The following is a 57,671-nucleotide window of genomic DNA, read 5'->3' as shown; positions in this document are numbered from 1 at the left end:
AACTCGCGGTCTGCCGGCCGATCGAGCGCCCGAGGCCGCCCAGGACCGAGCCCAGCAGACCGCCCAGCATCTTGCGCCCGAACTGCTCGAGATACTGGCCCGCGAGGCCGACGCCGAGCGTCGCGACGAATTCCTTGATGTGTCCCTGGTCGAGTTCGTAGCCGTGCGCTTGGCCGATGCGGTAGACGAGCCGCGCCTGCAGCGGCAGGATCGCCATCGACGCGAGCGTTTCCGGGAGCAGTTCCAGCGCGGCGTTGGTGACTGCGGCGTTCACGATCGTACGGTCGAGCGCCGCCGGGTCGGGGGAAGCACGCCCGGTCGGGGCCGCCGCCGCTCCGGCCGGCGCGGCGGCGATCGCGTTGGCATCGGCGGCGACCTTCGCTGCGTCCGTCGCCGGCAGTCCGAGCGCCGAGGCGAGCGAGCGCAGGTAGGCGGCCTCCGACTCCGAGTGCACGCCGTCGGCGGCGGCGACGGATACCGCGATCTCGTAGGCGTAGCGGCGGATCGCCGGCGTCGACAGCGGCTTCACCATCTCCGCGAACGGAGGCGGACCGGATAGCGTCACGCGGTCGAGCGCGGCGGGGTCGATCCGGTCACCCGCGATCTTCGCGGCGATCTCGCGCAGATGCGCGCGCTCGCGCTCGTCACGCTCGCCGTCGGCGTACGCGGCGTGGAGGGCGATCGCTGCGAGGCTGTTCAATTCGGCGTCGGTGGGCTTCGGGGTGTCGGTCATGGTCTCGTGGAGTCCGGAAGGGAATGCCGCAGATGCGGGAACGAACGTCGGGGCGGAAGCCGCGGATTCAATCGGGGGCGAGTTCGATCACGCGCGACGCGCGCAGGGCCTCGATCGCGGCGTCGTCATAGCCCAGGTCGCGCAGCACCTCGCGCGTGTGCTCGCCCAGCCGCGGGCCGCCGCGCGAGAAGCCGCCCGGCGTCTTCGAGAATTTCGGCACGACGCCGGGAACCTTCAGCGTGCCGCCGCCGGGCAGCGGCACCTCGCGGATCATCCCGCGGGCGGCGTATTGCGGATCGGCCACGATGTCGCGCACCGAGTAGATGCGCGAGGCGGGGACTTCCGCGCGCTCCATCGCGGCGAGCACGTCATCGGGCGTGCGCGCGAGGGTCCACGCCTCGATCTCGGTGTCGAGCCACGCCTGCTTCGCGCCGCGGCCGTCGTTGTGCGCGAGCGAGGGGTCGTTCGCGAGGTCGTCGCGGCCCATCGCGACAGCGAGCCGCCGGAAGATCGAGTCTCCGTTCGCCGCGATCAGCACGTAGCTTCCGTCGGCGCAGCGGTACGACGACGTCGGCGCGATCCCCGGCAGGATCGAACCGGTGCGTTCGCGCACCGCGCCGAACGCGTCGAACTCGGGGAGCATCGACTCCATCACCGAGAACACGCTCTCGTAGAGCGCGACGTCGACGACCTGCCCCGAGCCGCTCGCGCGCCGATGCTCGAGCGCGGCGAGCGCGCCGATCACTCCGTAGAGCGCCGACAGCGTGTCGCCGATCGACACGCCGACGCGCGACGGCGGGCGGTCGGGCGTACCGGTCACGTGGCGCAGGCCGCCCATCGCCTCGCCGATGACGCCGAAGCCGGGGCGCGACGCGTAGGGGCCGGTCTGCCCGTAGCCCGAGATGCGCACAATCACGAGTCCCGGGTTCGCCTTCGCGAGCGACGGATAGTCGAGGCCCCACTCCTCGAGCGTGCCGGGCCGGAAATTCTCGACCAGGATGTCGGCCCGGGCGGCGAGCGCGCGCGCGATCGCCTGTCCGTCGGGCTGGCGCAGGTCGACGGCGATCGAGCGCTTGTTGCGCGACTGCACGTGCCACCAGACCGACACGCCGTCCTTCATGTAGCGCCACTTGCGCAGCGGATCGCCCTGCCCGGGCGGCTCGATCTTGACCACGTCGGCGCCGAGTTCGCCCAGGAGCTTGGTGCAGAACGGACCGGCGATGAGAGCGCCCATCTCGAGCACCCGCAGGCCGGCGAGCGGGCCGGGTGCAGCGGCAGCGCGGGTGTCGGATGCGGCGGCCATGACGCGGTAGTGTAGCGAGTCCGCGCGGCTGACCGGCCGGGGCGCGCATTGTGGAATAATCGTCGGGCGTCATCGCCCCGGTCACCGGGCCGCGCCGCCCCCACGCCATGCTCGCCTCCGACGTGCACGCCGAACTCGCGGCCATCCTTCCGCCGGCCGCGCTCCTGACCGCGCCCGAGGACACCAAGCCCTACGAGTGCGACGGGCTGACGCTCTACCGCGAGCGTCCTTCCGCGGTCGTGCTGCCCGAGACCGAGGCGCAGGTCGCCGGCGTCCTGCGCGCCTGCCACGGCGCGGGGGTTCCGGTCGTCGCGCGCGGCGCGGGCACGAGCCTGTCGGGCGGCGCGCTCCCCGATCCGCGCGGCGTCGTGCTGTCGATGGCGAAGTTCAACCGCATCGTCTCGATCGACGCGCTGGCGCGCACCGCCGTCGTGCAGCCGGGTGTGCGCAATCTCGCGATCTCCGAGGCGGCGTCCGCGCACGGTCTGTACTACGCTCCGGACCCGTCATCGCAAATCGCCTGCTCGATCGGTGGGAACGTCGCCGAGAATGCGGGCGGCGTGCACTGCCTCAAGTACGGCCTCACCGTGCACAACGTGCTGCGCGTGCGCGCGCTCCTCGTCGACGGCGAGGCGGTCGAGTTCGGTGGCCGCTCGCTCGACTCGCCCGGCTACGACCTGCTCGCGCTCATCCACGGCAGCGAGGGCCTGCTCGCGGTGATCACCGAGATCACGGTCCGCCTGCTGCCGAAGCCGCAGGTCGCGCAGGTCGCGCTCGCTGCGTTCGACGACGTCGAGAAGGCCGGCGCCGCGGTCGGCGCGATCATCGGCGCGGGCATCGTGCCGGCCGGCCTCGAGATGATGGACCAGCCGGCGACGCGCGCGGTCGAGGAGTTCGTGCACGCGAACTATCCGCTCGACGCCGCGGCGGTGCTTCTGGTCGAATCCGACGGCACCGCCGAGGAGGTCGCCTCCGAGATGGCGGAGATTCGCCGCGTGCTGACCGCGGCTGGCGCGACGTCGATCCGCGTGTCGCGCGACGAGAAGGAACGCAAGCTCCTGTGGTCGGGCCGCAAGAACGCGTTCCCGGCGGTCGGACGGATCTCGCCCGACTACTACTGCATCGACGGCACGATTCCGCGCGGCGCGCTGCCGCTCGTCCTGCGCAGGACCGCCGAGTGGTCGCGCGAGTTCGGACTCGCCTGCGCGAACGTGTTCCACGCGGGCGACGGCAACCTGCACCCGCTGATCCTGTTCGACGCGAACCGCGAGGGCGAGATCGAGAAGACGATCGCGTTCGGCGACCGCATCCTCGAACTGTGCATCGAGGTCGGCGGCACGATCACCGGCGAGCACGGCGTCGGCGTCGAGAAGCTGTCGTCGATGTGCGCGCAGTTCGCGCCCGACGAACTCGAACGCTTCCTCGGCGTCAAAGGCGCGTTCGACCCCTCGGGATTGCTCAACCCGGGAAAGGCGGTGCCGACGCTCGCGCGCTGCGCCGAGTTCGGCCGGATGCACGTGCACCGCGGGCAGTTGCGCCACCCCGACCTGCCGCGCTTCTGACGGCGAGGAGACTCCGATGAACGCACCGATCGCACGCGACCGACGTTTTCCGCCCGAGGCGCTCGCCGCGCTCGTCGGCGAACTGTCGGCGCGGTTCGGCGAGCGGGCCGTCGCCAACGCGTCGATCCGCGAGCAGCACGGCCACGGCGAGGGCCTCGCCGACGCGGCGCTGCCCGACCTAGTGGTCTACCCGCACAGCAACGAGGAAGTCGCCGAGGTCGTGCGCGCCTGCGCCGCGGCGCGCGTCCCGGTCATCGCCTTCGGTGTCGGCACCTCGCTCGAAGGACACGTCGCGGCGATCCACGGCGGCGTGTGCGTCGACCTCTCGCAGATGAACCGGGTGCTCGAGGTCAACGCGGAGGATCTCGATTGCCGCGTGCAGGCCGGCGTGACGCGCGAGCAACTGAACGCGGATCTCAAGGGGACGGGACTCTTCTTCCCGATCGACCCGGGCGCCAACGCGACGCTCGGCGGCATGGCGGCGACGCGCGCGTCGGGCACCAACGCGGTGCGCTACGGTACGATGCGCGAGAACGTGCTGGGCCTCACTGTCGTGACCGCCGAAGGGAAGATCGTGCGCACCGGCGGGCGCGCGCGCAAGTCGTCGGCCGGCTACGACCTGACGCGGCTCTACGTCGGCAGCGAAGGCACGCTCGGCATCATCACCGAAGTGGGCCTGCGGCTGTACGGCGTCCCGGAGGCGATCTCGGCCGCGGTCGCGCAGTTCGCAGATCTGCGCGAGGCGGTGAACACGGTGATCGCCGCGATGCAGGTGGGCATCCCGGTCGCGCGCATCGAACTCCTCGACGCGATGCAGATGGATGCCTGCATCCGCTACTCGAAGCTCGAAGGCTACGAGGCGAAGCCCACGCTGTTCTTCGAATTCCACGGGACCGCCGCCGGTGTCGCCGAGCAGGCGGAATTGATGCAGCAGATCGCCGGCGAGCACGGCGCCGGCGCGTTCCGCTGGACCACGGCCCAGGAGGAGCGCACGAAGCTCTGGAAGGCGCGCCACAATGCCTATTACGCGGCGCTCGCGCTCAAGCCCGGCTGCTTCGGCTTCTCGACCGATGCCTGCGTGCCGATCTCGCGTCTCGCCGACTGCGTGCTGGAGACGCGCGCCGACATCGACGCGACCGGGCTCCTGTGCCCGATCGTCGGCCACGTCGGCGACGGCAACTTCCACGTGCTCGTGCTGTTCGACTCGAAGGACCCGGTCGAGCGGGAGCGGGCGGAAGCGCTCGCGAAGCGTGTCTCGCTGCGCGCGATCGCGATGGGCGGCACCTGCACCGGCGAGCACGGCGTCGGCATCCACAAGCTCGACGCCCTCGTCGCCGAACACGGCGACGCGGTCGAGCTGATGGCGCGCGTCAAGCGGGCGCTCGATCCGTTCGACATCATGAATCCGGGGAAGACAGTGCCAGTTGTCAGTTGACAGTTGACAGTTGACAGTAGCGGCGGCGTTTCCGGTGGCGGCGCAAACAGGAGTCAGGAGTCAGTTGACAGTTGACAGTGGCGGCGGTGTTTCCGGTGGCGGCGCATTGATGCCGATGTGAGACAGAAGACAGAAGTCAGACGCGTCGTCGGATCCGGTGGCGGCGCATTGAGATGCCGATGGGAGGGTGTCGAGGGCCGGCCTTCGGCCAGATCGGCCCTTGGCGAGTGGAAGCGAAAGGCGTCCGGTTACTGAAGCCGGACCTACGAGGAACCCGCAACGGCGCTCAATGCGCCGCCACCGGAAACGCCGCCGCCACTGTCAACTGTCAACTGACAACTGACAACTGGCAACTGACAACTGCCATGTATGTACTGTACCTCGGCAACAAGAACTACAGCTCCTGGTCGCTGCGCGGCTGGTTCGCGGCGAAGCTGTCGGGCAGGCCGTTCCGCGAGGTGGCGGTGCAGCTGGTCGACGGAGGACGCAATCCGGAGAACAAGGCGTTCTCGCCGTCCGGCTGGGTGCCCGCGCTGCACGACGGCGACACCGTCGTGTGGGACTCGATGGCGATCGCCGAGTACCTGGCCGAACGCCATCCGGGCATGTGGCCGACGGACGCGGCGGCGCGCGCCTGGGCGCGATCGGTGTCGGCGGAGATGCACAGCTCGTTCCAGGCGCTGCGCCGCGACATGACGATGTGCGTGCGCGAGCGGCTCGACGTGCGGCCCTGGTCGCCCGCGCTCGCGGCGGACATCGCGCGCGTCGACGAGATCTGGAACGAGGGGCGCCGCCGGTACGGGCGTCTCGGCGCCTTCCTCTGCGGCCCGCTCTCGCTCGCCGATGCGTTCTACGCGCCGGTCGCATTCCGCTTCCAGACCTACGGCGTGCATCCGTCGGGCGCGGCGGGCGAGTACCTCGCGACGCTGCTGGCGCACCCGTTCATGCGCGAGTGGGAGCGCGACGCGCTCGCCGAGAAGGTCGTGATCGACGCGGACGAGCCGCGCACGATCTACCGCGACAAGCTCGCGCGACCGCGCTGACGACGGGAGCCATGGGCGATCCGCAGGTCGAAGCGTTGCAGGAGGCGATCCGCCGCGCGTCCACCGTGCGTGCTCCGCTGTGCATCGCCGGCGGGCGCACCAAGGATTTCTGCGGCGAGAAGCCCGCGGGCGACGTGCTCGACGTCCGTGCGGTCACCGGCATCGTCGACTACCAGCCGACCGAGCTCGTGATCACCGCACGTGCCGGTACGCCGCTCGCGGACATCGAAGCGGCGATGCGGGACGCGGGCCAGATGCTCGCGTTCGAACCGCCGCGGTTCGCGCCGGGTGGGACGCTCGGCGGCGCGATCGCGGCGGGGCTGTCCGGCCCGCGCCGGCCGTACGCGGGCGCCGCGCGCGATTTCGTGCTCGGCGTCGGAGTCATCGACGGGATCGGGCGTGCGCTCGGTTTCGGCGGTCGGGTGATGAAGAACGTCGCCGGTTTCGATGTCTCGCGCCTGATGGTGGGTGCGATGGGCACCCTCGGCGTCCTCACGTCGGTGTCGCTCAAGTGCCTGCCGTTGCCGCGCGAGGAGGCGACGCGCGTGTTCGAGACCTCCGCCGACGAGGCGATCCGCAAGGCGAACGAGTGGGGCGGGGAGCCGCTGCCGCTTTCCGCGACCTGCTTCCACCAGGGCCGCTTCTCCGTGCGGCTCTCCGGCGCGCCGCCCGCCGTCGCGTCCGCGATCGCGAAGCTGGGCGGAGAGGCACTCGCCGATGCCGCGGCGTTCTGGGACTCGGTCCGCGACCACCGGCACGTCTTCTTCACGAACGCGGTGTCGTCGCGCGCGGCGCTGTGGCGGCTGTCGGTCGGCTCGACCGCCCCGCACACCGATCTCGGCGGCGAGCAGTTGATCGAGTGGGGCGGGGCGTTGCGCTGGCTCGCGGCGGGCCCGCGCACCGAGGCGGCCAGGGTGCGCGCCTGGGCCGCTTCGCAGGGCGGTCACGCGACGCTGTTCCGCGCCCCGGACCGCAGTGTCGAGGCGCTGCATCCGCTGACCGCCGCGCAGGCAGGCCTGCACAAGCGCCTGAAGGCGACCTTCGATCCGCACGGCGTCCTCAATCCCGGACGCCTCGTGCGCGTGTTCTGATGCAGACGAGCCTCGCTCCCGAGTTTCGCGGCACGCCTGTAGGCGAGGAAGCCGAGGCGATCCTGCGCAGTTGCGTCCACTGCGGCTTCTGCAACGCGACCTGCCCGACCTACCAGATCCTGGGCGACGAGCGCGACGGGCCCCGCGGTCGCATCTACCTGATGAAGCAGGTGCTGGAGGGCGCGAGGGTCACCGCGAGGACGCAGGCGCACCTCGACCGCTGCCTCACCTGCCGCTCCTGCGAGACGACCTGTCCCTCCGGCGTGCAGTACGCGAGGCTCGCCGACATCGGACGCAAGATCGTCGAGGAGCGCGTCGGGCGCACGCCCGCCGAGGCGGCGCTGCGCTGGTCGCTCGCCAAGGGACTCACTTCGCGCGCGCTCTTCGGCGGCGCGCTCGCGTTCGGGCGGATCGCGAAGCAACTGGTGCCGCGCGAGCTCGGGCGGCGCATTCCGTCGCCGCAGTCGCCCGGCGCCTGGCCGGCGCCGCGCCACGCCCGGCGGATGATCGCGCTCGAGGGTTGCGTGCAGCCGTCGATCGCGCCCGCGACCGACGCCGCGCTCGCGCGCGTGCTCGACCGCGTCGGCGTCTCGCTCGTCCATGCGGGTGGCGGCGGGTGCTGCGGAGCGTTGCCATTCCATCTCAACGACCATTCGGGCGCAAAGGCATATGCGCGCCGCAACATCGAGGCATGGTGGCCCGAGATCGAGCGGGGCGCCGAAGCGATCGTGGTCAGCGCGAGCGGTTGCGGTGTCATGGTCAAGGACTACGGGCACCTCCTCGCGCATGACGCCGCCTGGGCGGCGAAGGCCTCGCGCGTCGCCGCGCTCGCGCGCGACACCGTCGAGGTCGTCGCGCCCGAGTGGCGGAAGCTCGCGCCGCTCATCGCGATGGACCGCGGGCCGCAGCGCGTGGCCTTCCACGCGCCCTGCTCGCTGCAGCACGGCATGAAGATCGTCGGGGAGGTCGAGGAGTTGCTGCGCGCGATCGGCCACGAACTCCTGCCGGTCGCGGACGCGCACCTGTGCTGCGGATCGGCCGGCACCTACTCGATCCTGCAGCCCGAACTCGCCGCGACGCTCCGGCGCAACAAGCTCGCGGCCCTCGAGGCGGATCGGCCGAACGTGATCGCGACCGCGAACGTCGGCTGCCAGGCGCACCTCGCGGCAGGCACGTCGCGGCCGGTGCGCCACTGGATCGAACTCCTGGACGAACGGATGATCGGCGGCGCGCCGGGCGGCAGGCGATGAGCGCCGACCGTCCTTCACGCGCGACGTACCGCCGATTCCTCGCGATCCCGACGCGCTGGATGGACAACGACAGCTACGGCCACGTCAACAACGTGACCTACTACTCGTACTTCGACACGGCGGTGAACGAGCACCTGATCCGCGAGGGCGGCCTCGACATCGCGAACGACCCGGTCATCGGCCTCGTCGTCGAGACCGCCTGCACGTTCCACGCGTCGCTCTCGTTTCCCGAGACGATCGACGCGGGACTCGCGATCACGAAGCTCGGGCGCTCCAGCGTCGCCTATCGCATCGGACTCTTCCGCCGCGGCGAGGACGATCCCGCCGCGACCGGCCGCTTCGTCCACGTGTGGGTGGACCGCGGCTCGCAGCGGCCGGTGGAGGTGCCGTCGCGCATCCGCGCCGCGCTCGAACGGCTCGTCGTTCCGGGGGGCGGGTGAGCGAGGCTGCGCCGCAGGTCGATGCGATCGAATGCGGTCCGATGACCGCGGCGACGACGGGCGACGCGCGCGATGTCCTCGCGGCGTTTCTCACGGACGATCAGCACTATCGCGCGTCGTCGCCGGCATACGGGGACGGCGGGGTGAAGGCGCTCGACCGCGCGCTTGCGTTGTTCGTGGCGCGGCCCGACCTGGGCTTCGTGTGGCTCGCGTGGGCGCGCGAAGACCACCGACGCATCGCGGTCGGCGCGTGCGTCGTCTGCCGAGCGATCTCGACCTCGCGTGGAGGCGTCGTGGCGAAGCTCGACGACGTGACGATCCGCGACGGCTGGCAGGGGCGCGGCGTCGGCGGTGCGATGCTGCGCTCGCTCGCTCTCGCGCTTCGTGCCGAGGGCATGGGCCGGATCGACACCGCGTGCCACCGCGACAACGCGCGCGCCTGGCGCTTCTACGAGCGGCTGGGCTTCCGTCCGCTCGACGAAGAGCGGCTCGCGCTGCTGCTGTGATGCGGCGCTCGTCCGCCGGAGAGCCGGGGAAACGATGAGCCGCCGCTACGCACTCGTGCCGGCCGCTGGCGGGGGGACGCGCAGCGGTCGCGCGGTGCACAAGCAGTACCATCCGATCCTCGGCCGCCCGGTGCTCGCGCACACGCTCGACCGGCTCACCGAGGCGCTCGGGCTCGACGGCGTGTTCGTCGCGATCGCGCCCGACGACGACCGGTACGCGGGCGCGATCGGGACGCGCCCGGGCATCGAGGCGCTGCGTTGCGGCGGACCCACGCGCGCGGCGACGGTCGGGTATGCGCTCGCGGCGCTGGCCTCGCGTTGCCGGGCGGACGACTGGGTCCTCGTGCACGATGCGGCGCGGCCCTGCGTGCCGGTCGCGACGCTGCGCGGGCTCGTCGCCGCGCTCGAACACGACCCGGTCGGCGGACTGACCGCGGTGCCGGTCGCCGACACGCTGAAGCGCGGCGATGGCGGCGACGCCGCGCGGGTCGTCCGGACCGAGGCGCGCGACGCGCTCTGGCAGGCGCAGACGCCGCAGATGTTCCGCTACGGCGTGCTCGTGCGCGCCTATGCCGCTTGCGATTCGGCGGACGCGACCGACGACGCGCTCGTCGTCGAGTGCCTCGCCGCGACCGGCGCGTGCGGCATGCCGCGCCTCGTGACCGGCAGCCGGGCGAACCTCAAGATCACCTGGCCCGAGGATTTCGGGCTCGCGGCGGCGCTCCTCGAGGCGCAGCGCAGGGAGAATGCAGCATGACGATCCGCATCGGCACCGGGTTCGACGTCCACGCGCTCGTTCCGGGCCTCAGGCTGGTGCTGGGCGGCGTGACGATCCCGTTCGACAAGGGCCTCGACGGCCATTCGGACGCCGACGTGCTGGTGCACGCGATCGGCGATGCGCTCCTCGGGGCGCTCGCGCTCGGCGATCTCGGGCGGCACTTTCCCGACTCCGATCCGCGCTTCAAGGGCGCCGACAGCCGCGCCCTGCTGCGGCACATCGTCGCGCTGATGCGTGAACGCGGCTTTCGCATCGGCAACGTCGACGCGACCGTCGTCGCGCAGGCGCCGCGTCTCGCTCCGCACGTCGAAGCGATGCGCGCGAATCTCGCGGCCGACCTCGGGTGCGCGGCCGACGACGTCGGCGTCAAGGCGACGACGACCGAGCGCCTGGGCTTCACCGGGCGCGGCGAGGGCATCGCGGCGATGGCGAGCGTCATCGTCGTGCGCGACGAGCAGGCCAATCCGCCGGGGCATTGAGGGGCATTGCGGCGACCTCGCGGGACGCCGCGCCCGCCGGTCGTTCCGACGCGACCGTCGCGCCGCGCGCTAGCCCGCGGCTCCTGCCCCGTGCGCGAGCGTGACCCGGGCGATCGTGCCGCCGCCCTCGCGCGCCAGGAGTTCGAGCGTCCCGCCATGCAACCGGGCGATGCGTTCGACGATCGCGAGGCCGAGTCCCGCGCCCGCCGCGCCGTCGTCGCGCGACCGCGCGTCGCTCGCACGGGTGAACGGACGCTTCAATCGTTCGATGTCGCCCTGGGCCATGCCCGGACCGCGATCGCGCACCTCGATCGTCGCGAAGGCGCCCGCGTCCGCGGTCGCGACCTCGACCGGTGGCGCGCCGTAGGCGAACGCGTTGTCGACGAGATTCGCGACCAGGCGGGAGATCGCCGCGGCGTGGAGCGGCAGCGGCCGGACGTTCCCCGGGACGAAGGCGATCACCCGTCCGGCGGCGACGTAGCGCTCGACGCACGCGCGGACGATCGGGTCGAGGTCGGAGGGCAGGCGCGTCACGTCCGCATCGGCGCGGGCGAAGTCGAGGAACTGACCGACGATGCGGTCCATCTCCTCGATGTCGGCGATCATCCCCGGCCGCGCGGCCGGATCGCCGCTCATCTCGATGCAAAGGCGCAGACGGGCGAGCGGCGTGCGCAGGTCGTGCGAGATGCCGGCGAGCAGGAGCGCACGATCGCGCTCGATCCCGGCCCGGCTCGCGAGCATCGCGTTGAAGCCGCGGTTGACCGCCGCGATCTCCGAAGGTCCGGACTCCGGCAGCGGGGCAGGCGTGGCGCCGCGGGCGAGTTCGTCCACGGCGGCGTGAAGCTGGCGCAGCGGCCGCGCGATCACCCGCGCGAACGCGTACGCCGCCGCGAGCAGCAGCGCGACGATGGCGAGCGAGCCCAAGAGCGCGCGCGACGGGCCCTCGTCGTCGGGCCGTCCCGCGGGCAGCGGGAACACCGCCCAGTACGGCGTGCCCGCGGCCTCGAGCCGCACCATGAACTGCTGGCGGCCCGGCATGACGCGGAGGTCGGCTCCCGGACCGAGGTCCCGCCGCAGGCGCTCGGCGAGTTCGGCGACGAGCGGATGGTGCGGCATGCCCGGGTTCGCGAGACGCGGCCGCTCCGATTCCGGGATGAGGCGTGCCCCGAACTCCCGGCCGATGCGTGCCACGGCGTCGCGACGGTCGCGGTCGGGAGAGGCTTCGAGCGCGCTGCGCAGCGCCTGCAGTTGCGCGACCTTGGTGTCGCCGAACTGCCGGGCGATCAGCGCCGCGCGATCCTGCCGGAACAGCAGGATCAGCGACACGGTCGCCACCGCCACCGCCGCGACCAGCAGGAGCGTCAGGCGTCCGAACAGCGAGCGCGGGAGGAATCTCACCGCGTGTCGCCGTCGTCGTCGGGCACGTAGACGTAGCCCACGCCCCAGACGGTCTGGATGGTGCGCGGATTCGCCGGGTCGGATTCGACCAGCTTGCGCAGCCGCGACACCTGCACGTCGATCGCGCGGTCGAACACCTCGTGGTCGCGTCCGCGCGCGAGCTGCGACAGCTTCTCGCGCGCGAGCGGCTGGCGCGGATGCTGAGCGAACACGCGGATCAGCGAGTACTCGCCGGTCGTGAGGTGGGTGACCTGCCCGTCCGCCGCGAGCGTGCGCGCGGCGAGGTCGAGACGGTGCCGTCCGAAGGCGACGACGCCGGTCTCGGACGGCGCGCCGGCCGCGGGCCTCAACGCGTGCCGGCGCAGGACCGCATGGATGCGCGCGACGAGTTCGCGCGGGTTGAACGGCTTCGGCAGGTAGTCGTCGGCGCCCATCTCGAGGCCGAGGATGCGATCGACGTCCTCGCCCTTCGCCGTCAGCATGATGATCGGGACGTCTTCGCCGGCGGAGCGCAGGCGCCGGCAGATCGCGAGTCCGTCCTCGCCCGGCAGCATCAGGTCGAGCACGAGGAGGCTGGGCGGATCGCGCTGCAGGCGCCGGTCGAGTTCGCGGGCATCGGCGATCGCCTTCACCTCGAACCCCTGGCCCGACAGGTAGCGCGTCAGCAGGTCGCGCAGCCGCACGTCGTCGTCGACGACGAGGATGCGCGGTTGCGGAGGTGCGTTGGCGCTCATGGGCGATTGGAACGCGGATGGCAGGTGGAGGTCGCCGGAACCGGTAACCGATTGTAACGACGGCCCCCGGCGGAAACGTCTGGTTGCAGTCGGCGAGGGCCACCGGGGAAACCCCCGGTCCGGATCACGGTCGTAGTCATCGAGTCCGGTGCCTTGCACCGGCCGATCCCCCCACGAAAGGAGATGCCATGAATGCACGTATCCCATCGATCGCCCGCCCGATGCAGGTCGCGGCCGCGATCGTCTTCGGCCTCGGCGTCGCGGCTTCGGGCGGCGCTGCCGCCGGTGGCCCCATGCGCGGCGCGGCCGGCGGCCCCGTCGGCGGCCCTCCCGGCGCGCCGGGCGGCATGATCGAGCACGTGCTTGCGTCGATGAAGGACCGGCTCGCGCTCGACTCCTCGCAGCAGGTGATGTTCGATCGGATCCGGGCCCAGACGGTCGCGGCGCACGACCAGGCGTCGGCCATGCGTGCGGACGTCCGCGCCAAGGTCGACGCCGAACTGGCGAAGGCCGAACCCGACCTCGCGGCCGTCAGCGCGTTCTTCGACAACGCGGAGGAGCAGGGGCGCGCCGCGCGGCGCCAGATTCGCGATCAATGGCTCACGTTCTACGCCAACCTGCGCGCCGACCAGAAGGCGATCGTGCGCGACGCGATCCGTGAACGCATCGCCCGCATGGACGACATGCACGACCGCATGCGGGGTCGCATGCAGCATCGCGCGTCCTGACAGGGGAACTCTCCTGCGCGCCCGCCGCCGCGGCACCCCGCGCCGGCGGGCGCGTCCTCGTTCGGACGACTGTCCAGCACAGGAGCCGATCCCGGAGCATGCGCGCCGTGGGCAGGCGGAAGCGATGGATGGTCGACTCCACGCAGGGTGCCCGGCCCGGGTTCTTCTGGCCGGCGGCGGGGCAGGCGATCGCCCCTTGCACTGCACAGCAATCCGGTTTAGGGTTATGACGTTGGCATAGTGCTGCCGCCAACCCCCCCGAGGATGCGCGCCCGCCCCGAAACCGCCCGCCTGTTGACCCTGCGCCAGGATGCCGGGTTCGAATCGGCCCCCGCGCCGCTGACCGCGTTGCGCGTGATGGGCTGGGCCGCGGGTGTCGCGCTGTGGCTCGCGCTCGCCTTCGTCGCCGGGGCGACGACGATGGGCGCGACCGAGCCGGCGGCCGCCGCGAAGCGTCCTTCCGGTACGACGACCTGGTCGCGGCTCAAGCCTTCCACGCCCACGCCGCCGCGCGCCTCGATGGGCCCGCTCGCCGTGCCATCGCGCGGGGCGCGCGCCAAGGCGGCATCCACGGTCGATGTGTACCGGATGTTCAACCGGTCGACCGGCGTGCACTTCTACACCGCGAGCGCCACGGAACGCGCGTTCGTGCTCGCGACCTGGCCGCAGTTCGCCGACGAGGGCGCGGTGTGGCGCGCGCTGGGTGCCGCCGACGCGGGGTCGGTGCCGGTCTGGCGTTTCTTCAACCGGGACACCGGCGCGCATTTCTACACGACGAGCGATGCCGAGCGGGCGCGCATCCTCGCCACCTGGCCGCAGTTCGCCGACGAGGGCGTCGCGTTCCACGCCTATCCGGGCGATGCCTTCGATCGGGTGCCGGTGCACCGTTTCTACAACAACCGGACCCGCACCCACTTCTACACGGCCGACGAGACCGAGCGCGACTTCGTCGCGCAGAGCTACCCGTGGTTCGCGTACGAGGGTATCGCCTACTTCGCGCTCGCCCCCGAGCGCGGAGCAGAAGCCGCGGCGCGGCGCGACGCGTTCCGGCTGGTCGATCAGGCGACCTTCGGCGCGACGCCCGCGGAAGTCGATCGCGCGCTGGCGATGGGCGCCGCCGCGTGGGTCGACGACCAGCTCGCGCGACCGGCGACCGGATATCCGAAATCGACCTACTACTACGAATCGCTGGACGAGAGCGCCAACTGCTCGTTCTCGGCGGCACGCGACACGCCGATCTACCGCTGCGCGATCGACCATCTGACGCTGTTCAAGCTGCGCTCGCAGTTCTTCACCAACGCGCTCGCCGGACCCGATCAGCTCCGGCAACGCGTCGCCTTCGCGCTGTCGCAGATCCTCGTCGTGTCCGGCATGAAGGATCCGGACATGGAGACCGCCTACGTGCAGGCGCGCTGGCACCAGATGCTGGCCGACTACGCGTTCGGCAACTTCGAGGGATTGCTCTACGCGGCGACGCTGTCGCCGGCGATGGGGCACTACCTCGACATGGTGAACAACGCCAAGGCCGATCCGGAGGCCGGAACCGAGCCCAACGAGAACTACGCGCGCGAACTCCTGCAGCTCTTCTCGATCGGGACGATCGAGTTGAAGCGCGACGGCACGCTGCTCATGGACGCGCTGGGGCAGCCGATCCTGACCTACGGGCAGCCGGAGGTGAAGGCGCTCGCCCGCGCGCTGACCGGCTGGGCCTACGCGCCCTATCCGGGCACGCCGCCCAAGCACGACGAGGAGCAGCGCTACTACGGCGCGCCGATGGTGGCGAAGCCCAACGACCACGACTCCGGCACGAAGCGCCTGCTCTTCGGCATCGGCTTGCCTGCGGGGCAGTCGCCGGACGCCGACGTGCGCGGCGCGATCCGCAACATCTTCCTGCACCCGAACGTCGGGCCGTTCATCGGCCGCCAGTTGATCCGCCATCTCGTCACCGGTTCGCCATCGCCCGCGTACGTCGACCGGGTGGCGGCGGTGTTCGACGACGATGGCGCGGGCATGCGCGGCAACCTGAAGGCCGTGGTGCGCGCGATCCTGCTCGACCCGGAGGCGCGCGCCGCGCCCGACGGCAACCCGCGCTACGGGCGCTTCCGCGAACCGGTGCTCTACGTGACCGCGTTCCTGCGCGCGATGGGGGCTGCGAGCGACGGGATCGAACTCGACGAGGTGACCCGGGCGATGGGCCAGAACCTCTACTACGCCCCATCGGTGTTCAACTACTTCCCGGCGGAGTACCGGATTCCGGGAACCGACGTGGTCGCGCCGACGATGGGCATCCACAACACCAACACGGTGCTCGCGCGGAGCAACTTCGCCTACTGGATGCTGTGGGAGGGCGGCATCGACCGCGACGACGAGATCGCGAACTCGATCGGGACGAAGATCGACATCGCGCCCTTCGTCGCGCTCGCGGGCGACCCGCGCAAGCTCGCCGACGCGCTCGACCTGCGGTTCTTCGGCGGCGCGATGCCCGCCGCGATGAAGGGCACGATCTACGACGCGCTCGTCCGCATCGACGACGTACGCGAGCGGGCGCGCACCGGTCTGTTCCTCGTCGTCACGTCGTTCCAGTACCAGGTCGCGCGGTAGGACGAGGACATGCGACACATCGACCCGCTCCGCCGCCGCCTGCTCCTGTCGGCCGGCGGAATCACCGCCGCGGGCCTCGTGCCGCGGCTCGCGAGCTTCGCGCTGCCGCGGGCGAGCGCGCAGGTGCCTCCGCCCGACTACAAGGCGCTGGTGTGCGTCTTCCTGTACGGCGGCGCCGACAGCAACGACATGGTCGTACCCTACGACGACTACGCCGCGTACGACGCGGTGCGCGGACGCACGTCGATGGGGCTCTCGCGCGACGAACTGGTGCCGATCACGCCGAAGTCGCCGGGCGCGCGCTTCGGCCTCCATCCCGAACTCGGCGGCCTCGCGCCGCTGTTCTCCGGCGGCAAGCTCGCCGTCGTCTGCAACACCGGGCCGCTCATCGGGCCGCTGACGCGCGCGAGCTACCTCAACGGCGGCAGGGCGCCGCGCAACCTGTTCTCGCACTCGGACCAGCAGCTCCAGTGGCAGGGGCTCGTGCCGGGGGCGCTGGTGAACACCGGCTGGGGTGGGCGCATCGCCGATCGCACCGGCGCGGGCAACCCGACGCTCGCGATTCCCGGCGTCATTTCGCTCGACGGCGATGCGCTCTTCACGGTCGGCGAGACGACGGTGCCGCTCGCGCTGCCCGACGACGGCGGCAACGGCCTCGCCGGCGACACCGACTCCGGCTACGGCCGGATACGGCTCGACGCGATGCGGCAACTCCTCGCGGTCGACCGCGAGAACATCATCGTCGCGAAGGCCGCCGACACGATGGACCTCGCGCTCAAGAGCGCCGAGACGGTGAACCGCGCGATCCACGCCGACCTGCCCGTGGTCGACACGGCGTTCGACGGCGTCTACTCCGGGCTCGCCGACCAGCTGCGACGCGTCGCCACGCTGATCGCCGGCCGCACCGCGCTCGGCGTCAGGCGCCACCTGTTCTTCACCGCGATGGGCGGATACGACACGCACGCGAGCCAGCGCGGTGAACTCGCGCGGCGGCTCGACGAGCTGGGCCCCGCGCTCGCGGCCTTCCAGCGCGCGGTGGACGCCCTGGGCGTCGCGGCGCAGGTGACGACGTTCACGCTGTCGGACTTCAGCCGCACCTTCCGCGTGAACGCGAACGACGGGACCGACCACGCGTGGGGCAGCCATCAGTTCGTGATGGGCGGGGCGGTGAAAGGCGGCGCGTTCTACGGGACGTTTCCGGCGCTCGTCGTCGGCGGCCCCGACGACGCCGGCGACGAAGGGCAGTGGATCCCGACCACCGCGCTCGACCAGGTCGGCGCGACGCTCGCCCGGTGGTTCGGAGTGCCGCCGGCCGAACTTCCGCAGGTATTCCCGAGTCTCCCGGCGTTCGCCGCGCAGGACCTGGGCTTCCTCGGCTGACCCGCCGCGCCCGTCCGGTCCATTCCCACGTCATATTTGTTTTGTGTCCCGGCGGCCGAACCTGCGCGGGCGCCGGCGGGCGGCGATCCGCCATGGCGTCTCGCGCGCACCATCGGTCGCCCTCCTTGGGCATGCAGGTGATTCTGGCGTCATGAAGTGTGGGTTACGATGCACGAACCCATGTCGCATGTACGGCTATACATGTTGTGGAAACAACAAGTTATAGACGAACGTTCACGAGAAGAGCGCAGAAAGCTCCCTCCAGAGGCATGCTGACCTCCGAATCGATGAACGGGGCTTGATTCCCAAGTTATGCCGATGGAATAATCCGCCATGCGGGTCGCGGCGCGCATCGCGGCGATCCGGCGGAAACCACGGCAGGGGAGGTCCGTAGCGATGCGTCAGGCCCAGGGCAATCCACGCACACCCCGCGCGTCCGTGCGCGCGTTCATCGCGGCCGTCTCGCTGGCGCTTGGCGCCATCGCGGGGACCGCTGCGGCGCAGACGGCGTCTCCGGTGTTCCGGTTCTTCAACTCGCAGACCGGCACGCACTTCTACACGATCAATCAGGCGGAGCGCGATTTCGTGCTCGCGCGCTATCCACAGTTCCTCTACGAAGGCCCCGCGTACTTCGCGTACCCGAGCGCCAAGTCGGGCAACCTGCCCGTGTACCGGTTCTTCAACACCCGGACCGGCACGCACTTCTACACCCAGTCGGAATCCGAGAAGAACTTCGTCCTCGCGACCTATCCGGTGTTCGCGTTCGAAGGTCCCGCCTACTGGGCGCCCGCCTCCGCGGGCCCCGGCAGCGTTCCGCTCTACCGGTTCTTCAACGGCGCGACCGGCGCGCACTTCTTCACCACCAACACCGCCGAGCGCGACCTGGTGCTGAAGAGCTATCCGTCGTTCATGTACGAGGGCGTGGCCTACCAGGTGCTTCCGGCCGGTGGCGCGACGCCGGTCAACCAGGCGCCGGTCACCAAGCTGACGGTGTCGCCCGGCAGCGTCCCGACCGTGCCCGCCATCGTGACGCTCACGGCGACCGCGACCGACAGCGATGGTTCCGTGATGCGGGTCGAGTACTACCTCGGCTCCGACCTGATCGGCACGACCCTCGTCGCGCCGCACACGATGAATTTCCCGATCACCGAGCCGGGGACCTACGGTTTCCGCGCGGTGGCGTACGACAATCTCGGCATGCCGGGTTCGAGCAGCACGGTCAACGTGACCGCGGGTTCGTCGTCGACCAACCAGCCGCCGATGGTGACGATCTCGGTGTCGCCCGATTCGCTGCCCTCGCCCGGGCAGCTGACGCTCACCGCCACGGCGGTCGACAACGACGGCACGGTCACGAAGGTCGTGTTCTTCGACAACGGTTCGAAGATCGGCGAGGTCACCTCCTCGCCGTTCGTCCTCAACTACAACGCAGCGACCGCGAAGCTCTACCGGTTCAGCGCCACCGCGTACGACGACAAGGGCGCCTCCGCGTCGTCGCCGCAGAAGTCCGTCCTGGTCGGTCCCGGCGCCAATGCGGCGCCCAAGGTGACGCTGGCGGCCTCGCCGGATTCGCTCCCCGGGCCCGGCGCCATCATGCTCACCGCGAATGCGACCGACGAGGACGGAACGATCGCCAAGGTCGCCTTCTACCAGAACGGCACCAAGATCGCCGAAGTGACTTCCGCGCCGTTCAAGACCACGTTCAACGCGCCGTCGAACGCGGTCTACCGGTTCACCGCCATCGCCACCGACAATCTCGGCGCGACCGCGACGAGCGCCGACGTCAACGTGTCGGTCGGATCGACGACCAACATCGCGCCGAAAGTGTCGCTGAGCGTGTCGAGCACCCAGATCCCGTTCCCGGGCACGGTGACGATGACCGCGACGGCGAGCGACGACGACGGCACGATCGCGCGGGTGCGGATCTACCAGAACGGCACGCAACGCGCGGACATCACCACGCCGCCCTACACCTTCGCCTACACGACCACCGTGCCCGGCGTCTACAAGTTCAAGGCGACGGCCTACGACAACAAGGGCGCGTCCACGTCGACCGCGGAAATCGACGTCACCTCGGGCAACGCGCAGCAGCTCAACAAGAAGCCGACCGTGTCGCTCTCGCTCTCGCAGACGCTGGTCATGCAGCCCGCGACGGTGACGCTGACGGCCACCGCCGCCGACCCGGACGGAACGATCACCCGGGTTCGCTTCTACCGCAACGGCGCGAACATCGGCGAGAAGACCGCGGCCCCGTTCACGATGACCGACGCGATCGCCGCGAACGGCCAGACCCGCTACCGCGCCGACGCGACCGACAACACCGGCAACGTCAGCACGACGCTGGACCAGGTGGTCTCGGCGCAGACGCCGCCGGCATCCGCGCCCCGCAGCGCGGACGTCTGGCGCCTGCTGAACCAGGCCACCTTCGGCGCGTCGCAGGCGGAGGCGGCGAACGTCGCCGCGAAGGGAGGCGTCACCGCCTGGGTCGACGACCAGCTCGCGAAACCCCTGTCGTCGGGCTACCCGTCGACGCGATACAACCGCATCCAGCTGAGGGAGTCCGACGACTGCACGACCAAGGATCCGCTCGGCCAGAGCTATCCGTCTAACTCGGCCCCGGCGACCTGCGTTCGCGACCACCTCTCGCTCGCGATGGTGCAGCGCGATTTCTTCACCAACGCGATGACCAGGCCCGACCAGCTCCGGCAGCGCGTCGCCTGGGCGCTCTCGCAGATCCTCGTGATCTCGGGGATCGAGAACGACCTGTCGAAGGCGCACGTGATGGCGCGCTACCAGCAGATCATGTTCGAGGAGGCGTTCGGCAACTTCGAGACCATCCTCCGCCGGATCACGCTGTCGCCGGCGATGGGCAACTGGCTCGACTCGGTGAACAACGACCGTCCCGACGCCGCGAAGGGCCGCGTGCCGAACGAGAACTACGCGCGCGAGATCCTGCAGCTCTTCAGCATCGGCCTCATCGAGCTCAAGTCGGACGGGACGCCGCTCCTCGACGCGAACGACGAGGAGATCTCGACCTACGACCAGGACGACATCAAGCAGTTCGCGCGGGTGTTCACCGGATACACCTACGCGAACCCGGACGGGAGCCCGATCACGAAGAAGAACGGCGTCTACTACGGGGCCGACATGGGCGTGTACCCGGGGACCGCGACCACCGGCCACGACACGGACGCGAAGACGCTCCTCGACGTCACGTCGGACGGCAACGCGAATCCGACGGTGCTGCCCGCCGGCCAGACGCCGCAGCAGGACATCGACGGCGCGGTCAAGAACGCCTTCATGCACCCGAACACCGGGCCGTTCATCAGCAAGCAGCTCATCCAGCGCCTGGTCACCGGCAATCCGACGCCGGCCTACGTGCAGCGCGTCGCCGCGAAGTTCGCGAACAACGGCTCTGGGGTTCGCGGCGATCTGAAGGCGGTGGTGCGGGCCATCCTGCTCGACCCCGAGGCGCGCGGCCCCGCGAAGACCGACCCGGCGTTCGGCACGCTGCGCGAACCGGTGCTGATGATCACCGGCCTGGTGCGGGCCTTGAACGGCGTCACCGACGGATCCGCACTCGGCGACCGGGCGGCGAACCTGGCGCAGCGGCCGTACTACGCGCCCTCCGTGTTCAACTACTTCCCGCCGGACGCGACGATTCCCGGCACGTCGATCCTCGCGCCCGAGTTCGGGATCTTCAACAGCAACGCCGCGGTCGCGCGGACCAACCTCGTGTACTCGCTGGTGTACGGCGGCATCTCGCCGGACGCGAATCTCGCCGATGCGACGGGAACGAGGCTCAACACGATCCAGTTCGAGCCGCTCGCGACCGACGCCGCGCTCCTGACCGACAAGGTGAGCGAGGTGCTGCTGGGCGGTCCGCTGCCCGCCGAGGCGCGCACCGCGGTGATCACCGCCGTCAACGCGATCGCGCTCTCGGCGACGCCGACCGCGCAGCAGAAGACGGACCGGGCCCGGATGGCGACCTACCTGATCGCCGCGTCGAACCACTACCAGATCCAGCGCTGACCATGAGCACGAACCGCCGACAATTCCTCGCACGCACGAGCGCGCTCACCGGCGCGGCGATGGCCGGCAGCTTCGGCCGCTACGGCATTCCGTCCGCGCAGGCGCAGTCCGGAGGCGACTACAAGGCGCTGGTCTGCCTGTTCCAGTTCGGGGGCGCGGACAGCAACAACATGATCGTGCCGAAGTCCGACTACGCGCAGTACGGCCTCGTCCGGACCGCGGCGTCGCAGGTCGGCATTCCCGAGGACCAGCTGCTGGTCGTGAGCGCGGCGCGGCAGGGCGGCAAGCAATACGGCTTCCACCCGAACATGGCGCCGCTCAAGGCGCTCTACGATGCCGACAAGCTCGCGGTGGTGGCGAATGCCGGCACGCTGATCGCGCCGATCACGATGGCCGACTACAAGGCCGGCAAGAACCGGCCGCCCAACCTGTTCTCGCACTCGGACCAGCAGATGCTCTGGCAGGGCCTTCTGCCCACCGACATCATCAAGACCGGCTGGGGCGGGCGCCTGGCCGACAAGCTGGTCGCGAAGAACGCTGGCCAGAAGGTGCCGACGATGGTGTCGGTGTCCGGCACGCAACTCTTCAATTCCGGCCATGACACGACGCCGTTCGTGATCCCGAGCAACGGCGGCGTCCTGCTCTCCGGACAGGGCGGCGACCCGGTCAGCATGGCGCGCTACAACGCATTGCGCGCCCTGATGGGCACGGGCGGCGGGAGCACGCTGTTCGACGCGGCCGCCTCGATCCTCGAGGACGCGCTCGTCGCAGCGGAGGCCGCCAACCCGTTCCTGACCGCCAACCCGGCGCCGTCGGTCATCACCAACGCGTTCACCGTGGACGGGGCGCTGCTCAACACCGGGCTCGCGCAACAGCTTCGGCAGGTCGCGCGCCTGATCGAGGCGCGCGCCACGCTCGGGGTCAAGCGCCAGTTCTTCATGGTGAACATCGGCGGCTGGGACACGCACGCGAACATCCTGACCGCCGAGGGCAACCTGCTCACCCAGATGTCGCAGGCGATGGCGGCGTTCTACAAGTACACGGTCGACGCGGGCGTCGCCAACATGGTCACGACGTTCACGATGTCGGACTTCAACCGCACCTTCATCGGCAACCAGTCGATCGGAACCGACCACGCCTACGGCGGCAACTATCTCGTGATGGGCGGCGCGGTGAAGGGCGGCGACATCTACGGCACCTACCCGGCCCTCGTGCTCAAGGGCGCCGACGACACCGGCAGCAACGGCGCCTGGCTGCCGACGACGTCGGTCGACCAGATCGGCAACACGCTCGCGACGTGGTTCGGCATGTCGTCCTCCGACATTTCCTACGCGTTCCCGAACCTCGCCAACTGGTCGGCGGGCGTGCGCAACGTCGGATTCCTCTGACCGAGGCGATCAACGGCCCCCGCGGTCCTGCAGCCCCACCCTCCCGGCGGAGCGCCCCCCGCGACGCCGGTGCAGGACCGCAACTTCCACGACGCCGGTCGGCATTCCCGACCGGCGTCGCGCGTTCGGGACCCCGCTCAGCGCGCGGCGAGTCCTGCGACGAGATTCGACGCCGCCGCCTCGAGCGACGCCGGCACGACCGGCTTGGGCAGGAGCAGATGGCCGGCCTCCCGCACCTCGCGTGCCGCGACTTCGCGCAGATCGCCGCTGACCACGAGTGCGGGCACCGGCTCGCCGAATTCGCGCCGCAACCGTTCGATCGCCGCGAGGCCGCTCGCCTCGCCGGCGAGGCGCAGGTCGGCGATGATGAGGTCCGGATAGCGTTCGACCTCGCCCAGCGCCGCGAGGACGTCGTCCGCGTGCGCGCCGCCCGCGACGTCCGCGCCCCAGCTCGAGAAGAGCGCGCGCAGTCCCTCGACCGCCGCGGGGTCGTCGTCGATCACGGCGATGCATGCGCCGGCGAGCGACTCGGAACGATGGCCCGCGCGCGCGCGCATCGGCGGCGCGTCGGCGGCACGCGGCGCGACGATGGAGAAGCGCGAGCCGTGCCCCGGGCGGCTGACGAGCGCCAGGCGGTGCCCGAGCAGGGCGGCGAAACGCCGCACGATGGCGAGCCCGAGACCCATGCCTCCGGGATGCGGGCGGTCCGCGCGCCCCGGCACCTGGAAGAATTCGTCGAAGATCCGGTCGCGATGTTCGGATGCGATGCCGACACCGCTGTCGACGACCTCGATCGCGACTTCCGCTCCCCTGCGGCGCGCGCCGACCACGACGCCGCCGGCGCGTGTGTAGCGAAGCGCGTTCGACACCAGGTTGCGCAGCATCCGTTCGAGCAGCACGGGGTCGGACTCGACCGCGAGGCGCGTGCGCGCGACCACCAGTGCGAGGCCGCGTGCCGCGGCTTCGACGCCGAATTCCTCGCCGACGCGGGCGAAGAGCGGTGCGAGAGGCACGCGTTCGCGCGTGGGCTCGAGCGCGCCGGCTTCCAGGCGCGACAGGTCGATCAGTTGCGCGAACTGCGCCTCGAGCGCGCCCAGGGCGGCGCTCACGCTCGCGACGAGCGGCGCGAGGTCGGCGTCGCGCGTGCGTCGTGCGAGTGCGGCGACGAAGAGGCCGAGGGCATGCAGCGGCTGGCGCAGGTCGTGACTCGCGGCCGCGAGCAACTGGCTCTTCGCGCGATCGGCGTTCTCCGCGGCGGCGCGGGCGTCGAGCGCGGCGCGGGTGCGGGCCTTGAGTTCGGCGATGAGGTCGGTGTTGCGGTGCCGCGTCGCGAGCGCGTCGGTGAGAACGTCGTTCAGCCGGTGGCCGAACGCGAGGACGAAGCCCAGCACGACCGACATCACGATCGCGGTCGACAGGTGCACCGGATCGCCCTCCAGGCCCACGCGCACGACGAGCGGCACCAGCGCCGGGAGTACGAAGCCGTAGAACGCCGGCTTGTACACCGCCGTGAGGTTGAGTCCGCCGAGCACGACGCCGAACAGGCACACGATCGACAATGCCTGGTGCGGTGGCGAGGGCGGAAACATCGCCACCGCGGCGGCGCCCCACAGCGCGCCCGCGGCCGCCGACCCCATCGACCAGTAGCGTCCCCAGCGCCGTGCGGCGGAGAGTCCGGGCCGCGCCGCGAGCCACGCCCGGACGAGGAGCGCACGCCAGGCCTGGTTCGCCGCGATCAGCGCCACCCAGGCGATCATCAGCGACGCGGGTGCTTCGCTGCCGAGCACGAGGCAGTACAGCGCCGCGCCGAACAGCATCGAGGCGGTGGCCCGTGGCCAACCCGCATAGAGCGTCGCGACCTGGTCGGCGCGCGCGCGGGCGAGCGGAGAGGTCGTCCCGAGCGCGGAGGCGGGCGCATCCACCGGGACGCTCAGAGCGCGCGAATCGAACCGGCATCCACACCCCGTCGCGCGAGCTCCACGATCGCCTGTGTGCGCGTGTGGACGTTCAAGGCCTTCAGGATGGCCGAGACATGGACCTTGACCGTGCCTTCGGAGAGCGCGAGGTCGCGGCAGATGCGCTTGTTCGGCATGCCCTGCACGAGCAGGCGCAGCACGTCGGACTGGCGCTGGGTGAATCCGACGGACAGTCCCGTCGGCCATTCGCGCGCCGGCTGCGCGCGCGGGTCCGACGCGCAGGCCACCGGCCGCCTGCCGGCGAGCGCGGCCTTCACGGCGGCGACGACTTCCGCGGCATCGGCGCGCTTCGCGACGTAGCCGCGCGCGCCCGCGGCCAGCGCGCCGTCGATCGTCGCGCGGTCGTGGGTCGCGGAGAGCACGACGATCGGCAGGCGCGGATGGTCGCGGCGCAGCTCGACCAGGTACATGAGGCCCCGCGTGCCCGGCAGCGCGAGGTCGAGAAGCAGGGCGTCGCAGTCCGGATGCGCCGCGAGCAGGCGCGTGGCTTCGTCGCGCGAGGCCGCGCACCAGAGCGTCCAGCGCGGCTCGGCCTCCGCGACGTAGCGCGCGAGCGCCTCGAGGATCAGCGGGTGGTCGTCGACGACGATGAGCTTCATGGCGGTCTCCCTCGGTGGGACCCCGGTCGGGCCACGCGAGACACCTTAGGACGAAGGCTCGCGCAACGCACCTGTCAGTCCTGACAGGGGTCGCGTGCCGTGGCGCGCGCGGATTGCCGTGGGATGCCAGCGACTTGCGGCGCCGACTTCGCGTCGGATCTCCGCCCGCGACTACGACCGATGGCCTAGACCGGACGTCCGATGGCGGGCGGTATGATCCTGCCGATCCGTCCTCACGCGAACGCTCCCCTGCCATGCAACGACGACCCCTCGGCCGCTCCGGCCTCCTCGCCGCGCCGCTCGCGCTCGGCGGCAACGTGTTCGGCTGGACCGCCGACGAGGCGACGTCGCATTCGGTGCTCGATGCCTTCGTCGCCGGCGGCTTCAACCTGATCGACACGGCCAACTCGTATTCGCGCTGGGTGGACGGGCACTCGGGCGGCGAGTCGGAGGCCGTGATCGGCCGCTGGATCGCGAAGCGCGGACGTCACGACGACGTGCTGATCGCGACCAAGGTCGGTTCCGACACGGGCCTCGGCCACAAGTGCCTGAAGCGCGAACACATCCTCGCGGAAGTGGAAGCTTCGCTGCGGCGGCTTCGCATCGAGCGCATCGACCTCTACCAGTCGCACTGGGACGACCCGGACACGCCGCAGGACGAGACGCTCGAGGCCTACGACCGTCTGGTGCGCGCGGGCAAGGTGCGCGCGATCGGCGCGTCGAACCTCGACGCGGGTCGGCTGGCCGGCGCGCTGGCGGCGAGCCGCGCGCACGATCTGCCGCGCTACGAGACGCTGCAGCCGCACTACAACCTCGTCGTGCGCGACGCGTTCGAGGGGCCGCTTCAGGAACTCTGCGTGAAGGAGGGTCTGGGCGTGATTCCCTACTACGCGCTCGCCTCCGGCTTCCTCACCGGCAAGTACCGCTCTCCGGCGGACTTCCGCAAGAGCGCGCGCGGGCCGGGCATCGCGAAGTACCTCGACGCCAGGGGCGTGGCGGTGCTCGCGGCACTCGATCGGGTGTCCTCGCGCTGCGGCGCGACGATGGCGCAGGTCGCGCTGGCGTGGCTGATGGCGAAGCCCGGCATCGCCGCGCCGATCGCGAGCGCGACCTCGGTCGCCCAGCTGGAGGAGCTGATGGGCGCGGCGCGGCTCGCGCTGGACGCGGATGCGATGCGCGCGCTCGACGCCGCCGGCGTATCCGGTTGAACCCGGGCCTGCTGCGTCACTCGTGCCGCAGCGCGTCGATCGGCGCGAGCCGCGCGGCCTTGCGTGCCGGGTAGAAGCCGAAGAACACGCCGATCGCCGCGGCGAAGCCGAACGCGAGCAGCACCGAACCCGCGCCGAGTTCGGTGCGCCACCCGGCGAACGCGCCGACCGCGACCGACGCGATGGCCCCGAGCACGATGCCGACGAGGCCGCCGATCAGCGAGAGCGTCACCGCCTCGACGAGGAACTGCATCAGGATGTCGCGGCCCCGCGCCCCGACGGCCATGCGCAGCCCGATCTCGCGCGTGCGTTCGGTCACCGACACCAGCATGATGTTCATGATGCCGATGCCGCCGACCACGAGCGACACCGAGGCGATCGCCGCGAGCAGGATCGCGAGCACCTTCGAACTCGCCTCCTGCGCCGCGAGGACCTCGGACAGGTTGCGCACGAAGAAGTCGTCCTCCTGGTTCGCCTGCAGCTTGTGGCGCTGGCGGAGGAGGTCGCGCATCAGCTGCTCGGCCTGCCCGACGTCGGCGCCGGCGCGCACCTTGACGGTGATCGACGACACGTTGCGGTTGTGCACCTGCCGCCCGCCGAGGACGCGCTTGCGGGCGGTCGAGATCGGGATCAGCGCCACGTCGTCCTGATCCTGCCCGATCATGCTCTGCCCCTTGCGGTCGAGCACGCCGATCACCTCGTGCGGCACGTTGCGGATGCGCACGATCTCGCCGACCGCGTCGGATTCGCCGAAGAGCGTGCGCGCCACGGTCTGTCCGAGGAGCGCCACCTTGGCGGCGCCGTCCTGTTCGGCCGCGGTGAACGCGCGTCCCGAGACGAGCGGCCATTCGCGCGCGATCAGGTAGTCCGAAGTCACGCCGAGGATCTGCGTCGACCAGTTGCTGTTGCCGTAGACGACCTGCCCGGCGCCACGAAGCTGCGGCGCCGCGACCTCGATCTCGGCGATCTCCCGCGGCAGCGCGGTCGCGTCGTCCTCGGAGAGCGTGAGCTGGGAGCCGAACCCCATCCGCACGCCGCCCGAGGTGAGGTTGCCCGGCAGCACGATGATGAGATTCGATCCCAGGCTCTTGATCTGGTCCTCGACGCGCGCCTGCGCGCCTGCGCCGATGGCGGTCATCGCGATCACCGCGCCGACGCCGATGATGATGCCGAGCATCGTCAGCGCGCTGCGGAGCTTGTTGACCCGCAACGCGGCGAGCGCGATGCGGAGGGTGGCGAGGAAGCTCACGGCGGCGGGCGTTGCCAGGCGTCGCGCGCCGTGCCGGAACTTCGCGCCCCCGCCGGCGCCGACTTCGGCGAATGGCGCGCGTCGGCGACCACGTGACCGTCGCGGAACGTGATGGTCCGCGAGGCGTGGTCGGCGATGTCGGGTTCGTGGGTGACCAGCACGATCGTGATGCCCTCGCGGTTCAGTGCCTGCAGCAGCGCCATCACCTCGAGGCTCGTCGCCGAATCGAGGGCCCCGGTCGGCTCGTCGGCGAGGATCAGCTTCGGGTCGTTCACGAGCGCGCGGGCGATCGCGACGCGCTGCTGCTGGCCGCCCGAGAGCTGCGCGGGATGGTGGTCCTCGCGGTCCGCGAGCCCGACCTGCGCGAGTCGATGGCGCGCCCGCTCGTGACGTTCGACCGCCGGCACGCCGGCGTAGAGCAGAGGGAGTTCGACGTTGTCGAGCGCGGAAGTGCGCGGCAGCAGGTTGAACTGCTGGAACACGAAGCCGACCTTGCGGTTGCGGATCGAGGCGAGCGCATCGGCGTCGAGCTCCGCGACGTCCTCGCCGTCGAGTTCGTAGCGGCCGGAGGTCGGCACGTCGAGGCAGCCCACGACGTTCATGAACGTCGACTTGCCCGAGCCCGAAGGCCCCATCACCGCGACGAACTCCCCTCGTCCGATGTCGAGCGAGACGCCGGCGAGCGCGCGCACCTCGGTCTCGCCCATCCGGTAGACCTTGACGAGGTCCCGGGTGCGAATCAGCGGCGGAAGGTCGGTCATCGAATGCGCGGGAGGAGAACTGGACGGCGAAGGTCGATGCGGCAACGCATGCCGGGTCCGCCGTCGGCTAGAACGGCATCCGCGGCGCGCTCGACGCCTTCGCGGCCGGCGCGTTCGGCAACTGCGTGCCGACGATGACCTCGTCGCCTTCGGCGAGCGGACCCGAGACGACCTCGGTCGCGTTGCCGTCGGTGAGGCCGGTGCGCAGGACGACCTCCGCGGGCTTGCCGTCGACGAGCCGGTACACGCGCCCCGAGCCGCTGGTCGCACGGCCGGTCTCGGCCGCGACGATCTCCGCGTAGCGCTTCTGCTGGTCCGCGTTGAGGATCGAGGAGATCTTCTGGCGTACCTCCGCGCGCAAGCGTTCGCCGCGCTGGCGCCGGTCGGCGTCGTTCAGGTCGCGCAGTTCGGCGAAGCGGCTGCGGGACTCCGCGGTGATCTCGTCCACGCGCGCCGCCTGCGCCGCGTCGAGCTTCAAATCGTCGACGAGCTTCTGGCGGCGGGCCGCGGCGTCGCCGCCCGGGGCGCCTCCCGCCGCACCCGCCGCCTCCGGGGACGCTGACGTGCCCGCAGGACGCCAGCGCAGCGCGGCGTTCGCGACCTTGAGCACGTTCTCGCGGCTGTCGGTGACGATGCGCACGTTCGCCGTCATGCCGGGCACGAGTCGCAGGTCGGGATTGGGCGTCTCGACGATCACCGTGTAGGTGACGACGTTCTGCACGGTGGCCGCCGCCTTGCGGATCTGGTCGACCCGGCCGTCGAAGCTGCGGCCGGGCCAGGCGTCGACGCTGAAGGTCGCGCGCTGGTCGGGACGGATCTTGCCGATGTCGGTCTCGTCGATCGCGACGGCGACCTGCATCTTGCGCAGGTCCTGCGCGATCGTGAAGAGCGTCGGCGTGTTGAGGCTCGCGGCCACCGTCTGGCCGGCATCGACCTGGCGCGAGATCACCACGCCGTCGACCGGGGCGGTGATCTCGGTCTTGTCGAGGTCGTTCCGCGCCGAGGCGAGCGCCGCCTCGCGCTGCTTTGCCGTCGCCGCCGCGTTGGCGACCTGCGCGTCCGCCGACTTCACCTGCGCCTCGGCGGTGCGGACCGCTTCGTCGGCGCCCCGCGCCGTGTAGCGCGCCTTGTCGCGCTCGGCCGGCGAGATGAAACCCTTGCCCACGAGCGACTCCTTGCGTTCGAGGTCGGTCTTCGCGTCCTCGGCCGCGATGCGTGCGCGTACGGCCTGCGAGCGCATCGCCAGGGCGTCGCTCTGACGCTGCAGGTACGCGGTGCGCGCCGCCTCGAGGTCCGCTTCCGCCTGCCTCACGCGAAGCTCGTAGGACTGCGGATCGATGCGCGCGAGCAACTGGCCCTTGCGGACCACGCTGTTGAAGTCGACGAGGATCTCCTTGATCTGGCCGGAGATCGTCGAGCCGACCTGGACGGTGGTCACCGCCTGCAGCGTGCCGGAGGCCGACACCACCTGCGCGATCGAGCCCCGCTCCACCTTCGCGAGCCGCCACGCGGGCGCCGCTGCGCCGCGCGCGTACCACGACCATCCGCCCCAGGCGGCGGCAATCGCGACGGCGGCCGCGAGGGCGAGCAGGAACGGCTTCTGCCAGGGGCGGCGGCGGGAAGGTGCGGCGGAGAGCATCGGGCGTCGGAAGCGGGAGATGGGAGGAGATCGGGCGATCCACGCCGCATTCAACCCGTGCGACCGAATCCTTCCTTCTGCTGGTCGGCCTGTTCCTTGCGGAGCGCGCGCAGGCGGGTTTCGACCACCGAACTCTCGTAGAAGTTCGCGTCGGGCGATTTCGCCGCGAGCTCGAGCTGGTCGATCGCCAGCGGGTAGTTGCCGAGCCACGCGTAGTACTCTCCCAGGTGGCGGTGCTGCTTCGCGGGCTGGTTCGTCGCGGCGTAGGCCTTGGCGGCGATCTCGTGCAACGGACCATCGGCAGGAAAGCGCTGCAACTGCGCTTCCGCGACCGCGGCGGCCTGCCGCGGCCTGCCGGCCCGGATCAGGGCCTCGGGATAGTCGTAGACGAGTTGCATCTTGTTCGGGTAGCGCGCGAGCGCGGACTCGAAGCGCGCGACCGCCCGATCGGCTTCGCCCGCCTCCAGCAGCACGTGCCCGGCCATGGCCTCGATCATCGGGTGCGCCGGAGCGATCTTCTCGAGTTCGGCGAGCGCGTCCTCGGCCCGCGCGATCTTGCCGTCGCGCAGCAGCGAGGCGACGAGCCCGTAGCGCGCGGCGACCTCGCTGTTGTACTTGCGTTCCCCGATCGCGCTGTCGAACCAGGCGACGGCCTCGCCGGGGGAACCGGCGTAGCTCCGCAGCAGCGCGCGCACCATCTGGAAGTCGAGCGAGTCGGCGACCTGGCGGTAGGGGGCGCCCGCCGCGCGCGCGCGCGCCTCGGCGATGCGCTCGTAGGTGACCGGGTGGGTGCGCAGGTAGGACGGCATCGTGCCGTCCGCGAAACGCGTGGCCTTCTGCAGCCGCTCCATCACCGTACCGGCCGCGTTCACGTCGAAGCCCGCGAGTTCGAGGCGCTGGAAGCCGATGCGATCGGCCTCCTGTTCGTTCTCGCGCGTGAAGTTGAGGGCGTTCTGCATCGAGAGCGCCTGTGCGGAGGCGATCGCCGCGCTCGCCGCGTCGTTGCCCGACTTCGAGTCGGAGCGCGCAGCGATGATCGCGACGGCGAGCGCGGCGAGCGACATCCAGACGTTGTTCTTCTGCGCCTCCATCAGACGCGCCATGTGGTTCTGCGTGACGTGCGTGATCTCGTGCGCGAGCACGCTCGCGAGTTCGGATTCGTTTTGCGCGAGCAGGATCAGGCCGGTGTTGACGCCGATGAAGCCGCCGGGAATCGCGAAGGCGTTGATCGACGAATCCGGCACCGCGAAGAACGTGAACTCGTAGCGGGGATCGTTGCGCGCGGCGACCAGGCGCGCGCCGAGTTCGTTCAGGTAGTCGTTGACCTCGGGGTCGTTCAGGTAGCCGCCCGAGGCGCGGATCTGCTTTAGCACCGTCTCGCCGAGCTTGCGCTCCTGCGCGGGCGACAGTCCGACCGTGGCGGAATCGCCGAGATCCGGCAGCGGCGCGTTGCGGCGCGGAAAGGTCGCGTCGGGCCGCGCGGGCGCAGGCGATTCGGGCGGGGCGGCGCCGAAGACGCCCGGCGGGTCGGCGGCGGCGACCGGCGGCGCCGCGAGCGCGAACGACAACGCCGCGCACAGGACGCGCGCGGCCGTTGCCGGCAAGAAGCGGGAGTAGGGGGGCCGGGGCATGCTGCTATGATGGCCGAATGGCCGCAGGAGTTCAGCGGGCGGCCGGTCGAACGCCCATCCGTGTCGAAGCGAAGCTCCCCGCGAAGCTCCCCGCGAACCCCGCGCGCATCGTCCCCGCGTTCGCCCGCGTCGGAGGATTTTACCCACTTCGATCGATCGGGGCAGGCGCACATGGTCGACGTGGGGGCGAAGCCCGCGACCCGTCGCGTGGCGCGCGCGGCCGGTCGAATCGCGATGGCGCGCGCGACGCTCGACAAGGTGCGCGGCGGCGGCGCGGCCAAGGGCGACGTGCTCGGCGTGGCGCGGATCGCCGCGATCGGCGCGGCGAAGCGCGCCTCGGACCTGATCCCGCTCTGCCATCCGCTGCCGCTCTCGCGGCTGGCGGTCGATTTCCGGTTCGACGACGCGGCATCCGCCGTGGAGATCGAGGTCACCGCCGAGACGACCGGCCCGACCGGCGTCGAAATGGAAGCGCTCACCGGTGCCGCGGTCGGACTCCTCACCATCTACGACATGTGCAAGGCGGTCGATCGGGAGATGCGCATCGAGGCGGTCCGGTTGCTCGAGAAGCGCGGCGGCCGGTCCGGGCATTTCCTCGCCCCGTAGGCGCGGGTCCAGGTAGTGGTTGGACCACTTGACCGCTGGACCGCGGCGGCGTTAGAGTTCGCGCGCGCCTTGAGGACCGCCGCCGTACGCGGAAGAAGCCGGTCCGGCGCACCGGAGCCCCTGCCGGGCTCCGGACGGAGGGTCCGACCGTGCCGCTGACCGTGGTGGAGCCGCAGAGGCTCTACCGTCGCATCGCCGACCAGATCGCCGCGTTGATCGACGCCGGCGAGTACGCGGCCGGATCGCGCCTCCCCGCGGAGCGCGAACTCGCGACCGCGCTGCGCGTGTCGCGCACCTCGGTGCGCGAGGCCATCATCTCGCTCGAGATCGCCGGCCGGGTCGAGGTCCGCGTCGGCAACGGCATCTTCGTGCGCGCGTGGGCGCCGGCCGCCGAGCGCACCGCCGACGCGGGTCCGGGTCCGTTCGACCTCCTCTCCGCGCGCAGCCTGATCGAAGGCGAGATCGCCCACGCCGCGGCCCGCACGATGAAGTCCGGCGACATCGCCGCGCTCCGGGCGACGATCGACACGATGCGCGGCGCCGGCGGCGACTTCGCCCGCGGCGACGACGCCGATCGGACCTTTCACCTCCGCATCGCCGAGGCGACGCGGAACAGCGCGCTGGTGCAGGTCGTCGCCGATCTCTGGGACGCGCGCCGCGGCGAACTGTGGACGCGCATCGAGCGCCATTTCCAGACGCCGGAACTGCGGGCGCGCACGATCGTCGACCACGCGGCGATCGTCGAGGCGCTCGCCGCCGGCGACGGCGACGGCGCACGCGACGCGATGCACCGTCACCTCGCGCGCGTGGCCCGGGAATTCCAGCGCAGCCTCGAGCCGCAGGGCAGCGCCCGCCCGTCGATGCGTGCCGCCGCATCCGTCAAGCCGCACCGCCGGACGACGGGCGGGGCATCCGGCCGCGGACGGGACCGATGAACGCCCGTCGGCCTCCACCGCGCCGGTCCATCGCGCGCGAATCGAATTACACTCTGCGCACGTCCGCCGTGTCGCGGTTCCCCGCCGGTCCGCTTCAGCGCGCTCCGGCTGCCCACGCGTCGTCCGATCCCGTCCGAAGGAGGAGTCCATGAAGTTCCCGTCGTCGCTGTTCCAGCTCGCGCGCCGCCGCGCGATCGGCACGATCGCCGCCGCGGCATCGGTCGCCGTGTTCGGCGCAGGCACCGCCGCCGCGCAGGCGCCCTATACGATCAACGTGGTCGATGTCGCCGGAAACCTCGCGCTCACGCAGGAGGCGTTCGAGCTGTACGCGAAGAAGAATCCCGGCAAGGTCGCGAAGTTCGTGTTCACCAAGGCCCCGGCGCCCGAACTCCCCGGCAAGCTCAAGGCCATGCAGGGCGCCGGCCGCAGCGACATCGACATCGTGCTCACCGGCACCGACGTGCTGGCCGCCGGCGTCGAGCAGGACCTGCTCGTGAAGCTCCTGCCGGAGCACGCGGCGAAGTTCCCGAAGCTGATGGAGAACTATCTGCCGGCGGCCGCCCAGATGCAGAAGCTCGCCTCCGACCGCGGCATCACGGTGACCTTCATGCCCGCCGGCCCGCTCGTCGAGTACAACCCGGCGAAGGTGAAGCAGCCGCCGACGACGCCCGCCGAACTCCTCGCGTGGTGCAAGGCGAATCCGAACCGGCTCATCTACGCGCGCCCGGCGAACTCCGGCCCGGGCCGCACGTTCATCATGGGCCTTCCCTACCTGCTCGGCGACAAGGACCCGAAGGATCCGGTCAACGGCTGGGACAAGACCTGGGCGTACCTGAAGCAGTTGAACGAGTGCATCGAGTACTACCCGACCGGCACCGGCGCGGTGATGAAGGAGCTGGGCGAAGGCTCGCGCGACATGACGATCACGATGACCGGCTGGGACATCAACCCGCGCGCGCTCGGCATCGTGCCGAAGGACTTCAAGGTCGCGCCGTTCCAGAACATGACCTGGGTGAACGACGCGCACTACATGGTCGTCCCGAAGGGCGTGCCGGCGGACAAGATGGCCGTGGTGCTCGACGTGATCGCGTTCATGCTGACGCCGGAGGCGCAGGCCTTCACCTACGACAAGGGCTACTTCTATCCGGGACCCGCGGTGAAGAACGTGCCGCTGTCGATGGCGCCGCAGGCCTCCCAGGACGCGATCAAGGAGTTCGGGCGTCCCGAGTACGCGGAGTGGATCGCCAAGTTCCCGCACACCCAGTCGCTGCCGCCGAAGGCGCAGGTCGACGCGTTCCGCATCTGGGACCAGCAGGTGGGGGCGAAAACGAAGAAGTAGGCGTATTCCGGACCGCCGCCGTGCGGGTCGAGGCGTACGCCAGGACCCGCATGGCGGCGGCCGGAATACGTCGCGCCGTTCGACCGTCGGCGAGGCGCCGACGGTCAACGCCGCGGGGAGGTCCGGGCCCGACGCCGGAATACGTCGCGCCGTTCGTTGTCGTGGCGATGCGTGCGGACACGCCTGTTGCCCAGGAGCGCAACCGGGCGGCATGATCGTGGTCGCACGCCAAGACCGGTGATGCCGATGAAACACGATTTCAGCGAACTCAAGCTCGACCGGGTCACGCGGCGGTTCGCGGGCGCCGGCGGCAAGGCGTTCAACGCGCTCGACGAACTCACGCTCACGGTGAAGCGGGGCGAGTTCATCGCGCTCCTCGGACCCTCGGGCTGCGGCAAGTCGACCGCGCTCAACTGCATCGCGGGGCTGCTCGGGCTCTCGGGCGGCAGCATCTGGCTCGACGACCAGCGCCTCGACACGCTGCCGCCGGAGAAGCGCGGCTTCGGCATGGTGTTCCAGAACTACGCGCTCTTCCCGCACATGAGCGTCGAGCGCAACGTCGGTTTCGGATTGAGAATGCAAGGTGTGCCCGCGGCGGAGATCGCACCGCGCGTCGAGCGCGCGCTCGCGCTGGTGCAACTCGTCGGGCAGGGCCACAAGCTCCCCGGGCAGCTCTCGGGCGGCCAGCAGCAGCGCGTGGCGATCGCGCGCGCGATCGTGATCGAGCCGCCGCTGATCCTGATGGACGAGCCGCTGTCGAATCTCGACGCGAAGCTCCGCATCGAGACGCGCGCCGAGATCCGCCGCATCCACCGCGAACTCGACCGCGCGACGATCTACGTGACGCACGACCAGGACGAGGCGCTGTCGCTCGCCGACCGCATCGTGGTGATGAAGGACGGCGCGGTGCAGCAGATCGCGCCTCCGCCCGAGGTGTACGGTGAGCCCGCCAACCTCGCGGTCGCGCGCTTCATGGGCTACCGCAACGTGCTCGATCTCGAGGTGACCGGGCAGGAGGGCGGCCGGGTGTCGCTCGCCGGGCCCGGGATCGCGCTCACCGGCGTCGCGATGCAGCCGATCGAGGGCCGCCGCGCGGCGGTGGCGATCCGACCGGAGGAGTTCATCGTCGGCGTCGGCGAAGGGGCGAACACGATCGAGGGGCGGATCGACAACGTCGAGTACTCGGGGCGCGATGCGCTGCTCGACGTCGTCACGGCGTCCGGCGCCGTGCTTCACGTGCGCGGGCCGGTGACCTGCCGCCGCGGCGACACGCTGCGCGTGCAGGTGCCTCCCGAGCGCGTGCTGGTCTACCGCCCGGATTGAGCGAGCGACGATGGCGACCTCCGCCGACGCCTACGCGCGCCCCGCGTTCGACCGCACGCTGCTCCTCGTCGTGCCGGCGGCGGCGTTCATGCTGATCCTGTTCGTCTACCCGTTCCTCTACGGCCTCGTACTGTCGTTCCAGCCGAAGGAGGGCGGGCTCCTCTGGAACTACGTCCACTTCTTCACCACCGACAACCTCTGGCCGACGATCGGCATCACGCTGAAGCTCGCGCTGCCCGCGACGCTCATCAACGTCGGGCTCGCGCTGCCGATCGCGTTCAAGATGCGGGTGAAGACGCGCTACCAGCGCGCGGTGACCACGATCCTCGTCGTGCCGATCACGCTCGGCACGGTGCTGATCGCCGAAGGGATGCTGCTCTACTTCGGTCCGAAGGGCTGGCTGTCGCACTTCCTGCAGTTCACGCACCTCTACGACGGGCCGATCCGGCTCACGCACAACTACTGGGGCGTGCTGATCTCGCTCGTGATCTCGGGCTTCCCGTTCGCGTTCTTGCTGATCCTGTCCTACATCACCGGCATCGATCCGGTGCTGGCCCGGGCCGCCGCGACGCTCGGCGCGGACCCGAAGGCGCAGTTCCGGCACATCTACCTCCCGTTGCTCGCGCCCGGCCTCGCCATGTGCTTCTGCCTCGCGTTCGTGCAGGCGTTCTCGGTGTTCCCGTCCGCCGTGCTGCTGGGTTCGCCCGCCGGGCCGACGCGCGTCATCTCGATCGCGGCCTACGAGGCGGCGTTCGAGCAGTACGACTATTCGCTCGCCTCCGCGATCGCGATGATCATGGGCTTCGTGCAGCTCGTGATCGTCGCGGCGGTGCTGGGGCTGCGCCGCGCCTTCTACCGTGGCCCGGTGTCCGGAGGCAAGGGATGAACGCCGGAAGCCTCGCCGAGCGGGTCTGGCGCTCGCTCCTGCTCGGATTGATGACGCTCTTCGTCGTCAACATCGGGCTCATGATCGCCGCGGTCGCGACGAGTTCCTTCGCGAAGCGCTGGCTCGGCACCTGGCTGCCGGAGGGCTGGACCGTGGGCTGGTACGCCGCGGCGTGGAAGGAGTTCCAGCTCGGCAGCGTCCTGTGGGTGACGATCGAGGTCGTGCTGGCGGTGGTGCTGCTCTCGCTCGTCATCGGCGTGCCGGCCGCCTACACGCTCGCGCGGCGCGACTTTCGCGGCAAGCAGGCGCTGATGCTGCTCTTCCTGCTGCCGCTGATGGTCCCGCCGATCACCTACGGCATCCCGCTCGCGACCGTGCTCTACCAGGCGCACCTCGGCGGGACGATCTGGGGCGTGATCCTCGCGAACCTGATTCCGGCGGCGCCGTTCGTGATCCTCGTGATGACGCCGTTCGTCGAGCAGATCGACGCCAACCTCGAGAACGCGGCGCGGGTCTTCGGCGCGAGCACCGCGCGCATGTTCTGGCACGTGCTGCTCCCGCTGCTCGGCCCCGGCGTGCTGGCCGCCTCGCTCCTCGTCCTCGTGCGCACGATCGCGCTGTTCGAGCTCACGTTCCTCACCGCCGGCGGCGATTCGCAGACGCTCGTCGTCGCGCTCTACTACGCCGTGTTCGCGGCCGGGGTGCGCGCGCCGCAGTCGGTCGACGCGATGGCCATGGTCTACATGGCCGTCACGCTGGTGTGGCTCCTGATCGCGCTGCGGTTCGTCAACCCGACGCAACTCGTCTCGCGCGTGAAGGAGCATCCGCAGCATGCCTGACCCGGCGCGGCTCGCGCTCGCCGCGCTCGGGCGCCTTCCCGCGGAGATCGCGCGGCCGAATTGCGATCCCGCAGGACTCGCCGTCGGCATCGTCCACCTGGGACTCGGCGCGTTCGCGCGTGCGCACGCCGCCGTCTACGCCGACGACCTCGCCGCCCGCGACCCGAACTGGGGCATCTGCGGCGTCTCGATGAAGACGCCCCGGGCGATCGCTCCGCTCGCCGCGCAGCAAGGGCTCTACACGGTCTGCGAACGCGATCGCCATGGCAGCCGCCTCCGGGTCATCGGCGCGCTGCGCGAGACGATGTTCGCGCCCGCCGATCCCGCCGCGCTGGTGCGCCGGATGGCCGATCCGCGGGTGCGCGTGGTCACGCTGACCGTGACCGAGAAGGGCTACTGCCACGATCCGGCGACCGGCAGGCTCGACCTCGGGCACCCGGACATCCGCCACGATCTCGAGCACCCCGGCGCGCCCGTGTCGGCGGTCGGTTTCCTCGTCGCGGCGCTCGACGAGCGCCGACGCACCGGCGCAGGCGCGCTCAACGTCGTCTGCTGCGACAACCTCCCGCACAACGGCCGTGCCGTCGAGGAACTGGTCGGGACCTTCGCCCGCGCGCGCGCGCCCGGACTCGCCGAATGGATCGCGTCGCACGCCGCGTTCCCGTGCACGATGGTCGACCGGATCGTTCCGGCGACGACCGGCGCGGACGTCGCCGATGTCGAGCGGCGGCTGGGTGTGCACGACGCAGCGCCGGTCGTCGCGGAGCCGTTCCGGCAGTGGGTGATCGAGGAGCGCTTCGTGGCGGCGCGGCCGAAGTGGGAGGAGGCGGGCGCACAGGTCGTGCATGACGTCGCCCCGTTCGAGACGATGAAGCTGCGCCTATTGAACGGCAGCCACTCGACGCTCGCCTACCTCGGATTCCTCGCCGGCCACGCGACGATCGCGCAGGCGGCGGGCGACCCCGCGCTCGGGCGGCTGATCGCGCGTCAGATGGCCGAGGAGATCGTGCCGACGCTCGCCACGCCGCCGGGCACCGACCTCGCGCGCTACTCTGCCACGCTCGTCGAGCGATTCAGCAACCCGGCGCTGCCGCACAAGACCGCGCAGGTCGCGATGGACGGATCGCAGAAACTGCCGCAACGACTGCTCGGTACGGTGCGCGACCGGCTCGCCGCCGGCGGCTCGATCCGCCATCTGTCGCTGTCGGTCGCCGGTTGGATGCGTTACGCGAGCGGCCGTGACGAACGGGGAGGAGCCATCGAGGTGGCCGACCCGATGTCCGCGCGCTTCGCTGCGATCGCGTCGTCCGCGGGCGATGATGCCGGACGGCTCGCCACCGGGTTCCTCGGCCTCACGCCGATCTTCGGCTCCGACCTGCCGGAGCAGCCGGTCTTCACTGCCGCGGTGACGCGCCATCTCGATTCGCTGCTGCGCCGCGGCGTGGCCGCGACCGTCTCCGAGCATCTCACCCACTGACCGCCGCCATGCACCCGCTCGCGCCGCATCCCGACCGCCTGTTCCCCGCCGATCCCGCGGTGCGCGCGATCGCCCGCGACCTCTACGCGTCGGTGAAGGACCTGCCGATCGTGAGCCCGCACGGCCACACCGACCCGGCGTGGTTCGCGGACGACCTGCCGTTCGCCGACGCGAGCGCGCTCTTCATCACGCCCGACCACTACGTGTTCCGGATGCTCTACAGCCAGGGCGTCGCGCTGGAGGCGCTCGGCATCCCGCGCCGCGACGGCGGCCCGGTCGAGACCGACGCGCGGAAGATCTGGCGCACCTTCGCCGCCCACTTCCCGCTCTTTCGCGGAACGCCCACGCGACTGTGGCTCGACCACGCGTTCCACGAGGTGTTCGGCATCCGCGAGCGGCTCGAACCGGCGAACGCGGACGCGATCTTCGACCGCATCAACGAAGCGCTCGCGACGCCCGCGTTCCGACCGCGCGCGCTGTTCGAGCGCTTCCGCATCGAGGTGCTCGCGACCACCGAGAGCCCGCTCGACCAACTCGCGCAACACGCGAAGATTCGCGCGAGCGGCTGGAACGGCCGCGTCGTGACCGCCTACCGTCCGGATCCGGTCGTCGATCCCGAGTTCGAAGGCTTCCGCGACCACGTCCTCTCCTTCGGCGCGCTGACGCGCGAAGATACGGCGACGTGGCGAGGCTACCTCGCCGCGCACCGTGCGCGCCGCGCGTTCTTCGCCTCGATGGGTGCCACCTCGACCGACCACGGCCACCCGACCGCGCGCACTGCCGATCTCGGCCCCGGCGAATGCCAGCGCCTGCTCGACCGCGCGCTCGCCGGGCACGCGACGGCGGAGGAGGCCGAGTCGTTCCGCGCGCAGATGCTGACCGAGATGGCGAAGATGAGCGTCGACGACGGTCTCGTCATGCAGATCCATCCCGGCAGCTTCCGCAACCACAACCCCTCGCTCCTCGCCTCGTTCGGCCGCGACAAGGGCGCCGACATCCCGACCCGCACCGACTACGTGCACGCGTTGAAGCCGCTCCTCGATCGCGTCGGCAACGAGCGCGGCCTTACGATCATCCTGTTCACGCTCGACGAGACCTCTTACGCGCGCGAACTCGCGCCGCTCGCCGGTCACTATCCGGCGCTGCGCCTCGGTCCCGCCTGGTGGTTCCACGACAGTCCCGAAGGGATGTTGCGGTTCCGCGAGCAGACGACCGAAACCGCGGGCTTCGCCAACACGGTCGGTTTCAACGACGACACGCGCGCGTTCCTGTCGATCCCCGCGCGCCACGATGTCGCGCGCCGCATCGATTGCCGCTTCCTCGCGACGCTGGTGGCGGAGCACCGGTTGGACATCGACGAGGCCCGCGCGCTCGCGCCCGAACTGGCGTATGCGCTCGCCAAGCGGACCTACCGCCTGTAGATCGGTCCCGGGCATTACAATGGGCGCGATGGCCCCCGCCGATCCTGGCGCTCGGCCCAAAGCCCGGCGGCCGGCTCGCCTGTTTCTGCCGGCGAAGCGCGTTCCGGTTGCGCTTCGGGCTGCCCAACCGGCCGGGCCGCAACGCCCCTGATTCCCCATGCCGACGCCTCCCGATACCGTCTACGCGCGCATTGCCCGTCACGCCGTGGAGCGCCCTGGCGCGCACGCGCTCGAGAGCCCCGGCAAGCCGCCGCTCACCTTCGGAAAGCTCGTCGAGATCATCGATGCGACGATCGGCGCGCTGAGCGCCGCCGGCATCGGCCGCGGCGACGTCGTCGCGGTCGTGCTGCCGCACGCGAGCGAACTCGCCACCGCGTGCCTCGCGGTGTCGGCATGCGCGCAGGCGGCGCCCCTCAATCCCGAATACCGGCGCGCCGAGCTGGAGTTCCACTTCGCGAGCCTCAAGCCGCGGCTGGTGATCCTGCCGGCGGGCCGTGCGCCGGCGGCGCGCGACGTCGCCCGGGCGACGGGGGTCGCGGTCGCGGACCTGCACGCCGATGCTGCGTCGACGGGCGCTTTCCGGCTTTCGTTCCCGACGACAGGGGGATCCGCGACGGGTCGCGGTCGGGTCCATGCCGACGACGTGGCGCTTTGGTTGCACACGTCGGGCACCACGGCGCGGCCGAAGAAGGTGCCGCTCACGCAGTCGAACCTCGTCGCCTCGGCCGAGGCGATGATCGCGTCGGTCGCGCTCACGTCGTCGGATCGCTGCCTGCACGTGCTGCCCATGTTCCACATCGGAGGCATCGTCGACGTGCTGATGGCGCCCCTCATGGCGGGTGGCACGGTCGTATGCACGTCCGGGTTCTCCGTGCCGGAGTTCTTCCTCGGGCTCGAAGTCGCGCGGCCGACGTGGACGCAGGCCGTCCCGACGATGCTCCGGGAACTCGTCGATGCCGCGCCGGAACATCGCGATGCCATCGCGCGTCGGCCGTTGCGTTTCATCCGGTCGGTGTCGGCTGCCCTGCCTGTCGACCTGCTCAAGGAAGTCCAGGGCGCCTTCGGGGCGCCGGTCGTCGAGATCTACGGGATGACCGAGACCGCCGGGGTGATCGCGAGCAATCCGTTCCCGTCCGGCATGCGAAAGCCTGGCTCGGTCGGGGTGGCCGCCGGCCCGGAAGTCGCCGTGGTCGACGAACGCGGCGTCCCGGTGCCGACCGGGCAGCGCGGGGAGGTGGTCGTGCGCGGCCGGAGCGTCATGCGCGGTTACGCCGACGACGAGGCGACGAACGCCGCGAGCTGGTTTGGCGACTGGTTCCGGACCGGGGACGAGGGGACGCTCGACGCCGACGGCTTCCTCTATCTCACCGGGCGCATCAAGGAGATCATCAACCGCGGAGGCGAGAAGATCTCTCCGCGCGAAGTCGACGAAGTGCTGCTGTCGCATCCGGCGGTCGCCGAGGCGGCCACGTTCGCGATCCCGCATCCCTCGCTCGGCGAGGAGGTGGCGACGGTCGTCGTGCTGAAGCCGGGTTCCAATGTGTCGAAGACGGCGCTGACCGAGCACGTCGGCTCCCGGCTCGCGTATTTCAAGGTGCCGCGCGTCGTGCACTTCCTGCAGGCGATTCCGAAGACCGCGGGCGGAAAGCTGCAGCGCAACCGCCTCGCCGAGACGCTCGGGCTCCGGGACGCGACGGCCGAGGCGCCTCGCGCCGCGTACGTGGCGCCGCGCACGCCGTTCGCCGCCGAACTCGCGCGACTCTGGGAGGCCACGCTCGGCGTCGAGCGCGTGGGCCTCGACGACGACTTCTTCGCATTGGGCGGCGACTCGCTCAAGGCGGCGAGCTTCGTCAACCAGATCCAGCACCAGTGGCACGAGACGGTCTACGTGACGGCGGTCTTCGACGCACCGACGCTCGCACGCCTCGAGAGCTATCTCTCGGCCCACCATCCGGAGCTCGTGGCGAAGATGACCGGCGCGGCGGTGCCGTCATCCGGACCCGCGCGGCGTGCGGTGGATCCCGATGCGTTGCGCCGCTTTCGGCGCGCGATCGCGAAGACGCTCGGCGAAGCGCCGTTGCCCCCCAAACGCAATCCGCAGGCCGTGTTCGTGCTGTCGTCGCCGCGCTCGGGGTCGACGCTCGTGCGTGCCATGCTCGGCGGCAACCGGGCGCTGTTCGCGCCGCCGGAGCTCTACCTGCTACCCTTCGACACGCTCGCCGACCGCAAGGCGTGGTTCTCGGGATCGCAGCGGTTCCAGCTCGAGGGCAACACGCGCGCATTGATGCAGATGCGAGGGATACCGCCTGAGGAGGCCGAGGCCGCGATGGCGCGTCTCGAGGCGGCGCGAACGCCGGTGCACGAGTACTACGGGACGATCCAGCGCGAGCTCGGCGGGCGCCTGCTCGTCGACAAGACTCCGTATTACGCCCATCGCCTCGACACGCTGGAGCGTGCCGAGGCGTTGTTCGAGGACGCCCTCTACATCCACCTCGTCCGCCATCCCTACGGCGTGATCCGGAGCTTCGAGGAGGCGAAGCTCGCGACCCTGTGGTATCCGCGCCTGGTTGGGACCGCCGAGGCGGAGCGCACGCCCAACCCCTGGCCGGGCCACCTGTTTCCCGAGATGCTGTGGACGGTCCTGAACCAGAACATCGCCGCGTTCCTCGCGGGCGTGCCGAGCGGACGGCAGCTCAGGTTGCGATTCGAGGACCTGGTCGCCGATCCAGGCCGCGCGAGCCGCGCGCTGTGCGAGTTCGTGGGCGTGCCGTTCGACCCCGCGATGCTCGAGCCGCACGCCGACCGGCGCGCGCGGATGACGGACGGCGTCCGCCCCGAGTCGCGCATGATCGGCGACATGAAGTTCCACGAGCACCGCACGATCGACGCATCGGTGGCCGACCTGTGGAAACGCGAGTACCACGACGACTTCCTGTCGGGTGCCGCCTGGGACGTCGCGGCGTCGCTCGGCTACGAGGAGACCGCGTCGCGCGACGGTCGCATCGGATTCGAACTGTGACCGATCTCGGCGCATTCCTCGCCGAACTCCACCGGCTCGACATCCGGCTCGACCTCGACGGGGACAGGCTGCGGGTCGACGCCCCCGGTTCCGCGATCACCGCGGAACTGCGCGCGGAACTCGCGAGGCGCAAGCCGGAACTCGTCGCCCATCTTCGCGGACCCTCGGCGCCCGCGGAGGGCGAGGCAGGCGGGGAACCGGGGCCCTCTCCGGGCCAGCGCCGGCTGTGGGCGCTCGCCGAGGCGAAAGCGAACGGTTCCGCGTACCACGTGCCCACGGCATTCCGGCTCAAGGGGCCGCTCGACGTTTCCGCCCTCGAAGCGGCGCTCGCGGACCTCGAACGTCGCCACGAGCCGCTGCGCACGACGTTCCTGGACGTCGGCGGCGCCCTGACATCCGTCATCGGCGCCCCCCGGCCCTTCGTCCTCCCGATCGTCGATCTCGGCACGCGACACGCCGGCGGCGGAGCGCTCGACGAAGCGATCCGGCGCGAGATCCGCGACGACGTGCGCGCGCCCTTCGATCTCGCGGTCGACCGCCCGTGGCGCGCCCGGCTCCTGAAGGCGGGCGCCGACGACCACGTGCTGGTGCTCGTGATGCACCACATCGCCTTCGACGGCCGGTCGAAGCCGATCTACCTCGCCGAACTCGCGGACGCCTACCGCGCCCGAACGGCGGGGCGCCCTCCGGCGTTCGCGCCCTTGCCGGCACGGTACTCCGACTTCGCCGCATGGCAGCACGCGGAAGCCGCCGCCGCCGAGTCGCGCGGGCTCGCGACCTGGCGCGCGCGGTTGCGCGGCGTCGAGGCGCTCGAGCTTCCGCGCGACCGGACGCGACCCGACATCGCGTCGCGTGGCGCGCGCAGCCTCGCCTTCGAGTTGCCGCTCGCGCTCGCCAAATCGCTGCGCGCCTATGCGCGGCAGGAGCAGTCGAGTCCGTTCGCGGTGCTGCTCGCGGCCCTGGCCGCGCTCCTCCACGGTCGCACCGGCCAGGAGGACATCGTGGTCTGCGCGCCGTTCGCCTCGCGCGATCGCGTCGCGTTCGAGGGGCTCGTCGGCTACCTCAACACGATCGTTCCACTCAGGGTCGACGCCACGGGCGATCCCGCGTTCCACGCCCTGGTCGCGCGCGTCCGCAGCACGGTGCTCGAGGCGTTCGAACATCAGCAGGTGCCGCTGGAACGACTCGCCACGCTGCCCGAGACCGTCCAGGTGCCGCTGACCCGCGCACTCCTGAGCTTCCAGGACGCGTCGACGCGCACGCTCGAGCTCGGGGGCGTCGAGGCGACGCCCGTCGACGTGCGGAAGGCCGGTTCGGACTTCGACCTCGCGCTGTATGCGGAGGGTCTGCGCGACGGCGGGGTCGGCGGGATCGTCGAATACGACGCCGACCAGTTCGACGACGCGACGATCGCCGCGCTGCTGCGCGACCTCGAGCGCCTGCTCGGCGCGGTGCTCGACGATCCGCACCGCGCGATCGGCGCGTTGCCTGCCTCGGTGCCCGGCCCGAGCGCCGTCGAGGCGCGCCTCCGGTCGCACCGCCAGATCGACCGGGCCGTGGTCGGGCGGCGCGCGGGTCATGCCGGAACGATCGCGTGGATGGTGCTGAACGAGCACGACGTTCCGCGACTGGAGGACGTGCGCGCATTCCTGCGAAGCGCCTTGCCGGCGTGGCTCGTGCCGACAGCGCTCGTGACCGTCGACCGCATGCCGCTAATGCCCGATGGCGGCATCGACCGCGCGGCGCTGCCCGACCCGCCGGCGCGGCGGAACCGCGCCGGGACGCCGTACGTCGCGCCCCGGACGCCGCTGGAGCGTCGGCTCGCCGCGGTGTGGCAGCGTGTGCTGTGGCTCGACACCGAAGTGGGCGTCGACGACCGGTTCCAGGACCTCGGCGGACACTCGCTGCTCTCTGCGCAACTCGTCGTCGAACTGGAGCGCGAACTCGGACACCGCCTGCCCATGAGCGTGCTGGCCGAACTCTCGACGGTCGCCGCGATGGCGCGAACGCTGGAGGCGCATGCATCGCAGGCGCGGACCGTACCCGACACGGGAACCGCGGGTGGACCGGGAGACCTGCCGGCGATCCTCGATCGCATCCGCGGCTATATCGCATCCTGGGCCGGCGAACGGGCCTCGCCGGATTCGCTCGTCATCGGCAGGAACGTCGCGGGGGCGGGCACGCCGCTGTTCTGGTGCCTGCAGCGCGAACACGAACTCTCGCAGCTCGCGCGCTACCTGGGACCGACCCAGCCGGTCTACGGCATGCGCAGCGGCAACCGGGTAATGGAGAAGACCCCGGCGAACATCGCGTCGCTGGCGGGCCGCTACGCGGACGAGATCGCCGCGCTGCGCCCCGGGGGCCCGCTCGTCGTCGGAGGCAACTGCCAGGCGGCGCGCATCGCGTTCGACATCGCGCGTTCCCTCGCGGCCCGGGGCCGGGCGCCGACGCTGCTGATCCTGCACGAGAAGTTCGTCCGCCAGCGTTATCCGGGCCCGGTCGCGCTGATGTTCGGCCGTGAGAGCGACCGCAATCCGTACCTGCAGTTTCGCCGCCCGGAGATTGGCTGGCGGAAGTTCTATTCGGGACCGGTGTCGTTCGACCTCGTGAGCGGCGCGCACGGCGACTTCTTCGTCGAGCCCAACGTGCAGGTGCTCACCGACACGCTGCGGCGGCGCATCGCGGAACTCGCACGCGCGCCTCGGCCGGTCGAACCCGGATCCGGCGGCCTGCAGATGCTGCGTCCGGAAGCCTGCCGGGTACGCCTTGCCGCCCGGGTTCCGCCCTCGACGATCGCAGGCGCGAAGTTCCGGGTCGAGGTCGAGGTGACCAACGACAGTCCGGTTCCCTGGCAGGCATTCGAGCAGAGCGGCATCGCCCTGGTCGACCGCTGGTTCGACGACGCACGCAACGAAATCGCCTGGCTCGACGGCTGGACGCCGCTGCCGCGCGGATTGCGGCCCGGAGACAGCGTCCGGCTGATCCTCGAGGCGACGGCCCCGGTTGACCCGGGACGCTACCAGATCGCCTTCGACCTCGTCGACGAAGGCGTGGCGACCTTCAACGCACGCGGTTCGAAGCTCCTGTTCGTGCCGATCGGGGTCGTCGGCGCGGGCGCGGAGACCGACTACAATGCTGCACCGTCCGGCGCCGCGGGGGCCTGAACCGCGCTGCGCGAGCAGGACACCGGCTCGACGAACCCCGGAACACCAGCATGTCCGTCTTCTATTCCAGGCTGCGCGAGGCGATCCGCCAGCAGGGCGGGATGTTCAATGCGCACCTGCACCTGGACCGCGCCGGCACGCTCGACGAACGCTACCTCGCGCACGTCGGCTTCCGCATCCTCGAAGTCTCCTACAAGTCGCTGCACGAGAAGCACAGCGTCATCCACGACATCCACGCCGGCCCCGCATTCGAGCGGGACGACCTCGCCCGCCGGGTCAACGAGGCGCTCGACGAGATGGTCGCCGTCCACACCGTTCGCGCCGACACGATGGTGGACTGCACCGCGGATCGGGTCGCATTGTCGGCGCTGGAAACGCTCGCCGGCGTCAAGCGCGCGCGGGAGCGGGAGATCGACTTCCGGTTGGGCGCCTACTCGCCGTTCGGCTTCCGGGACGACGAGCCCGAGCGCTGGGAGGTGATGGTCGAAGGGGCCCGGCGCGCCGATTTCATCGGTTGCCTGCCGGAGGCCGACGACATCGCCGACTATCCCGGCCACATCGGCTTCGGCGAGCACCTGCGCCGGATCCTCGAACTGGGCCGCGACCTCGGCAAGATGATCCACGTGCATACCGACCAGCGCAATGAGCCGCGCGAGGACGGCACCGAGCAACTGGTCGACGCGGTGCGCCGCTACGGCGCTCCGCGCTCGCCCGACGGCGAACCGATGGTGTGGGCGGTGCACATGATCTCGCCATCGACCTACGACGACGGGCGCTTCGGGCGGCTCGTCGAGGGCCTCCTCGAGTGCAACATCGGCGTCATCAGCTGCCCGTCGGCGGCCATCGGCATGCGCCAGCTCAGGCCGGTCATGACGCCGACGTACAACAGCATCCCGCGCATCCTCGAACTCCTGACCGCGGGCGTGCACGTGCGGCTGGGTTCCGACAACATCGACGACATCCTGTCGCCGTCGACGACGGCGGACCTGACCGACGAGGTGTTCATGCTGTCGGCGGCCCTGCGGTTCTACCACCCCGGAATCCTCGCGAAGCTCGCCGCAGGAAAGCGGCTCGACGCGGCCGATCGCGCGTTTCTGCGCGACCACCTCGAGAGCGACGCGCGCGAAGTGGCGAAGATCGTGGGCGACGGTGATCGGTCGCCGACGCGCGGCGGCGCCTGATCGCGCCGGAGGCGCGAGAGCGCGGTTATCGATGCGATAGCGAAGGCCGATTGGACGCTCCCCGCGTCCCGCCGGTACAGTGGAGGCTTCGAGGCGTGCCCGGATACGGGGAACGCGACATCATGACGGAGACGATCATGGCGAAAGCAGGCAAGTTGCGCTTCCGGCATCCGGCCGGGGCTCCCCAGGTGGACACCGGCATCGCGGCGAAGGACCGGGCGAAGATCGTCGCGGGACTCTCCAAGCTCCTCGCGGACAACTACACGCTCTACCTCAAGACGCACAATTTCCACTGGAACGTCACCGGTCCGATGTTCAACACGCTGCACCTGATGTTCGAGACCCAGTACAACGAACTGTGGATCGCCAACGACGCGATCGCCGAACGCATCCGCGCCCTCGGCCACCCGGCGCCCGGCACCTACGCCGAGTACGTGAAGCTCGCGTCGATCGAGGAGACGCCGGGCCAGCCGCCGGCCGAGGAGATGGTGCGGCTCCTGTGCGAAGGGAACGAGGCCGTCGTGCGCACGGCGCGCAAGGTCTTCCCGGCGGTCGACGCGGCCCACGACGAGCCGACCGCCGATCTGCTGACGCAGCGCATGCAGATCCACGAGAAGAACGCGTGGATGCTGCGGAGCCTGCTCGCGGGGTAGGGCGAGCGCGGAGGGTCGGTCGTCGTCGCGACGGCCGACCGCTTCGGGGCCGAGCGGATGTCCGCCGTCGGCCTCGCCGGGCAGGCGGCGCGCGAAGCGAACGGTCGGCGCGAACCGGCCGCAGCGACACGGTCAGCGGGGAGTGACCGCCATGCCGGACGAGCCGGCGACGATGCCACGGTTCTCGGTGATCGTGCCGACCTTCAACCGGCCGGTGGAACTCGCGGCGTGCCTGCGAGCGCTCGCGTCGCTCGACTATCCGGTGGAGCGCTACGAGATCGTGGTCGTCGACGACGGCAGCGATCCGCCGGTCGGCCTTCCCGGCAATCTTCCTCGGCCCGGCCTGCGCGTTCGCGTGCTCGCGCAGCCGAACCGGGGGCCGTCGGCGGCGCGGAACGCCGGCGCCCGAGCGGCCATGGGCGACATGCTCGCGTTCACCGACGACGACTGCGCGCCGGAGGCGGGCTGGCTTCGAGCGATGGCCGAGGCGGCGGCGTGCTCGCCACGAGCGCTCCTCGGGGGGCGGGTCGTGAACGGACTCGCCGGCAACCGCTGCTCGGTCGCGAGCGAGGCGATCGTCGAGGCGATCATGCTCCACCTGTTCGCGTCCGGCAGCGCCTTGCGTTTCCTGACCTCGAACAACCTCGCGCTGTCCGCGGACCATTTTCGCGCGATGGGCGGTTTCGACGAGCGCTTCCGGACCGCCGAGGACCGCGAGTTCTGCCACCGCTGGACCGCCGACACGCGTCCGATCGCGCTGGTGCCCGATGCCGTGGTCGAGCATCGCCACGACCTCACGGTGGCGACCTTTTGGCGCCAGAACTTCGGCTATGGGCGGGGCGCGTTCCGCTTCCACGCGAAACGGGCGCCTTCCGAGCCCCCGCTGCGCCTGGCCAACGTCGTCATGCATGCGCGCGCGTTTCGGCGGGCCTTCGATGCCATGCCGTTGCGCGAGGTCCTGCGGGTGGTGCCGCTCCTGGCCGTCTGGCAGATCGCCAACGCCTGCGGCTTCGCGTATCAGTGGGCGCTCGAGCGACGGGCCCGGTCCCGGTGACGGCGGGTTACTCCCGCGCCCGGCTGTCGATCGCGATCGTCACCGGTCCGTCGTTGACGAGCGCGACGCGCATCTCCGCGCCGAACACGCCGGTGGGCACGCCGCGCCCGAGTTCGCGGGCGAGCGAAGCGACGAACGCATCGAACATCGGGCGGGCGACCTCCGGCGGCGCCGCGCCGGACCACGAGGGTCGGTTCCCCTTGCGCGTCGATGCGTAGAGCGTGAACTGCGAGACGGCGAGGATGCCGCCGCCGACCTCGGCGACCGACCGGTTCATCACTCCGGCATCGTCGTCGAACACGCGCATCTGCACGATCTTGCGCGCGAGCCAGTCGCGGTCCTCCGTCGTGTCGTCGGGGGCCGCTCCCGCGAGCACGAGGAGCCCGCGCCCGATCGCGCCGGTGATCCGGCCGTCGACGGTGACGCTCGCTTCGAGGACCCGCTGGACGACGACGCGCATGGAGATCTGCTCGCGGGGGACGAGCGACGATATCAGATCGCGCGCGACGACCCGGCCTCATCGTTTGACCACCGTGCGCTCGACCTCGACGACGCGCCCGGTGTCGAACAGCACCGCGGTGACCGTGTCGGGGTCGGCGGGCGCGGGCATCCAGGTCCAGCGCGCCGACCGCCGACCCTTGCCGGTGGTGAAGTCCGGCGGGCCGACGCGCGCGAGCACCTCGCCCTCGCTCATGCCGATGCGCAGGTGGCGACGCGCGGCGGGATCGCCGAGGCGCGGAGGGTCGGGCTTGCGCGCTCGCTCGGCCTTCGGCGGACGGACGGGGACCTCGCGCTGGATCGTGCGCCGCGACGGCGCGGGCAGCACCGACAGCGGGGCATCGGACAGGACCGACCCGTCGATCGGCGGCGCGCCGCAGGGCCGATCCTGGTAGACGACGGCGCCGCGTTCGCTCGCGCATTTGTGCACGGCGGCGAACGCGTCGGTCGGTGCCGCGGCGAACGGGGCGAGGAGCGCCAGGGCGACGGCGAGCGTGATGGCCACTGACATCGGACGGGCCGGGACGGCGGGCGGTTGCGATGGAGGTACGATAGGAGGACGCATCCGCCGCCGCCTTCGGCCATTCGACCGATGGACATTCGCACCCGCCTCGCCGCCCGTGTCGCCGACATCGCGCCGTTCCAGGTCATGGAGGTGCAGACGGCCGCGCGCGCGCTCGAGGCTGCCGGACAGAGTGTCGTCCACATGGAGATCGGCGAGCCCGACTTCCCGACGCCCGCGCCGGTGCTCGACGCGGCGCGCGAGGCGCTCGACGACGGGGGCATCTACTACACCTCCGCGCTGGGACTGCCCGAACTCCGCGCCGCGATCGCGCGCCACTACGGCGAGCACTACGGCGTCGACGTGTCGAGCGAACGCGTGGTCGTGACCGCGGGTTCGTCGGCCGCGCTCCTCCTGGCGATGGCGCTCCTGGTGAACCGCGACGACGAGGTGCTGATGGCCGATCCCGGCTATCCGTGCAGCCGCAGCTTCGTCCGCACGCTCGAAGGCGAGCCGGTCGGCATCCCGGTCGGCGCGGACACGCGCTACCAGCTCACCGCGGACCTCGTGGCGAGGCGCTGGTCGCCGCGCACGCGGGCGGTCCTCGTGGCGTCGCCGTCGAACCCGACCGGGACGACGATCGCGCACGACGAACTCGCGCGCATCGCCGCGACCGTCGCCGACCGCGGCCGCAGGCTCGTCGTCGACGAAATCTACCTCGGACTGTCCCACGACCTCGCGCCGGGGGCGCGGCCGCCCTCCGCGCTCGCGCTCTCCGACGAGATCTTCGCGCTGTCGAGCTTCTCGAAGTACTTCAACATGACCGGCTGGCGGCTGGGCTGGCTGGTCGCGCCCGAGCGCCACGTGCGCGACCTCGAGAAGCTCGCGCAGAACCTCTACATCTCTCCGCCGACGCTCTCGCAGCGCGCCGCGCTCGCGTGCTTCGACCCGGCGACGATCGCGTTGCTCGAGACGCGGCGCGAGGCGTTCCGCGAACGCCGCGACCTGCTCGTCCCGGCGCTGCGCGCGCTGGGCTTCGGCATCCCGGTGACGCCCACCGGCGGCTTCTTCGTCTACGCGGACATCTCGCGCTTCGCGTCCGACAGCGTCGCGTTCTGCCGCGACGTGCTCGAGCACGCAGGCGTCGCGATCACGCCGGGCATCGACTTCGGCGCGCACCGCGGCGAATCGCACGTGCGCTTCGCCTACACGATCGCGCGCGAGAAGATCGAGGACGGCATCGCGCGCCTCGCGGCGTACCTGTCGGGGACGAGGGGCCGGGCCGGGAAGCCCCGGGGTGCCTGACGCCCGTTCGACGTTCGCGGTGGTCGCCGCGCTGGCGCTCTGCGGGTGCAGCGCCGAATACTATTGGCAGAGCGCGGCGGGACAGCTCGACCTCGTCGCCCGGGCGAAGCCGGTCGGTGAGGTGATCGCGTCGACCTCCGACCCGAGACTCAAGGACAGGCTCGAACTCGCGCGTTCGATCCGCGCGTTCGCGTCGAGCGAGCTCGGCCTTCCCGACAACGGAAGCTACCGCCGCTACGTGGATCTGGATCGGCCCTACGTCGTCTGGAACGTGTTCGCCGCGCCCGAGCTCTCGCTCGCGGCCCACGAATGGTGCTTTCCGGTGGTCGGCTGCGTCGCCTACCGCGGCTACTTCCACGAGGCGGATGCGCGCTTCGAGGCCGCGAGGCTCGCCTCGCGGGGCTTCGACGTCCACGTGGGCGGCGTCCCTGCGTACTCGACGCTCGGCTGGTTCGACGATCCGCTGCTCTCCTCGTTCATCCGCTTTCCGGACATCGAGCTCGCGCGCCTCGTGTTCCACGAGCTCGCGCACCAACTCGTGTACGTGCCGGGCGACACCGCGTTCAACGAGTCGTTCGCGACGGCGGTGGAGGAGGCCGGTCTCGACCGCTGGATCGCCTCGCGCCCGCCCGCCGAGGCCGCGCGGCTCGCCGCGGAACGCGAACGCGCCGAGCGCGGGCGCGCCGCGTTCCGTTCGCTCGTCGGCGAGGCGCGCGACGCGCTCGCGGCCGCCTATGCGAGCGAGCGCTCCGACGACGCGAAGCGCGAGGCGAAGCGCGCGATCATCGGCGCGATGCGCGCGGCGTGGGAACGCACGCGGTCGGCCGATCCCGCGCTCGCGGGCTACGACCGCTGGTTCTCCGGAGACGACGGATCGGGGCCCAACAACGCGAGCCTCGCGTCGGTCGGCCTGTACACGGCGCTCGTGCCCGCCTTCCGGGCGCTGCTCGCCAGCGAAGGCGGCGACCTCGCGCGTTTCTACGCACGCGTGCGCGAGCTCGCGGCGCAGCCGAAGGGCGAGCGCCACGCCGCGCTGGGCTCGCCCGGGGCGCAGCCGGATCCGCGGCCATAGATTCCAGGCCATTGATCCGGCACCGGAAACCGGTTACCATAGAAGGCTTTCCTGCCTCACCCGCCGCAGACGGGGAGGCCGTTCCCGGGCGGCCCCCGGACCGGTCGACGACCGGGACGGGGCTTGAAGCGCTGCCCCAGCCCACCAGGAGACCTCTGCATGCGTCACTACGAAATCGTCTTCATCGTGCATCCCGACCAGAGCGAGCAGGTGCCCGCGATGGTCGAGCGCTACCGCACGATGGTGACCGGCCGCGGCGGCCGCGTCCACCGACTCGAGGATTGGGGGCGGCGCCAGATGGCCTACCCGATCCAGAAGATGCACAAGGCGCACTACGTGCTGATGAACCTCGAGTGCGACCGCGAGACGCTCTCCGAACTCGAACACGCGTTCAAATTCAACGACGCGGTGCTCCGCCACCTGATCGTCGCGATGAAGTCGGCCGTCGTGGCCCCTTCGCCGATGATGAAGGAAGAGAAGTCGCGGTCGCTGACCGACAAGCCGGCCGAGCACAGCGAACGCGCGACGGCGCCGGAGGCCCCGGCCGCGGCGTGACCGGTCCGCGCGAGCGCGCGCCGGTGAACCGGCTCGCGATCGACGCCCGGCTCGCGACCCGCGACGCGCTGCGCCACACCCCCGCCGGACTCCCTGCGATCGACGCGGTGCTCGAGCACCGTTCCGAACAGCCGGAGGCGGGCGGGAGGCGGCAGGTGTCGTGCGAGATCGCGGCGGTGGCGTTCGGCGCAGTCGCCGAGACGATCGCGGGACTCGCCATCGGGAGCGCCGTGCGCTGCGAGGGCTTCATCGCCCGCCGCTGGCGCACCGGCATCACGCTCGCGCTGCACGTCGACCGGGTCGAACCGCTTCCGGAACCCCACGAACACGATCCACACGCATAGCACGAGGAACCGATCATGCCCCGTCCGCTCAAGGGTAAAGGCAAGGACAAGAACAAGGCCAAGCGCCGCGACCGCGGCAACGCGCTGTTCAAGCGCAAGAAGTTCTGTCGCTTCACCGCCGAGAAGGTGGTGCAGATCGACTACAAGGACATCGACGTCCTCAAGGACTTCGTGCAGGAGAACGGCAAGATCATGCCGGCGCGCGTGACGGGCACCAAGGCCCGCTACCAGCGCCAGCTCGGCACGGCGATCAAGCGCGCGCAGTTCCTCGCGCTCCTGCCGTACACCGACCGCCACTGACCGGAGACGACCATGCAGATCATCCTGCTCGAAAAGGTCGCCAACGTCGGCAACCTGGGCGACGTCGTCAAGGTCAAGGACGGCTTCGCGCGCAACTTCCTGATCCCGCAGGGCAAGGCCAAGCGGGCGACGCCGGAGAACGTGAAGCTCCTGGAGGAGAAGCGGGCCGAACTCGAACGCGCGGCCGCCGACAAGCTCGCCGCGGCCGAGGCCGCGGCGGCGAAGCTCGAGGGCCTCGCCGTCCAGATCACGCAGAAATCCGGGGTGGACGGCCGCCTGTTCGGCTCGGTCGGTACCGTCGACATCGTCAACGCGCTGAAGGCGCACGGTATCGTGGTCGAGAAGGCCGCGATCCGCATGCCCTCCGGCCCGCTGAAGCAGGTCGGCGACCACCCGATCACCGTGCAACTGCACACCGACGTGCTCGCGCACATCACCGTCGGCGTGCTGGGCGACACGACGGTCGGCTGATCGCGCCGGTCCGCGCACGTGCCGGGCGTTCGCTCGCCCGGCCGGGGCGCGCGGACGGTCCCTCGCGTGGCCCGAAGGCCTCCCCCCGGGGAGGCCTTCGCGATTCCCCCGGGCACCATTACGATGACGACGTGCTCTCGTTCGTCGTCTGCAGCATCGAACCGGCGAAGTTCGAGACGGTTTCCGCGAGCCTGGGTTCCGCGGCCGGAGGCGAACCGTTCGAGATCGTCGGCATCCACGACGCTCGTTCGCTCTGCGACGGGTGGACGCGCGGACTCGCGCGCTCGCGCGGCGATCCGGTCGTGTTCTGCCACGACGACATCGTGCTCCACGCGCCCGGCCTGCCTGCGCGCCTCGCGCGCCACCTCGCGCGCTTCGACGTAGTCGGGGTCGCCGGCACGCGCCGCTGCGTCGGCATGGACTGGTCCGAGGCGGGAATCGAGCATGCGCAGGGCGCGATCGTCCACGATGGGGAAACGGGCGCGCGCTTCTGCTTCTACGGTGCCGATGCGCCCGACGGCGAGCACGCGGTCGCGGGACTGCAGGCGCTCGACGGCGTGTTCCTCGCCGTGCGGCGCGAAGTGGCGGCATCGGTGGGGTTCGACGCCGACACCTTCGACGGCTGGCACGGCTACGACGCCGATTTCACGTTCCGCGCGCACCGGGCATCGCACGCGCTCGCCGTGGCGCTCGACGTTCCGCTCGTCCACCGATCGGCGGGACGCATCGACGCCGCGCGCGAGCGCTACCAGCGTCGTTTCGCCGCCAAGCACCAGGGCATCCTCGCGACGGGCCGCGGTCCCTGGGTTCACCTGCGCGAGCCGATCGAGTTGCCGGAGGGCATCGCCGCGGCGTTCGCGCGTGATCGCCTGGCGCGGCTGCATGCGGCTACCCGCGCCGAGGCGACGCGGCGGGACGCGCTGGCGGCGCGTCCGTTCGCCGCCGGGCGCAACGACCCGTGCCCGTGCGGAAGCGGACTCCGCTATCGCGAATGCCACGGCGCCGCGCGGCGGTAGAATTGCACGGCTCCCGGCCCGTCACGATGCCCGACCGCAACGAAGTCGCCCCCCTGCGCCTGCCGCCCCATTCGCTCGAGGCGGAGCAGTCGGTGCTGGGCGCGCTCCTGCTCGACAACGAGGCGGCGGACAAGATCGGCGACGTGGTGTCGGCGGCGGATTTCTACAGCGACGCGCACCGCACGATCTACGACCACGCCGCGCGCCTGATCGGCGAGGGCCGGCCGGCCGATGCGGTCACGCTCGCGGAGTCGCTCGCCTCCTCGGGCAAGCTCGACCACGTCGGCGGGCTCGCCTACCTCGGCGCGCTCGTGCAGGGCGTGCCGACCGCCGCGAACGTCCGCCATTACGCGCAGATCGTGCGCGACCGCTCGGTGCTCCGCCAGCTCGCCTCGACGGCGGGCGAGATCGCCGAGTCGGCCTACCAGCCGATGGGTCGCAACGCCTCGCAGCTCCTCGACGAGGCCGAGACGAAGGTCATGCACATCGCCGAGGCGGGCTCGCGCGGACGCAAGCAGTACGCGAAGGTGGGGGAACTCCTGGCGGGCGTGGTCGAACGCATCGAGGAGCTCTTCAACCGTGAGCACCCGACCGACGTCACCGGCACCGCCACCGGCTTCAGCGACCTCGACCGCATGACCGCCGGCCTGCAGGCCGGCGACCTCGTGATCGTGGCCGGGCGGCCTTCGATGGGGAAGACGAGCCTCGCGGTGAACATCGGCGAGCACGTCGCGCTCGACTTGAAGCGGCCGGTGGCGATCTTCTCGATGGAGATGGGCGCGAATCAGCTCGCGCTGCGCATGATCGGCTCGGTCGGCCGGCTGCCGTCGCAGAACCTGCGCACCGGCAAGCTGCAGGCCGAGGACTGGACGCGCCTGTCGACCGCGCTCGGCCGGCTGAACGACGCGCCGATCCTGATCGACGAGACGCCCGCGCTCACCGTGATGGAACTCCGCTCGCGGGCGCGCCGGATCGCGCGCGCGCACGCGCCCCTCGGCCTCGTCATCGTCGACTACCTGCAGCTCATGCAGGCCTCGTCGCAGGGTGAGAACCGCGCGACCGAGATCTCCGAGATCTCGCGGTCGCTGAAGGCGCTCGCGAAGGAGCTGCAGGTGCCGGTGATCGCGCTCTCGCAATTGAACCGCTCGCTCGAACAGCGCCCGAACAAGCGGCCGGTGATGAGCGACCTGCGCGAGTGCGTGACCGGCGACACGCTGGTGGTGGCGAGCGACGGCTCGCGCACGCCGATCCGCGAACTGGTCGGACAGGCGCCCGAAGTGTGGGCCGTCGACGCCGACCAGCGCCTGTGCCGCGCGACGAGCGACCGCGTTTGGCCGGTCGGCGCCAAGTCGGTGTTCCGGGTCTCGCTCGCCAGCGGGCGTTCGATTCGCGCCACCGCGGAGCACCGGCTCTTGACCGGCGAGGGTTGGCGAACGGTGTCGGCGCTGCAGCCGGGCTCGCGTCTCGCGATCGCGCGCACGCTGCCGGAGCCGGCGCAGCCCCTCGTCTGGCGCGACGAGGCGATCGTGCTCCTGGGCCACCTCGTCGGCGACGGCAGCTACCTCGTCCACCAGCCGTTGCGGTACACGACAGCCAGCGAGGAGAACAGCGCGGCGGTGCGTGACGCCGCCGAGGCGCTCGGAAGCACCGTTACCCGGCATGCGGGCCGCGGCGCGTGGCACCAGCTCGTCATCGCGGGCAACGGCGATCGCCGGCATCCGCGCGGGGTCGGCGCGTGGCTGAAGTCGCTCGGCGTCTTCGGCCAACGCT

General features: G+C 71.1%; 48 protein-coding genes and 1 pseudogene (2 of these 49 cut by a window edge). 37 read left to right on the top strand and 12 right to left on the bottom strand.

Translation table 11 applies throughout. The annotated features are described in order from the left end of the window. Nucleotides 1–733, bottom strand: the 5' portion of a protein-coding gene (locus HS109_13780; GenBank protein MBE7523439.1) for a DUF533 domain-containing protein. Its footprint begins 215 nt before the window's first position; 733 of the gene's 948 nt are visible here — the first part of the coding sequence; it begins with the start codon at nucleotides 731–733; its stop codon lies beyond the left edge, outside the window. A 67-nt stretch (nucleotides 734–800) separates the two neighbouring features. After that, nucleotides 801–2,036: a CoA transferase gene (locus HS109_13775; protein ID MBE7523438.1), complete on the bottom strand. Its 1,236-nt coding sequence runs from the start codon at nucleotides 2,034–2,036 to the stop codon at nucleotides 801–803. A 107-nt stretch (nucleotides 2,037–2,143) separates the two neighbouring features. Between HS109_13775 and HS109_13770 the strand changes: the two genes are divergently transcribed. The 9 genes from HS109_13770 (at nucleotide 2,144) to HS109_13730 (ending at nucleotide 10,620) form a co-directional block, all read left to right on the top strand. Further along, entirely contained in the window at nucleotides 2,144–3,598 is a 1,455-nt protein-coding gene (locus HS109_13770; GenBank protein MBE7523437.1) for an FAD-binding protein, read from the top strand. Nucleotides 3,599–3,614: 16 nt separating this feature from the next. Further along, a complete protein-coding gene (locus tag HS109_13765; protein MBE7523436.1) occupies nucleotides 3,615–5,033 on the top strand; it encodes an FAD-binding protein in 1,419 nt (472 codons plus the stop codon). A 365-nt stretch (nucleotides 5,034–5,398) separates the two neighbouring features. Continuing rightward, the gene (locus tag HS109_13760; protein MBE7523435.1) at nucleotides 5,399–6,076 is read left to right on the top strand and encodes a glutathione S-transferase family protein; all 678 of its coding nucleotides are present in this window, start codon (nucleotides 5,399–5,401) and stop codon (nucleotides 6,074–6,076) included. A gap of 11 nt (nucleotides 6,077–6,087) precedes the next feature. Then, nucleotides 6,088–7,167: a glycolate oxidase subunit GlcE gene (gene glcE, locus HS109_13755; protein ID MBE7523434.1), complete on the top strand. Its 1,080-nt coding sequence runs from the start codon at nucleotides 6,088–6,090 to the stop codon at nucleotides 7,165–7,167. Then, the gene (gene glcF / locus HS109_13750; protein ID MBE7523433.1) at nucleotides 7,167–8,417 is read left to right on the top strand and encodes a glycolate oxidase subunit GlcF; all 1,251 of its coding nucleotides are present in this window, start codon (nucleotides 7,167–7,169) and stop codon (nucleotides 8,415–8,417) included. Before glcE ends, glcF begins: the two co-directional genes overlap by 1 nt. Further along, a complete protein-coding gene (locus tag HS109_13745; protein ID MBE7523432.1) occupies nucleotides 8,414–8,857 on the top strand; it encodes an acyl-CoA thioesterase in 444 nt (147 codons plus the stop codon). Before glcF ends, HS109_13745 begins: the two co-directional genes overlap by 4 nt. A gap of 41 nt (nucleotides 8,858–8,898) precedes the next feature. Next, nucleotides 8,899–9,363: a GNAT family N-acetyltransferase gene (locus tag HS109_13740; GenBank protein ID MBE7523431.1), complete on the top strand. Its 465-nt coding sequence runs from the start codon at nucleotides 8,899–8,901 to the stop codon at nucleotides 9,361–9,363. Between the two features lie 34 nt (nucleotides 9,364–9,397). Further along, nucleotides 9,398–10,120 (top strand): 2-C-methyl-D-erythritol 4-phosphate cytidylyltransferase, encoded by a 723-nt coding sequence (locus HS109_13735; GenBank protein MBE7523430.1) that lies wholly within the window; start codon nucleotides 9,398–9,400, stop codon nucleotides 10,118–10,120. Next, nucleotides 10,117–10,620, top strand: coding sequence for a 2-C-methyl-D-erythritol 2,4-cyclodiphosphate synthase (locus HS109_13730; protein ID MBE7523429.1), 504 nt, complete (start codon nucleotides 10,117–10,119; stop codon nucleotides 10,618–10,620). Before HS109_13735 ends, HS109_13730 begins: the two co-directional genes overlap by 4 nt. Before the next feature lie 69 nt (nucleotides 10,621–10,689). Here the strand turns inward: HS109_13730 and HS109_13725 are convergent, their stop codons facing one another. Both HS109_13725 and ompR read right to left on the bottom strand, forming a co-directional pair. After that, nucleotides 10,690–12,018, bottom strand: coding sequence for a HAMP domain-containing protein (locus HS109_13725; GenBank protein MBE7523428.1), 1,329 nt, complete (start codon nucleotides 12,016–12,018; stop codon nucleotides 10,690–10,692). Next, the gene (gene ompR / locus HS109_13720; GenBank protein MBE7523427.1) at nucleotides 12,015–12,752 is read right to left on the bottom strand and encodes a two-component system response regulator OmpR; all 738 of its coding nucleotides are present in this window, start codon (nucleotides 12,750–12,752) and stop codon (nucleotides 12,015–12,017) included. Before ompR ends, HS109_13725 begins: the two co-directional genes overlap by 4 nt. Nucleotides 12,753–12,835: 83 nt before the next feature. Here ompR and HS109_13715 point away from each other — a divergent pair, with 83 nt between their 5' ends. The 5 genes from HS109_13715 to HS109_13695 all read left to right on the top strand — a co-directional run bounded on the left by HS109_13715 (nucleotide 12,836) and on the right by HS109_13695 (nucleotide 22,878). Beyond that, nucleotides 12,836–13,480, top strand: a complete 645-nt coding sequence (locus HS109_13715) for a periplasmic heavy metal sensor (protein ID MBE7523426.1) — start codon at nucleotides 12,836–12,838, stop codon at nucleotides 13,478–13,480. Nucleotides 13,481–13,774: 294 nt separating this feature from the next. Continuing rightward, entirely contained in the window at nucleotides 13,775–16,081 is a 2,307-nt protein-coding gene (locus HS109_13710) for a DUF1800 domain-containing protein (protein MBE7523425.1), read from the top strand. Nucleotides 16,082–16,090: 9 nt separating this feature from the next. Continuing rightward, on the top strand, nucleotides 16,091–17,461 hold the full coding sequence (locus tag HS109_13705; GenBank protein ID MBE7523424.1) for a DUF1501 domain-containing protein: 1,371 nt from the start codon (nucleotides 16,091–16,093) through the stop codon (nucleotides 17,459–17,461). Between the two features lie 438 nt (nucleotides 17,462–17,899). After that, nucleotides 17,900–21,490: a DUF1800 family protein gene (locus HS109_13700; protein MBE7523423.1), complete on the top strand. Its 3,591-nt coding sequence runs from the start codon at nucleotides 17,900–17,902 to the stop codon at nucleotides 21,488–21,490. Between the two features lie 2 nt (nucleotides 21,491–21,492). Next, nucleotides 21,493–22,878: a DUF1501 domain-containing protein gene (locus HS109_13695; protein MBE7523422.1), complete on the top strand. Its 1,386-nt coding sequence runs from the start codon at nucleotides 21,493–21,495 to the stop codon at nucleotides 22,876–22,878. A gap of 137 nt (nucleotides 22,879–23,015) precedes the next feature. Here the strand turns inward: HS109_13695 and HS109_13690 are convergent, their stop codons facing one another. After that, on the bottom strand, nucleotides 23,016–24,800 hold the full coding sequence (locus HS109_13690) for a hybrid sensor histidine kinase/response regulator (protein MBE7523421.1): 1,785 nt from the start codon (nucleotides 24,798–24,800) through the stop codon (nucleotides 23,016–23,018). A gap of 8 nt (nucleotides 24,801–24,808) precedes the next feature. Continuing rightward, nucleotides 24,809–25,453 carry a response regulator transcription factor gene (locus HS109_13685; protein MBE7523420.1) on the bottom strand — a complete coding sequence of 215 codons (645 nt, stop codon included), beginning with the start codon at nucleotides 25,451–25,453 and terminating at the stop codon, nucleotides 24,809–24,811. A 254-nt stretch (nucleotides 25,454–25,707) separates the two neighbouring features. Here HS109_13685 and HS109_13680 point away from each other — a divergent pair, with 254 nt between their 5' ends. Further along, the gene (locus tag HS109_13680; protein ID MBE7523419.1) at nucleotides 25,708–26,661 is read left to right on the top strand and encodes an aldo/keto reductase; all 954 of its coding nucleotides are present in this window, start codon (nucleotides 25,708–25,710) and stop codon (nucleotides 26,659–26,661) included. Between the two features lie 16 nt (nucleotides 26,662–26,677). Here HS109_13680 and HS109_13675 read toward each other — a convergent pair whose 3' ends face one another. The 4 genes from HS109_13675 to HS109_13660 form a co-directional block, all read right to left on the bottom strand. Continuing rightward, nucleotides 26,678–27,838 (bottom strand): ABC transporter permease, encoded by a 1,161-nt coding sequence (locus HS109_13675; protein ID MBE7523418.1) that lies wholly within the window; start codon nucleotides 27,836–27,838, stop codon nucleotides 26,678–26,680. Between the two features lie 68 nt (nucleotides 27,839–27,906). Further along, complete coding sequence (locus HS109_13670; GenBank protein MBE7523417.1) at nucleotides 27,907–28,653, bottom strand: ABC transporter ATP-binding protein; 747 nt, start codon at nucleotides 28,651–28,653, stop codon at nucleotides 27,907–27,909. 85 nt (nucleotides 28,654–28,738) lie between these two features. Beyond that, nucleotides 28,739–30,310, bottom strand: a complete 1,572-nt coding sequence (locus tag HS109_13665) for an efflux RND transporter periplasmic adaptor subunit (protein MBE7523416.1) — start codon at nucleotides 30,308–30,310, stop codon at nucleotides 28,739–28,741. 50 nt (nucleotides 30,311–30,360) lie between these two features. Further along, nucleotides 30,361–31,941, bottom strand: coding sequence for a M48 family metallopeptidase (locus HS109_13660; GenBank protein MBE7523415.1), 1,581 nt, complete (start codon nucleotides 31,939–31,941; stop codon nucleotides 30,361–30,363). Between the two features lie 9 nt (nucleotides 31,942–31,950). Between HS109_13660 and moaC the strand changes: the two genes are divergently transcribed. From moaC to HS109_13595, 13 genes are all read left to right on the top strand, one after another. Beyond that, nucleotides 31,951–32,547 (top strand): cyclic pyranopterin monophosphate synthase MoaC, encoded by a 597-nt coding sequence (moaC, locus tag HS109_13655; GenBank protein MBE7523414.1) that lies wholly within the window; start codon nucleotides 31,951–31,953, stop codon nucleotides 32,545–32,547. A gap of 149 nt (nucleotides 32,548–32,696) precedes the next feature. Next, nucleotides 32,697–33,482: a FadR family transcriptional regulator gene (locus HS109_13650; GenBank protein ID MBE7523413.1), complete on the top strand. Its 786-nt coding sequence runs from the start codon at nucleotides 32,697–32,699 to the stop codon at nucleotides 33,480–33,482. Between the two features lie 148 nt (nucleotides 33,483–33,630). Then, nucleotides 33,631–34,821 (top strand): extracellular solute-binding protein, encoded by a 1,191-nt coding sequence (locus HS109_13645; protein MBE7523412.1) that lies wholly within the window; start codon nucleotides 33,631–33,633, stop codon nucleotides 34,819–34,821. Between the two features lie 246 nt (nucleotides 34,822–35,067). Next, nucleotides 35,068–36,144, top strand: a complete 1,077-nt coding sequence (locus tag HS109_13640) for an ABC transporter ATP-binding protein (protein ID MBE7523411.1) — start codon at nucleotides 35,068–35,070, stop codon at nucleotides 36,142–36,144. A 10-nt stretch (nucleotides 36,145–36,154) separates the two neighbouring features. Further along, nucleotides 36,155–37,030 carry a sugar ABC transporter permease gene (locus HS109_13635; GenBank protein MBE7523410.1) on the top strand — a complete coding sequence of 292 codons (876 nt, stop codon included), beginning with the start codon at nucleotides 36,155–36,157 and terminating at the stop codon, nucleotides 37,028–37,030. Further along, entirely contained in the window at nucleotides 37,027–37,869 is an 843-nt protein-coding gene (locus HS109_13630; GenBank protein ID MBE7523409.1) for an ABC transporter permease subunit, read from the top strand. Before HS109_13635 ends, HS109_13630 begins: the two co-directional genes overlap by 4 nt. Then, nucleotides 37,862–39,346 carry a mannitol dehydrogenase family protein gene (locus HS109_13625; GenBank protein ID MBE7523408.1) on the top strand — a complete coding sequence of 495 codons (1,485 nt, stop codon included), beginning with the start codon at nucleotides 37,862–37,864 and terminating at the stop codon, nucleotides 39,344–39,346. Before HS109_13630 ends, HS109_13625 begins: the two co-directional genes overlap by 8 nt. An 8-nt stretch (nucleotides 39,347–39,354) precedes the next feature. Further along, nucleotides 39,355–40,767: a glucuronate isomerase gene (gene uxaC / locus HS109_13620; protein ID MBE7523407.1), complete on the top strand. Its 1,413-nt coding sequence runs from the start codon at nucleotides 39,355–39,357 to the stop codon at nucleotides 40,765–40,767. Nucleotides 40,768–40,924: 157 nt separating this feature from the next. After that, nucleotides 40,925–43,786: an AMP-binding protein gene (locus tag HS109_13615; GenBank protein MBE7523406.1), complete on the top strand. Its 2,862-nt coding sequence runs from the start codon at nucleotides 40,925–40,927 to the stop codon at nucleotides 43,784–43,786. Continuing rightward, nucleotides 43,783–46,950, top strand: coding sequence for a hypothetical protein (locus HS109_13610; GenBank protein ID MBE7523405.1), 3,168 nt, complete (start codon nucleotides 43,783–43,785; stop codon nucleotides 46,948–46,950). Before HS109_13615 ends, HS109_13610 begins: the two co-directional genes overlap by 4 nt. Before the next feature lie 50 nt (nucleotides 46,951–47,000). Next, the gene (locus HS109_13605; GenBank protein ID MBE7523404.1) at nucleotides 47,001–48,131 is read left to right on the top strand and encodes a hypothetical protein; all 1,131 of its coding nucleotides are present in this window, start codon (nucleotides 47,001–47,003) and stop codon (nucleotides 48,129–48,131) included. Nucleotides 48,132–48,268: 137 nt separating this feature from the next. After that, the gene (locus tag HS109_13600) at nucleotides 48,269–48,784 is read left to right on the top strand and encodes a DNA starvation/stationary phase protection protein (GenBank protein ID MBE7523403.1); all 516 of its coding nucleotides are present in this window, start codon (nucleotides 48,269–48,271) and stop codon (nucleotides 48,782–48,784) included. A gap of 151 nt (nucleotides 48,785–48,935) precedes the next feature. Then, the gene (locus HS109_13595; protein ID MBE7523402.1) at nucleotides 48,936–49,838 is read left to right on the top strand and encodes a glycosyltransferase; all 903 of its coding nucleotides are present in this window, start codon (nucleotides 48,936–48,938) and stop codon (nucleotides 49,836–49,838) included. 7 nt (nucleotides 49,839–49,845) lie between these two features. Here HS109_13595 and HS109_13590 read toward each other — a convergent pair whose 3' ends face one another. After that, nucleotides 49,846–50,298, bottom strand: coding sequence for a D-tyrosyl-tRNA(Tyr) deacylase (locus HS109_13590; GenBank protein MBE7523401.1), 453 nt, complete (start codon nucleotides 50,296–50,298; stop codon nucleotides 49,846–49,848). A 57-nt stretch (nucleotides 50,299–50,355) separates the two neighbouring features. Then, nucleotides 50,356–50,847 (bottom strand): hypothetical protein, encoded by a 492-nt coding sequence (locus tag HS109_13585; protein MBE7523400.1) that lies wholly within the window; start codon nucleotides 50,845–50,847, stop codon nucleotides 50,356–50,358. 87 nt (nucleotides 50,848–50,934) lie between these two features. Between HS109_13585 and HS109_13580 the strand changes: the two genes are divergently transcribed. The 9 genes and pseudogenes from HS109_13580 to HS109_13540 all read left to right on the top strand — a co-directional run. Then, a complete protein-coding gene (locus HS109_13580) occupies nucleotides 50,935–52,143 on the top strand; it encodes a pyridoxal phosphate-dependent aminotransferase (GenBank protein MBE7523399.1) in 1,209 nt (402 codons plus the stop codon). Next, nucleotides 52,136–53,215: an aminopeptidase gene (locus tag HS109_13575; protein ID MBE7523398.1), complete on the top strand. Its 1,080-nt coding sequence runs from the start codon at nucleotides 52,136–52,138 to the stop codon at nucleotides 53,213–53,215. Before HS109_13580 ends, HS109_13575 begins: the two co-directional genes overlap by 8 nt. A 159-nt stretch (nucleotides 53,216–53,374) precedes the next feature. Next, nucleotides 53,375–53,770, top strand: coding sequence for a 30S ribosomal protein S6 (gene rpsF, locus HS109_13570; GenBank protein ID MBE7523397.1), 396 nt, complete (start codon nucleotides 53,375–53,377; stop codon nucleotides 53,768–53,770). Between the two features lie 23 nt (nucleotides 53,771–53,793). Further along, entirely contained in the window at nucleotides 53,794–54,114 is a 321-nt protein-coding gene (priB, locus tag HS109_13565) for a primosomal replication protein N (protein MBE7523396.1), read from the top strand. A gap of 15 nt (nucleotides 54,115–54,129) precedes the next feature. After that, nucleotides 54,130–54,414 (top strand): 30S ribosomal protein S18, encoded by a 285-nt coding sequence (locus HS109_13560; protein ID MBE7523395.1) that lies wholly within the window; start codon nucleotides 54,130–54,132, stop codon nucleotides 54,412–54,414. 12 nt (nucleotides 54,415–54,426) lie between these two features. Further along, entirely contained in the window at nucleotides 54,427–54,885 is a 459-nt protein-coding gene (locus tag HS109_13555) for a 50S ribosomal protein L9 (GenBank protein MBE7523394.1), read from the top strand. Then, nucleotides 54,882–55,646, top strand: a pseudogene (locus HS109_13550) (hypothetical protein). Before HS109_13555 ends, HS109_13550 begins: the two are co-directional and overlap by 4 nt. Continuing rightward, nucleotides 55,569–55,901: an SEC-C domain-containing protein gene (locus tag HS109_13545; GenBank protein MBE7523393.1), complete on the top strand. Its 333-nt coding sequence runs from the start codon at nucleotides 55,569–55,571 to the stop codon at nucleotides 55,899–55,901. Before HS109_13550 ends, HS109_13545 begins: the two are co-directional and overlap by 78 nt. Nucleotides 55,902–55,927: 26 nt before the next feature. Next, nucleotides 55,928–57,671: the 5' portion of a replicative DNA helicase gene (locus HS109_13540; GenBank protein ID MBE7523392.1), read on the top strand. 887 nt of this gene lie beyond the right edge of the window; the window shows 1,744 of its 2,631 coding nt (coding positions 1–1,744); the start codon lies at nucleotides 55,928–55,930; its stop codon lies off the right edge, out of view.

This window comes from Burkholderiales bacterium (assembly GCA_015075645.1).
Taxonomy (GTDB): Bacteria; Pseudomonadota; Gammaproteobacteria; order Burkholderiales; family Casimicrobiaceae; genus VBCG01.
The sequence above is the reverse complement of the archived record's forward strand: the minus strand, read 5'-3'. Positions and strand labels throughout refer to the sequence as shown.

Bases quoted from the DNA above. Each gene is read 5' to 3' on its own strand.
- HS109_13705 (MBE7523424.1), top strand. From the start codon at position 16,091: ATGCGACACATCGACCCGCTCCGCCGCCGCCTGCTCCTGTCGGCCGGC.
- HS109_13640 (MBE7523411.1), top strand. From the start codon at position 35,068: ATGAAACACGATTTCAGCGAACTCAAGCTCGACCGGGTCACGCGGCGG.
- glcF (MBE7523433.1), top strand. From the start codon at position 7,167: ATGCAGACGAGCCTCGCTCCCGAGTTTCGCGGCACGCCTGTAGGCGAG.
- HS109_13600 (MBE7523403.1), top strand. From the start codon at position 48,269: ATGGCGAAAGCAGGCAAGTTGCGCTTCCGGCATCCGGCCGGGGCTCCC.
- HS109_13740 (MBE7523431.1), top strand. From the start codon at position 8,899: ATGACCGCGGCGACGACGGGCGACGCGCGCGATGTCCTCGCGGCGTTT.
- HS109_13730 (MBE7523429.1), top strand. From the start codon at position 10,117: ATGACGATCCGCATCGGCACCGGGTTCGACGTCCACGCGCTCGTTCCG.
- HS109_13660 (MBE7523415.1), bottom strand. From the start codon at position 31,941: ATGCCCCGGCCCCCCTACTCCCGCTTCTTGCCGGCAACGGCCGCGCGC.
- HS109_13680 (MBE7523419.1), top strand. From the start codon at position 25,708: ATGCAACGACGACCCCTCGGCCGCTCCGGCCTCCTCGCCGCGCCGCTC.
- HS109_13665 (MBE7523416.1), bottom strand. From the start codon at position 30,310: ATGCTCTCCGCCGCACCTTCCCGCCGCCGCCCCTGGCAGAAGCCGTTC.
- HS109_13685 (MBE7523420.1), bottom strand. From the start codon at position 25,453: ATGAAGCTCATCGTCGTCGACGACCACCCGCTGATCCTCGAGGCGCTC.
- HS109_13585 (MBE7523400.1), bottom strand. From the start codon at position 50,847: ATGTCAGTGGCCATCACGCTCGCCGTCGCCCTGGCGCTCCTCGCCCCG.
- HS109_13775 (MBE7523438.1), bottom strand. From the start codon at position 2,036: ATGGCCGCCGCATCCGACACCCGCGCTGCCGCTGCACCCGGCCCGCTC.
- HS109_13625 (MBE7523408.1), top strand. From the start codon at position 37,862: ATGCCTGACCCGGCGCGGCTCGCGCTCGCCGCGCTCGGGCGCCTTCCC.
- HS109_13615 (MBE7523406.1), top strand. From the start codon at position 40,925: ATGCCGACGCCTCCCGATACCGTCTACGCGCGCATTGCCCGTCACGCC.
- HS109_13745 (MBE7523432.1), top strand. From the start codon at position 8,414: ATGAGCGCCGACCGTCCTTCACGCGCGACGTACCGCCGATTCCTCGCG.
- HS109_13605 (MBE7523404.1), top strand. From the start codon at position 47,001: ATGTCCGTCTTCTATTCCAGGCTGCGCGAGGCGATCCGCCAGCAGGGC.
- HS109_13695 (MBE7523422.1), top strand. From the start codon at position 21,493: ATGAGCACGAACCGCCGACAATTCCTCGCACGCACGAGCGCGCTCACC.
- HS109_13635 (MBE7523410.1), top strand. From the start codon at position 36,155: ATGGCGACCTCCGCCGACGCCTACGCGCGCCCCGCGTTCGACCGCACG.
- glcE (MBE7523434.1), top strand. From the start codon at position 6,088: ATGGGCGATCCGCAGGTCGAAGCGTTGCAGGAGGCGATCCGCCGCGCG.
- moaC (MBE7523414.1), top strand. From the start codon at position 31,951: ATGGCCGAATGGCCGCAGGAGTTCAGCGGGCGGCCGGTCGAACGCCCA.
- HS109_13555 (MBE7523394.1), top strand. From the start codon at position 54,427: ATGCAGATCATCCTGCTCGAAAAGGTCGCCAACGTCGGCAACCTGGGC.
- HS109_13560 (MBE7523395.1), top strand. From the start codon at position 54,130: ATGCCCCGTCCGCTCAAGGGTAAAGGCAAGGACAAGAACAAGGCCAAG.
- HS109_13770 (MBE7523437.1), top strand. From the start codon at position 2,144: ATGCTCGCCTCCGACGTGCACGCCGAACTCGCGGCCATCCTTCCGCCG.
- HS109_13765 (MBE7523436.1), top strand. From the start codon at position 3,615: ATGAACGCACCGATCGCACGCGACCGACGTTTTCCGCCCGAGGCGCTC.
- ompR (MBE7523427.1), bottom strand. From the start codon at position 12,752: ATGAGCGCCAACGCACCTCCGCAACCGCGCATCCTCGTCGTCGACGAC.
- HS109_13590 (MBE7523401.1), bottom strand. From the start codon at position 50,298: ATGCGCGTCGTCGTCCAGCGGGTCCTCGAAGCGAGCGTCACCGTCGAC.
- HS109_13675 (MBE7523418.1), bottom strand. From the start codon at position 27,838: ATGCTCGGCATCATCATCGGCGTCGGCGCGGTGATCGCGATGACCGCC.
- rpsF (MBE7523397.1), top strand. From the start codon at position 53,375: ATGCGTCACTACGAAATCGTCTTCATCGTGCATCCCGACCAGAGCGAG.
- HS109_13735 (MBE7523430.1), top strand. From the start codon at position 9,398: ATGAGCCGCCGCTACGCACTCGTGCCGGCCGCTGGCGGGGGGACGCGC.
- HS109_13645 (MBE7523412.1), top strand. From the start codon at position 33,631: ATGAAGTTCCCGTCGTCGCTGTTCCAGCTCGCGCGCCGCCGCGCGATC.
- uxaC (MBE7523407.1), top strand. From the start codon at position 39,355: ATGCACCCGCTCGCGCCGCATCCCGACCGCCTGTTCCCCGCCGATCCC.
- HS109_13630 (MBE7523409.1), top strand. From the start codon at position 37,027: ATGAACGCCGGAAGCCTCGCCGAGCGGGTCTGGCGCTCGCTCCTGCTC.
- HS109_13595 (MBE7523402.1), top strand. From the start codon at position 48,936: ATGCCGGACGAGCCGGCGACGATGCCACGGTTCTCGGTGATCGTGCCG.
- HS109_13760 (MBE7523435.1), top strand. From the start codon at position 5,399: ATGTATGTACTGTACCTCGGCAACAAGAACTACAGCTCCTGGTCGCTG.